At 48.3% G+C, this 57,671-nt stretch carries 43 protein-coding genes, 1 rRNA gene, 1 pseudogene and 1 riboswitch (1 of these 46 running past the window's edge); of the genes and pseudogenes, 29 read left to right on the forward strand and 16 right to left on the reverse strand.

Going from position 1 to position 57,671, the window contains the following annotated elements; translation table 11 throughout:
- The 3 genes from rrf to ACFVQB_RS32235 form a co-directional block, all read left to right on the forward strand.
- Positions 1–93: ribosomal RNA gene (gene rrf, locus ACFVQB_RS32225) — 5S ribosomal RNA — on the forward strand; the annotation flags it as partial.
- A 224-nt stretch (positions 94–317) separates the two neighbouring features.
- Positions 318–941, forward strand: a complete 624-nt coding sequence (locus ACFVQB_RS32230) for a deoxynucleoside kinase (RefSeq protein ID WP_379449036.1) — start codon at positions 318–320, stop codon at positions 939–941.
- Positions 938–1,594, forward strand: coding sequence for a deoxynucleoside kinase (locus ACFVQB_RS32235; RefSeq protein ID WP_379449038.1), 657 nt, complete (start codon positions 938–940; stop codon positions 1,592–1,594). The genes ACFVQB_RS32230 and ACFVQB_RS32235 overlap by 4 nt, the downstream gene beginning before the upstream one ends.
- A 57-nt stretch (positions 1,595–1,651) precedes the next feature.
- On the opposite strand, the gene ACFVQB_RS32240 is transcribed toward ACFVQB_RS32235, so the two are convergent.
- Complete coding sequence (locus ACFVQB_RS32240) at positions 1,652–2,116, reverse strand: ferritin-like domain-containing protein (protein ID WP_379449048.1); 465 nt, start codon at positions 2,114–2,116, stop codon at positions 1,652–1,654.
- 191 nt (positions 2,117–2,307) lie between these two features.
- Between ACFVQB_RS32240 and ACFVQB_RS32245 the strand changes: the two genes are divergently transcribed.
- Positions 2,308–2,790, forward strand: coding sequence for a hypothetical protein (locus tag ACFVQB_RS32245; protein ID WP_379449051.1), 483 nt, complete (start codon positions 2,308–2,310; stop codon positions 2,788–2,790).
- 270 nt (positions 2,791–3,060) lie between these two features.
- Here ACFVQB_RS32245 and ACFVQB_RS32250 read toward each other — a convergent pair whose 3' ends face one another.
- The 12 genes from ACFVQB_RS32250 to ACFVQB_RS32305 form a co-directional block, all read right to left on the reverse strand.
- Complete coding sequence (locus ACFVQB_RS32250) at positions 3,061–3,804, reverse strand: MerR family transcriptional regulator (RefSeq protein WP_379449053.1); 744 nt, start codon at positions 3,802–3,804, stop codon at positions 3,061–3,063.
- 163 nt (positions 3,805–3,967) lie between these two features.
- A complete protein-coding gene (gene thiE, locus ACFVQB_RS32255; RefSeq protein WP_379449056.1) occupies positions 3,968–4,633 on the reverse strand; it encodes a thiamine phosphate synthase in 666 nt (221 codons plus the stop codon).
- Complete coding sequence (gene thiD, locus ACFVQB_RS32260) at positions 4,633–5,445, reverse strand: bifunctional hydroxymethylpyrimidine kinase/phosphomethylpyrimidine kinase (protein ID WP_379449058.1); 813 nt, start codon at positions 5,443–5,445, stop codon at positions 4,633–4,635. Before thiD ends, thiE begins: the two co-directional genes overlap by 1 nt.
- Positions 5,442–6,254, reverse strand: a complete 813-nt coding sequence (gene thiM / locus ACFVQB_RS32265) for a hydroxyethylthiazole kinase (protein ID WP_379449060.1) — start codon at positions 6,252–6,254, stop codon at positions 5,442–5,444. Before thiM ends, thiD begins: the two co-directional genes overlap by 4 nt.
- 248 nt (positions 6,255–6,502) lie before the next feature.
- Positions 6,503–7,570: an ABC transporter substrate-binding protein gene (locus ACFVQB_RS32270; protein WP_379449063.1), complete on the reverse strand. Its 1,068-nt coding sequence runs from the start codon at positions 7,568–7,570 to the stop codon at positions 6,503–6,505.
- A 47-nt stretch (positions 7,571–7,617) separates the two neighbouring features.
- On the reverse strand, positions 7,618–8,430 hold the full coding sequence (locus ACFVQB_RS32275) for an ABC transporter permease (protein ID WP_379449066.1): 813 nt from the start codon (positions 8,428–8,430) through the stop codon (positions 7,618–7,620).
- The gene (locus ACFVQB_RS32280) at positions 8,417–9,184 is read right to left on the reverse strand and encodes an ABC transporter ATP-binding protein (protein WP_379449069.1); all 768 of its coding nucleotides are present in this window, start codon (positions 9,182–9,184) and stop codon (positions 8,417–8,419) included. The genes ACFVQB_RS32275 and ACFVQB_RS32280 overlap by 14 nt, the downstream gene beginning before the upstream one ends.
- A gap of 175 nt (positions 9,185–9,359) precedes the next feature.
- Positions 9,360–9,462, reverse strand: a riboswitch (TPP riboswitch).
- Between the two features lie 105 nt (positions 9,463–9,567).
- The gene (gene hisC / locus ACFVQB_RS32285; RefSeq protein ID WP_379449074.1) at positions 9,568–10,689 is read right to left on the reverse strand and encodes a histidinol-phosphate transaminase; all 1,122 of its coding nucleotides are present in this window, start codon (positions 10,687–10,689) and stop codon (positions 9,568–9,570) included.
- Between the two features lie 24 nt (positions 10,690–10,713).
- Positions 10,714–11,490: an ATP-binding cassette domain-containing protein gene (locus ACFVQB_RS32290; protein ID WP_379449077.1), complete on the reverse strand. Its 777-nt coding sequence runs from the start codon at positions 11,488–11,490 to the stop codon at positions 10,714–10,716.
- A gap of 21 nt (positions 11,491–11,511) precedes the next feature.
- Entirely contained in the window at positions 11,512–12,297 is a 786-nt protein-coding gene (locus tag ACFVQB_RS32295; RefSeq protein WP_379449086.1) for an ABC transporter permease subunit, read from the reverse strand.
- 27 nt (positions 12,298–12,324) lie between these two features.
- Complete coding sequence (locus ACFVQB_RS32300) at positions 12,325–13,380, reverse strand: ABC transporter substrate-binding protein (protein ID WP_379449088.1); 1,056 nt, start codon at positions 13,378–13,380, stop codon at positions 12,325–12,327.
- Positions 13,377–14,519, reverse strand: coding sequence for an iron-containing alcohol dehydrogenase family protein (locus tag ACFVQB_RS32305; protein ID WP_379449090.1), 1,143 nt, complete (start codon positions 14,517–14,519; stop codon positions 13,377–13,379). Before ACFVQB_RS32305 ends, ACFVQB_RS32300 begins: the two co-directional genes overlap by 4 nt.
- Positions 14,520–14,804: 285 nt before the next feature.
- Here ACFVQB_RS32305 and ACFVQB_RS32310 point away from each other — a divergent pair, with 285 nt between their 5' ends.
- Both ACFVQB_RS32310 and ACFVQB_RS32315 read left to right on the forward strand, forming a co-directional pair.
- Positions 14,805–16,805 carry a glycoside hydrolase family 127 protein gene (locus ACFVQB_RS32310; protein ID WP_379449093.1) on the forward strand — a complete coding sequence of 667 codons (2,001 nt, stop codon included), beginning with the start codon at positions 14,805–14,807 and terminating at the stop codon, positions 16,803–16,805.
- Positions 16,806–16,895: 90 nt separating this feature from the next.
- A complete protein-coding gene (locus ACFVQB_RS32315; protein WP_379449095.1) occupies positions 16,896–20,867 on the forward strand; it encodes a DUF5695 domain-containing protein in 3,972 nt (1,323 codons plus the stop codon).
- A 126-nt stretch (positions 20,868–20,993) separates the two neighbouring features.
- Here ACFVQB_RS32315 and ACFVQB_RS32320 read toward each other — a convergent pair whose 3' ends face one another.
- Positions 20,994–21,902 carry a helix-turn-helix transcriptional regulator gene (locus tag ACFVQB_RS32320; protein WP_379449097.1) on the reverse strand — a complete coding sequence of 303 codons (909 nt, stop codon included), beginning with the start codon at positions 21,900–21,902 and terminating at the stop codon, positions 20,994–20,996.
- A gap of 158 nt (positions 21,903–22,060) precedes the next feature.
- On the opposite strand from ACFVQB_RS32320, the gene ACFVQB_RS32325 reads away from it, so the two are divergent.
- From ACFVQB_RS32325 to ACFVQB_RS32385, 12 genes are all read left to right on the forward strand, one after another.
- Complete coding sequence (locus ACFVQB_RS32325) at positions 22,061–23,371, forward strand: ABC transporter substrate-binding protein (RefSeq protein WP_379449100.1); 1,311 nt, start codon at positions 22,061–22,063, stop codon at positions 23,369–23,371.
- A 123-nt stretch (positions 23,372–23,494) separates the two neighbouring features.
- Positions 23,495–24,367 carry a carbohydrate ABC transporter permease gene (locus ACFVQB_RS32330; protein WP_379449103.1) on the forward strand — a complete coding sequence of 291 codons (873 nt, stop codon included), beginning with the start codon at positions 23,495–23,497 and terminating at the stop codon, positions 24,365–24,367.
- 4 nt (positions 24,368–24,371) lie between these two features.
- Positions 24,372–25,226: a carbohydrate ABC transporter permease gene (locus ACFVQB_RS32335; RefSeq protein ID WP_379449105.1), complete on the forward strand. Its 855-nt coding sequence runs from the start codon at positions 24,372–24,374 to the stop codon at positions 25,224–25,226.
- A 125-nt stretch (positions 25,227–25,351) separates the two neighbouring features.
- Positions 25,352–26,227 (forward strand): radical SAM/SPASM domain-containing protein, encoded by an 876-nt coding sequence (locus ACFVQB_RS32340; protein WP_379449107.1) that lies wholly within the window; start codon positions 25,352–25,354, stop codon positions 26,225–26,227.
- Positions 26,228–26,599: 372 nt separating this feature from the next.
- Positions 26,600–27,259, forward strand: coding sequence for a pectate lyase (locus ACFVQB_RS32345; RefSeq protein WP_379449259.1), 660 nt, complete (start codon positions 26,600–26,602; stop codon positions 27,257–27,259).
- Positions 27,260–28,084: 825 nt separating this feature from the next.
- The gene (locus ACFVQB_RS32350) at positions 28,085–28,678 is read left to right on the forward strand and encodes an ECF transporter S component (RefSeq protein ID WP_379449110.1); all 594 of its coding nucleotides are present in this window, start codon (positions 28,085–28,087) and stop codon (positions 28,676–28,678) included.
- Positions 28,679–30,187 carry an ABC transporter ATP-binding protein gene (locus tag ACFVQB_RS32360; RefSeq protein ID WP_483874971.1) on the forward strand — a complete coding sequence of 503 codons (1,509 nt, stop codon included), beginning with the start codon at positions 28,679–28,681 and terminating at the stop codon, positions 30,185–30,187.
- On the forward strand, positions 30,162–30,956 hold the full coding sequence (locus tag ACFVQB_RS32365) for an energy-coupling factor transporter transmembrane component T family protein (protein WP_379449112.1): 795 nt from the start codon (positions 30,162–30,164) through the stop codon (positions 30,954–30,956). The genes ACFVQB_RS32360 and ACFVQB_RS32365 overlap by 26 nt, the downstream gene beginning before the upstream one ends.
- Positions 30,957–31,065: 109 nt before the next feature.
- On the forward strand, positions 31,066–33,354 hold the full coding sequence (locus ACFVQB_RS32370) for an outer membrane protein assembly factor BamB family protein (protein WP_379449115.1): 2,289 nt from the start codon (positions 31,066–31,068) through the stop codon (positions 33,352–33,354).
- 131 nt (positions 33,355–33,485) lie between these two features.
- Positions 33,486–34,304 carry a methionine ABC transporter ATP-binding protein gene (locus ACFVQB_RS32375; protein ID WP_379449118.1) on the forward strand — a complete coding sequence of 273 codons (819 nt, stop codon included), beginning with the start codon at positions 33,486–33,488 and terminating at the stop codon, positions 34,302–34,304.
- A complete protein-coding gene (locus tag ACFVQB_RS32380) occupies positions 34,294–34,962 on the forward strand; it encodes a methionine ABC transporter permease (RefSeq protein WP_379449121.1) in 669 nt (222 codons plus the stop codon). The genes ACFVQB_RS32375 and ACFVQB_RS32380 overlap by 11 nt, the downstream gene beginning before the upstream one ends.
- A gap of 76 nt (positions 34,963–35,038) precedes the next feature.
- Entirely contained in the window at positions 35,039–35,878 is an 840-nt protein-coding gene (locus ACFVQB_RS32385; protein WP_379449123.1) for a MetQ/NlpA family ABC transporter substrate-binding protein, read from the forward strand.
- Between the two features lie 126 nt (positions 35,879–36,004).
- Here ACFVQB_RS32385 and ACFVQB_RS32390 read toward each other — a convergent pair whose 3' ends face one another.
- Positions 36,005–36,868: a helix-turn-helix transcriptional regulator gene (locus tag ACFVQB_RS32390; protein WP_379449126.1), complete on the reverse strand. Its 864-nt coding sequence runs from the start codon at positions 36,866–36,868 to the stop codon at positions 36,005–36,007.
- 142 nt (positions 36,869–37,010) lie between these two features.
- Here ACFVQB_RS32390 and fabF point away from each other — a divergent pair, with 142 nt between their 5' ends.
- Positions 37,011–38,249, forward strand: coding sequence for a beta-ketoacyl-ACP synthase II (gene fabF / locus ACFVQB_RS32395; protein ID WP_379449128.1), 1,239 nt, complete (start codon positions 37,011–37,013; stop codon positions 38,247–38,249).
- 358 nt (positions 38,250–38,607) lie between these two features.
- Here fabF and ACFVQB_RS32400 read toward each other — a convergent pair whose 3' ends face one another.
- The gene (locus ACFVQB_RS32400) at positions 38,608–39,837 is read right to left on the reverse strand and encodes a nitrate/nitrite transporter (protein ID WP_379449263.1); all 1,230 of its coding nucleotides are present in this window, start codon (positions 39,835–39,837) and stop codon (positions 38,608–38,610) included.
- Positions 39,838–40,268: 431 nt separating this feature from the next.
- Between ACFVQB_RS32400 and nirB the strand changes: the two genes are divergently transcribed.
- The 10 genes and pseudogenes from nirB to ACFVQB_RS32450 all read left to right on the forward strand — a co-directional run.
- Positions 40,269–42,548, forward strand: coding sequence for a nitrite reductase large subunit NirB (nirB, locus tag ACFVQB_RS32405; RefSeq protein ID WP_379449130.1), 2,280 nt, complete (start codon positions 40,269–40,271; stop codon positions 42,546–42,548).
- A gap of 40 nt (positions 42,549–42,588) precedes the next feature.
- Entirely contained in the window at positions 42,589–44,721 is a 2,133-nt protein-coding gene (gene nasC, locus ACFVQB_RS32410; RefSeq protein WP_379449132.1) for an assimilatory nitrate reductase catalytic subunit NasC, read from the forward strand.
- Positions 44,722–45,047: 326 nt separating this feature from the next.
- Positions 45,048–45,467, forward strand: coding sequence for a hypothetical protein (locus tag ACFVQB_RS32415; RefSeq protein ID WP_379449134.1), 420 nt, complete (start codon positions 45,048–45,050; stop codon positions 45,465–45,467).
- 23 nt (positions 45,468–45,490) lie between these two features.
- Positions 45,491–50,476 carry a DUF4132 domain-containing protein gene (locus ACFVQB_RS32420; protein ID WP_379449136.1) on the forward strand — a complete coding sequence of 1,662 codons (4,986 nt, stop codon included), beginning with the start codon at positions 45,491–45,493 and terminating at the stop codon, positions 50,474–50,476.
- 129 nt (positions 50,477–50,605) lie between these two features.
- Positions 50,606–52,927 carry a helix-turn-helix domain-containing protein gene (locus ACFVQB_RS32425; protein WP_379449138.1) on the forward strand — a complete coding sequence of 774 codons (2,322 nt, stop codon included), beginning with the start codon at positions 50,606–50,608 and terminating at the stop codon, positions 52,925–52,927.
- 350 nt (positions 52,928–53,277) lie between these two features.
- The gene (locus ACFVQB_RS32430; protein WP_379449266.1) at positions 53,278–54,228 is read left to right on the forward strand and encodes an ABC transporter permease; all 951 of its coding nucleotides are present in this window, start codon (positions 53,278–53,280) and stop codon (positions 54,226–54,228) included.
- A gap of 18 nt (positions 54,229–54,246) precedes the next feature.
- Positions 54,247–55,125 carry a carbohydrate ABC transporter permease gene (locus ACFVQB_RS32435; RefSeq protein WP_379449140.1) on the forward strand — a complete coding sequence of 293 codons (879 nt, stop codon included), beginning with the start codon at positions 54,247–54,249 and terminating at the stop codon, positions 55,123–55,125.
- Positions 55,126–55,153: 28 nt separating this feature from the next.
- Positions 55,154–56,650 carry an extracellular solute-binding protein gene (locus ACFVQB_RS32440; RefSeq protein ID WP_379449143.1) on the forward strand — a complete coding sequence of 499 codons (1,497 nt, stop codon included), beginning with the start codon at positions 55,154–55,156 and terminating at the stop codon, positions 56,648–56,650.
- 381 nt (positions 56,651–57,031) lie between these two features.
- Positions 57,032–57,490, forward strand: a complete 459-nt coding sequence (locus tag ACFVQB_RS32445; protein ID WP_379449146.1) for an acetyltransferase — start codon at positions 57,032–57,034, stop codon at positions 57,488–57,490.
- An 80-nt stretch (positions 57,491–57,570) separates the two neighbouring features.
- Positions 57,571–57,671: pseudogene (locus ACFVQB_RS32450) on the forward strand (WXG100 family type VII secretion target) (its annotated part continues 424 nt past the right edge of the window); the annotation flags it as partial.

Consider the following 57,671-nt stretch of genomic DNA (forward strand, 5'->3'; position numbering starts at 1 on the left):
CCACACGTACCCATCCCGAACACGACCGTTAAGCCCTCTAGCGCCGATGGTACTTGGACCGCAGGGTCCTGGGAGAGTAGGACGCCGCCAAGCAATCAAAAGACACGATCGTACATAAGCGATCGTGTCTTTTTCTGTTATTATGATCTTGGGAATGATTATAATTACTCTAGGCTGTCTTATATATCTTCGTCTTAGAGATAAAACTCATTTTATACATAAAATACTGGCCTTCCCGTCATCCAAGCTGTGATACAATAAGTGGGGTCTATAGAGAAACGGAAACACGCATGAGTACGAGGAGGAACTGAATTACAATGAAATCAGCCCCGTTTATTGCCGTGGAAGGTCCGATTGGTGCGGGGAAAACAACGTTGGCAACGATGCTTTCTCAGGAATTGAACCTTCCGCTGGTCAAGGAAATTGTAGAAGAGAATCCCTTTCTGGCTTCCTTCTATCAGGATATAGATGAGTGGAGCTTCCAGCTTGAAATGTTTTTTCTGTGTAACCGGTTTAAGCAACTGGAGGACACAGGCGCGCACTATATTAAGAAGAATACACCTGTCATTTCGGACTATCATATCTATAAAAATATGATTTTTGCCGATCGTACCTTAAAGGGAACGAAGCGGGACAAATACCGTCAAATCTATCATCTCTTAACGGATGATCTGCCGAAACCCAATCTGGTGCTCTATATTGAGGCTGAACTCGATACATTGATGAAACGTATCAACAAACGCGGACGATCTTTTGAGCAGGATATGGACCCGGCTTATATGGAACAGTTAATCGCAGATTATAAAACAGGCATGGCCTACTTGGCTGGCAGCCCGAACCCGCCAATTATCATTAAGGTGAATGCGGAGCAGCTCGATTTTGTAGAACATCCGGAACATTTCAATCAGATTGTTAATCAGGTAAAGGAGTATATCATATGAACAACTATGGCATTCCGGCCAAAGCATTAATTACGGTAGCAGGTACCGTTGGGGTGGGCAAATCCACCCTAACAGCGGCACTGGCAGAGCGTTTGAGCTTCAAGACTTCTCTCGAGCAAGTTGACCACAATCCATATCTGGAGAAGTTCTATCATGACTTTGAACGTTGGAGCTTCCATTTGCAGATTTATTTCCTGGCAGAGCGTTTCAAGGAACAGAAGAAAATCTTTGAACTGGGCGATGGATTTGTACAGGATCGTTCTATCTATGAGGATACAGGTATCTTTGCTCAAATGCATGCGGATCAGGGCACAATGTCGGCTACGGATTTCGAGACGTACAGCAGTTTGTTTGAAGCTATGGTGATGACACCGTATTTCCCTCATCCGGACGTACTGATTTACCTGGAAGGCAGCCTGCCATCCATTCTGAATCGGATTACGGAACGCGGACGTGAGATGGAGATTCAGACGGACCGTTCCTACTGGGAGCATATGCATGAACGCTATTCGGTATGGATTAATCAATTTACGGCCTGTCCCGTACTGCGTTTGAACATCGATGAGTATGACGTGAATGACCCAGCATCGGTGGATGCCATTTTGGCGCAGATTGCTGCTGTCATTAATCCTTCCAACGCGACGCAATTATAAGATAAACATTAGAAAGCAGCCCCTTGATGCCATAAGGCTAACAGAAGGGCTGCTTTTTTATTTTGTCATGAGTGGGTTATCAGTGGTTTTTACGTCCGCTTTATGCTGTGTCAGATAGTATAGGAACCAAACGGCGTGTCTTTGTTCGTCCGTGGCAGCCCTTCTAAACGTTACTTGGATATGGGGATCATTCGCCTGATCAGCAACGTCAGAGTAGAATTCCACTGTTTCCTGTTCATCTTTGAAGGCGTAACTTAGTCCCGCAATATATTCGCTTGGACAGTCCTGGGCGATCTGGATGGTAGGTTGCGTTCCTGTTAAGGATACATAGATGGCTATGAAATGTTGAAGGTGCTTCATTTCATCCTGGCGGATTTCCAAAATACGCGCTTTTTCCTCTTCTGTGGGTGCCAGTACGGCCGATTTGGCATAACAGGCAATAGCCGAAGACTCTCCATTGATGGCCTTGGCAACCTGGGCAATAATCATGCTGTCATTACGATAATAAGGAACATAAAACATGGGGGAGGCTCCTTCCGGACTCTTTTGAATCAGAATATGCGAAAAATTAGGCGAATGTGCTTATTCTCTTCTGATCTGGATGTAGTCAAAAAAATAGTAGAAATCTGTTGAATAAAAGAAGAATTTGTGGTTTCATAGGAAAGGTGAATTTTGGAAAAAAGCATAAGCATGACTCAGGAGGGAAAGTCAACGTGGAAGAGAAACAAGGGATCAAGATCGGCATGCCAATCGTTGGTGGATTATTGGCAGCAATTGTAGGAGGCATTGTGTGGGCAGTGATCGCTGCCATGACGGAAAGGGAGCTGGGGCTAATTGCTATCGTCATAGGAGCGCTCACAGGCTACGCAGTTGTATTATTCTCGAACAAAAGGATTGCGACGGTACATAAAGTCATCGCAGTCATTTTTGCACTTATCGGCATTTTGCTTGGGAAGTATCTGACGGTGGTGTATTTTACTTCCGAGTTGTTCAGCGATGCAAGCATGTTGGATCTGGTATTTGATGGTGAGATGGTAGGTGCATTTGTGGAAACCTTTACGGATTATTTCAGTGAGCCCGTTGACCTGTTATTCATCGTACTGGCGATTGTATCGGCATGGCAGATTCCAGGACGGATGGCGAAGACCAGTCTGGCATCGGATGCTTCTTCGTCTGATCACGCTCCTAGAGCTTAACTGATTCGACTGGAGAACGCTGAAATGCTGTAGAATGCAATTACTGTTGCAAAAAAAAAAGTACTCAGAGTGACTGGCTGGAATGAGCCTGTTCACATTGCGGCTGAGATACGAAAAGAGGGACGTAGCGCCAATGGCGTACGTCCCTTTTTGAATGCATTTAGCAAGATGTGGATCTAAGTGTTGTTCTAATTGTCCAAGAACGCATATGAATACTTAATGGCGGTGGACGTCGGATAATGCATAATAGAAACTAAGCTTAACACTTGATTAGCTGTTTTGGTCAGCAAACACAGCCATGGCATCCCGCATAAATACAGCCAAGCCTTCGCCGAATTGATCAATATTACGTGTAAAACGTTCGTCGTCCACGTACATTTGGCCCAACGCTCTGAAGACTTCAGGGGAATAATTGCCCATGTTGTTCAGATAGCCGTACCATTCCGAGATACCGGCTTGAGCCTCGGCAGATGTCGGGTCCGTGTGACGAATTGCTGCCAGACGGGTGTAGATTGAATTCATTTGATCGGATAGAGCCTTTTGTTTCTCAGGAGACTGGCTTTGTATCTTTTGGTTAGCCTGATCCACCGTTTGATCTCCCCAACGTTCACGCGCTTCCTGCTCATAAGGATTATGACTGAAATCAAACCCTTCAAATTGTTCTTTGGCTGTCATCTTAATTTCTCCTCTCACGTGTTGAACCGACTTATCAATGGTGGCGATCATTTGGTCCAACCGCTGGCGTTTCTCCAGCAAAATACGGCGATGCATATTTAGGGCTTCTTCTCGATCGAAAGATGGATTGTTTAAAATCTCTTTAATATCTTTCAGAGAGAAATCGAGTTCTTTAAAAAATAAAATCTGCTGCAGCTTTTCCAGATTGGCATCTGAATACAGTCGATATCCGGCTGAAGTCACTTCGTCCGGTGTTAAGAGTCCGATCTCATCATAATGATGCAGTGTGCGCACACTGATCCCGACAAGTTCGGCCACTTCTTTTACTTTCATGGCCATGATTGCAACCTCCTTACACCACCGATTGTACAGCGTCACGTTACGTGAGAGTCAACAAATAAAAATAAGATGCAGGCATGGAAGCTGCATCCTGAGAGTGACTGAATGTGCTGCACTATATACCTGGTGCAGCACGCGGGCTGGCGGTGCAGGGAGCGCATGGCTACGCCCGCATCCCGCGCACCGCCGCAGCGAACTGCGCAGCCGCTGCGCGCACATCGGCCGCGCCAGCGATGGCGGAGATGACGGCTACGCCGTCGGCTCCTGCCGCCATCACGGCGGCCGTGGTATCGGGCGTAATACCGCCGATACCCACCACCGGAACTGCGATGCCTGCGGCGCGCAGTTCGGCAACCCCAGCGGGGCCCAGCACAGCGTGGGCATCCGCTTTGGACCGCGTCGGGTACATTGGCCCGACGCCAAGATAGTCGGCGCCCGCCTGCACCGCACGGCGGGCTTCCAGCGCGGAGTGGGCGGATACGCCAAGCATCCGCCCTTCTCCGATGCGGGCGCGTACCAGCGCCGCGTCCGCATCATCCTGGCCGACATGCATGCCGTCAGCCTCCACCGCCACAGCCAGCTCCACATCATCGTTCACGATGAACGGTATCCCGTGCTGGCTGCACACCTCGCGAAGCCGCATCGCAAGCGTGATGCGTGCTTCGCCAACCAGAGCGCCAGTTCCTTTTTCCCGGAACTGGAACAGCGTAATGCCGCCAGCGATGGCTTGGCGCAGCACTTCCACCGGGTCACGCGTCGTATTTACGCTGCCCATTACTAAATACACCTGCATCGCATGCCGCACCGCTTCTGCATCCAGATGGCGCATCACTTTTCACCCCGCAGTCTGCGCTGATACGCAAAATGATTCGTCGGTCCATGTCCGGCCCCAATCCCCAGCTCGTCTTCGATGGCTGCCTGGATGAATGCTCGCGCGGTGGTGACGGCAGCTAGTACAGCTGAGCCCTTCGACAATTCGGCAGTAATGGCCGCAGAATAGGTACATCCCGTTCCGTGGGTATGTCTTGTCACCACCCGAACATTCTCCAGATAATGAAAAGACTGCCCATCATAAAGCACATCGACAATCATGTCACTTCCCTCATCATGACCACCTTTCACCAAAGCATACGTGGAGCCCATCTGCACGATCTGCCTTGCGGCTTCTTCGCGCTGATTCAAACTGATAATGGACATTCCGGTGAGAAGCTCGGCTTCCGGAATGTTCGGTGTCGTGATCAGTGCATGAGGCAGCAGCTCTGTAATTAGTGCCTGAACGGCCGCCTGTTGTAGCAGGGGAGCGCCGCCTTTGGCAACCATAACCGGATCGATGACCAGATTGGACCAGCCGTATTGCTGCCATTTCTCGGCGACCAGTCGAATAATTTCGGCACTGTAGAGCATGCCCGTCTTCACTGCTGTAGGCTGGAAATCTTCCCCGGTCGAGACCAATTGTTGAGCGATACCCTCATATGAGATAGGGAAGACGCCTTGCACACCTGTTGTATTTTGGGCAGCAATGGCTGTAATTACAGTCATGCCGTATACACCAAGCTCCTGAAAGGTCTTCAGATCGGCTTGAATTCCGGCGCCGCCACCATTATCGGAACCAGCAATTGTCAAAGCCTGCGCAATACTCATTGCGCACCTCCATCAATCTGGCGAACCTGTGCCCGCTCTGCGAGAACGTCAGGGGTCACTTGGGCCAGTTGGTTCAGTAATTCAATCTGGAAGCTGCCCGGTCCCTGGTCAGCGGTACGTTCTGCCGCAATCTCTGCTGCAATGCCATAGAAAACGAGTGCTTCCACAACACTGCCCAGCAAGTGGTCACCCGGTTTCGCTATGGCTGCAAAAGCACCAATTACCGAGCTGAGCAAGCAGCCCGCACCGGTCACTTGGGTAAGCAAGGCATGTCCATTACTCGTCAGGAACGTCGTTTGTCCATCCGTAATGACATCCTCACGTCCGGTAATGACGACCACACAGCCGAGTTCCTGTGCTGCCCGTTCCGCTATGCCGATTCGATCCCCCTCGCCTTGACCTGCATCCACGCCTTTGATAGTCCAACGCTCACCGATGACATTGGCGACTTCCGCCACATTGCCCCGCAACACGGTGAGGCGAAGCTCACGAATGAGCATCTGAACGGTTTCCGTACGATAGGCGGTTGCGCCAGCTCCAACCGGATCGAGCACAACAGGCACGTTATTTGAATTAGCCGATTGACCAGCCAAGCGGATCGCTTCAACTACCTTTTCGTCCAGCGTGCCAATGTTCAGTACCACCGCTCCCGACATCTTGGCAACATCAGCGACTTCTTCATGCGCATAGGCCATAAAGGGAGATGCACCTAGTGCGAGCAAACCGTTGGCCGTAAACGGAGCAACGACAATATTCGTAATGTTATGAACAAGCGGATTTTGCGTACGAACACGTTCCAGATAAGACATACGAGTTCCTCCTTAATAAATAAGCAATTTGATCAACAAAAGCAGGCAGGGTAAGCTGTCCATTAAAAGCTATTCTCGGTAGCTGCAAAGTCCATATAGAAAGCTTAATTAAGGATCCAAATCCTCGAGAACTATTCTATTCGTCCAGTAATTGAATTCCGACTACTCATGTGGACCATTTCCGATATTGAATTTTCAACTTTCGAATTTTCCTCCATCTCCTCAGCCAACCGATGTTCCTTCCTTACTTACTCACCCTGCAAGTTGATAAAAGCATCCTCAGCCTTCACGGAATCTGGAATCAGTTCACTTTGAACCAACCATGCACGTACGTTCTCCCAAGAAGAGGCGTCCTGTCTGCCAAACGGCTGACCTTCTTCATTCATCAGTGGCAGTAAAATATTCAGACTTTTGGTTTCAATCTCCGGGTCAAGTGGAGACGTTTCATTCTCATGTGTGAGCAGAATGTTCAGCGCGTCCTCGGGGTGCTCTGTTACATATTTCTGTCCTTCCTGCATCGCTTTGACGAAGCGGGTAAGCTGATCCTTTTTCGCTTCAATGCCCATGTCACTTGCAGTGAGGACCAGTTCATAATAATCAGGTACACCGTAATCGACGGGATTGATCGATTTCATGGCATGGCCTTCCTTTTCCAGAATCAATTGTTCATGGTTAATAAAACCACCCATAATGGCATCTGCCTGCCCGGAAGCCAGGGAAGGGATCAGGTCAAATCCCACATCGACCAGATTCATCTTGTCGGGATTACCGCCATCCTGGCTGATCATGGTACGCACCATCGCTTCATACAGAGGGATTGAGGAATAGCCGACCGTCAGCGTTTCAAGATCTTTTGGCGATTTCACTTTACCGTTGGCTTCGGTCAACAGATGCACGAGCGGATGACGAACGACGGCTGCAATCGAACGTACAGGAATGTTCTCCCCACGCGCGAGCAAGATTTGCGGCTGGTAGCTTAGTGCCAGATCGATTTTCCCGGCGGCAACAAGCTTGAGTGAGTCATTGGTATCGGCAGGCATCTGAACATCGACATCCAGACCTTGATCCGCGAAGTAACCTTTTTCCTGAGCAACATAGATGAAGGAATGCACTGCATTCGGATACCAATCGAGCATGATGGATAGCTTGTCTCTGGATTCCGATGGCGTTTCGATCGCAGATGATTTTGTATCTTTTGCATTGGTAGTTGAATCTGTGGCAGGTGTGTTGGTACTCGTATTTCCGCATCCGCTTACGATCAGCAACAGAGACATGAGCAGAATGGGGAGCAGGGAATATATATCCTTTTTATTCATAACGTAAAGTTCCTCGTTTCCTTGTTATCTGTTTTGAAATCCGAAAATTATCCAGTTTTTCTTCTACCTGCATGACGTGGTGTACTGAATCTTCTTTCCATCCATGCAATGAGTACAAACAGGGCGATACCGAGCAGGGATAACAGCACAATGGCGGCGAACATTGCATCCGTGTTCATATTGCTCGACATTCTGCGGCTGAAGTAACCAAGACCCTTGCTTCCACCGAGCCATTCCCCGATCGTTGCACCGACCACACAATACACCACAGACATTTTCAGTCCCGAAAAGAAGGAGGGAAGGGCAAGTGGAATCTGGAGTTTGCGAAAAATATCCCACTTGCTGGCCCCCATCGTCAGCAGCAGTTCACGCTGCTCCGGATCACCCTGGCGCAGGCCATCGTAGGTGCTCACCACAATCGGGAAAAATGCGATCAGGAATACCACCGCGACTTTACTCCACAGCGTGTAGCCAAACCACAGGATGAAGACGGGGGACAGGGCAATCAGCGGGACCGTCTGACTGATCACGATGAAGGGATATAACGCTTTTTCAATCGACCGATTCATATGCATACCTGTTGCAAGTGCAATTCCGGCACCAATGGACAAGCCAAAACCAACGACAACCTCCATCAAGGTAGCGGGCAGATGTGTAGCCAGCAAGAGGCGGCGATGCTCATACAGCGAACTGGCAATCGCCGTCGGTGCTGGAATGATGAAGGAAGGCACCCATCCTATACGCACAATCCACTCCCAGATGACAAGCAGCAAGACCATGAGCAAAAGAAACAGAGCATAACGGGCAAGCCAACCTCTTACGCTATTCTTCATGCTGTCTCTCAAGTTAACGTCTCGCATGCAACTGTTCCTCCAGTAGTCGTCTCATCTGAACGAGAGCCGGTTCGTAGATCATGTCCGAATGTCTTGGACGTGCCAAAGGTACCGTCAGATCCTGCAGCTGTTGGCCTTGGCCCCCCGGAGTTAACAGGATAATCCGATCACTGAGCAGCAGGGCTTCTTCAATGTCATGTGTGATGAACAACACGGTTTTGCCCAGGCCTTCCCATAGCTCCAGCAGCCAGCGATGCATCTCCCGTTTGGTCAGGGCATCGAGTGCGCCGAATGGTTCATCCAGCAGCATGAGTTGGCCACCTGTCAGCAAAGTACGAAGCATCGCGACACGCTGGCGCATGCCACCTGACAACTCGTCCGGGTAAGCATGTGCGTGGCCGGATAAGCCAAATCTGTCGAGACCAGCCAGAATGTCTGCTCGAATCCTTACCTTATCCTGCCGACCTGCAGCAAGTTCAGCGGGAAGCATGCAATTCTCCATGACGGTTCGCCAGGGTAACAGGAGGTCCTTTTGCGGCATGTAGGCCACCTGCCCCAGTCGCTTTCCTTCTTGAACCCAAGGAATTTCAATGGTTCCGTGGGTTGGCTCAAGCAGGCCTGCCAGCAGCTTGAAGAGGGTGCTTTTACCGGAGCCGCTGGAACCGATGAGCGAGACGAATTCGCCTTTGGCTACACGCATCGACACATTGGAGAGCACGGGGGAATCCCTTTTTCCCGGGAAAGCGTAGCTCATGTTGTGAATGGTTATATCGTTATCCATCTCGTTCCGTTCCCCCTTGTTATTCAAACTTCAAATTTCAAACTGCGGATATTCAATTACACCTTCTGATCTGCCCGCAGAACGCGAAAAAGACCCACCCATTTCCGGAGAAATGAGTGGGTCTGTAAGTCAATTCACATTAAATTTCATCATCAACATGAAAAAATCCGCTTACTGAGAGGCCGCTCCACTTCCCTCCGCTGGTATGATCCAGATCAGGTTCAAAGGGTCCGAATCGTTCGATTCGTCTCAGCCGCAAGGCTCCCCTAGTGCAATGTTTAAGATATGCAGTTGTGTGTTCAGCATATATCACATGCAAGTGGAATGTAAAGAGGGTGGCCTAAAAGAAGTGTGAGTACTGTGAGTTGGGAAAGTAACCTATTCTAATCGTTTGAATGTAACAGCGAATCAAGCTCCCCGATCAGACGGGCAATCTGCTCTGGTGTACCAATCGTAATCCGAAGCCAGGTAGGCATACCGAATTCGGCACCGCCACGGACAGAGATGCCTCTGTTCAACAATTCTTTGGTAATCGGGCTACTATCCTGCAACAGATCAACCATGATGAAATTCGTTTCGGAAGGGATGTAGGGTAAGTTCCACTGGTCAAAAGATTGCATTAACGTTTCCCGTCCCTGATGATTGTAGTGCAGGCAATGAGAGACAAATTCATGATCATCCAGGCTGGCTGAAGCAGCGGCTTGAGATGTGGTTGTTAGACTGATGGGCAGCTTGACCCGGTTAATGCCTTCAATGATGCTTTCATTCCCGATGCCATATCCGATTCGCAGGCCGGCAAGTCCATATATTTTGGAGAAGGTCCGCAAAATAATCAGATTATTATACTGCTCCAGCAGCTTAACCGTATCAGGGTAATCTTCACTCTCCGCGAATTCATAATACGCTTCGTCCAGGACAACCACGACATGGGAGGGAACATGTTCGAGTAAACCAAGTAAGGCATCTGCCGTGAAAATGGTTCCCGTTGGATTATTCGGATTGCACAGCCAGATGATTCGGGTAGAAGCATTGATCCGCTGCCGGAATAGCTCCAGGTCCAGCGAATGGTTGACCAACGGCACTTCATGGATGACACCGCCTGCCAGCAGCGTAGCACCCTTGTACCAGTTAAAGGAGGGCACCGGAATGAGTGATTCCTCACCAGGATTAAGATAGGCTTGGGCGGTAAGGGTCAGGAGCTCGAATGATCCACTGCCAAATACCAGTTGGGATGTACGCACACCCAGTCGCTCCGCAAGTTTGTCACGCAGCAGTTGGCTGGAACCGTCGGGGTATTGTGCCAAAAGATCGGAGCCCAGCGATCTGACCGCTTCCGCAGCCAGGGGAGAAGAGCCAAACGGATTCTCATTCGCTGCAAGTCGATCCACAGTTTCCAGTCCCAACTCCCGCCGGATCTGTTCCATGGATTTGGCAGGAGTATAAGCCGGAATTTGATTTAACAGGTCTTTAACAGGAGGAGAGGGTACGGGTGAAAGGGATTGCATAATCATGCCTTCTTTCCAGTGGAATTAGATCGAGAATGATATCTGTTTCTGGGAAATCTGCTGTGGTGTCTCTTGTTGAGGAGTCAACAAGCGATTCAGAATCAGGTTTTCAAAATGAGCAAACCCGCTGTCCCGAACGCGTGGGCGCTCCAGCGTAATTCGGGTATCCATCGTTATATGACCATCCTCGATTAACAGTACCCTGTCTGCCAGCGCAACCGCCTCGCTGACATCATGAGTGACCAGAATGACGGTCAGATCTTCTTCTACCCACAAGCGTTCGATTAATTGCTGCATCTCAATTCGGGTTAATGCATCCAATGCACCCAGCGGTTCATCCAGCAGCAGTAAGCGCGGATGACTTGCGAGTGCCCGTGCCAAGGCGACACGTTGTTTTTGTCCGCCAGATAATACCCCCGGCCAGTCACCTTCACGCTCTCCAAGTCCTACATTGCGAAGCGACTGGCGTGCATCTTCCTTGTTCTTGTCGGGGATGCCCAGTCGTACATTGTCGAGAACGGATTTCCAAGGCAGCAGCCGGGCTTCCTGAAACAGAAACCGTGTCTCGGGTGCTGTACTACCAAGCTTTCTGTTGCCCAGCATAATGCTCCCGGAAGAGGGGGGTTCCAGCCCGGCGATCAGACGCAGTAAAGTACTTTTGCCACAACCGCTTCGTCCAACGATGGCTACAAATTCCCCTTGTCTTACATTGACGTTAATGTCGGACAGAATCGTCCGCTGATCATACGATTTCTGAACCCCATCTACTTGAAGAAAAGGACTGATCTGACTTGTACTCATGATTAATTCACACTCCTATCATTACTTGCGGGATAGAGCCGGGTTCCAGCGCAGCCAGCGCCGTTCAAGCCATTTGGCGATGGTATCGGACAGCTTGCCCAGCAGGGCATATAGCAGAATGCTTAAGACGATCACGTCCATCTGCATGAATTCCCGCGCGTTCATCGCCATGTACCCAATCCCCGCATCCGCCGCAACCGTCTCGGCTACGATAAGGGTCAGCCACATAATGCCAAGTGCATAACGAATGCCCACCAGAATGGAAGGCAGTGCACCAGGCAGGATAATGTCCTTATAAAGGGACCAACGGCTGAGGCCATATACTTTGCCCATTTCAATCAGACCCGGATCGACCGATCGTATGCCGTGGAACGTATTCAGATATACCGGAAAGAATACACCCAGGGAAACGAGGAATAATTTTGCTTCTTCACCGATCCCGAACCACACAATAACGAGAGGGATCAAGGATAGATGCGGAATGTTACGGATCATCTGCACCGAGGAGTCGGCGATCTTTTCCGCAAGGGAGGAGATGCCGTTCAATACACCCAGAAGGAAACCCAGACCCCCACCAATGAGGAATCCTCCCAAAGCTCGCCTGGCGCTGATACTGATATTGTTCAGTAGTTCACCGTTACGAAGCAGACGAATGAAGGCCTCCAGTACCTGAGCGGGACGGGGCAAAATATTGGCTGCAACAACTCCAGATGCAGTGAGCCATTGCCACAGAGCCAGAATGAGTAGGGGTACAACAAAAGGAATGAATTGGTTAAACCATGCCCGGTTAAAGGTGTTGGACCGCACGTTATGTCTACCTCCTTGCTTCCTTCGTTATTGGCTACCTGGAGCTGGAAGCTGATCTTGAAGTGCATCACTCCAGAATGTGCTCACATCGACTGCCTGCTCAAAAATTCCCGCTTGCTGAAACGTATCCGCTACGTCCTGTTCGGACTTGATGGCCTCGTCAGAAATGGCAACAATACGTGATGGGCGTTGTGATTCTCCATCCGTGTAGGTTTTAAGGGCTTGTTCCACCGGCTGGTGAGTATTGTCTGCTGTAATTTGAGCCCACGCATCCTTATTGGCACGAGCCCAATCATTAAATTTATTGATTCGCTCCAGATAATCGGCAAGGGCCTTTTTCTGATCCTCATTCGCAATAGCCTGATCGGAGGCGGCTACAAGGAAGCTGCCTGACAGGATATCTTTGGCGCTGGCGAGCGTTGTTGCTTCATTCTGATGTGCGGAGATGATGGCATTGCCGTAACTGGCGAGGGCATCCACTTTCCCGCTGATCAGGGCGCTGAGTCCATCGGCTGTTGTAAGTTCGACCGGACTGATGTCACTCCAGGTTAATCCAGCTTCCTCCAGCATTTTGAGCAGGAAATAGTGGGCCGTTGTATTTTTTACGAAAGCAACTTTCTTGCCTTTCAGGTCAGCAACCGATTGGATCGATGAACCTTTGGGAACAACGACCTCCTGGTTTAAGGTGCTGCCTTGTTGTACCGCAATAATTTTGAAGCTTCCACCATTGGCAGCCTGAGATGCAAAAATGGGCGGGATTTCACTGGTAACACCAAAGTCCAATTGGTTTGCAGCCATCGCTTCGAGGATCAGGTTACCTCCCTGAAATACGTTATAAGTGACTTTATAGGGGGTGTCATCGAGTCCGGCGGCTTTGAGTCCCAATTCGAGATTGCCCCATCCGGTCTGACCAACCCGAATGGTAACGTCTTTATTCGAAGCAGCTGATGCCGCTGTCGGTGTTGTGCCTGTACCCGCGGCCTGATTGTCAGTTCCGGCAGAGCAGCCGGAGATCAGCATCAACAGAAGCGCGCTCAGAAAGGCAGTTAAGGGAAGAGTGAAATGGCGGTTTGGACGGATCATAGGGAGGAAACCTCCTTGGTGTATGTACTGCTTTCACTGGACTGACTGGATTCTATGAATGTTTGGCCGATACGGTCTGCCTGAAGAATGGCTTCGGTTACCTGCGCCGTGTTAACTCCGAAGGAGAGATGTGCCGCACTGCCTTCCCGCAGCTGTAGTCCTGCTGCAATACGTGCAGCAGCTTCCTGAGACTGTTGGTGTATGCCGAGTTGGGCAAGAGTGATAGGCAGATTCAGCTTATGTAACAGAGTGGTCAGCTCATGAAGCTCATCCCCTGCTTTGCCTTCAAGAATCCACTGGGTGAAGAGTCCAAAAGCTACCTTTTCTCCATGTAGTGAAGCGTGTGTTTCGGGTAATTTGGTCAGGCTGTCATGTAGCCCATGAGCAATCGCGGCATGAAGTGATCCATCGCTAATGCTGCCTACAAGGCCTGCGAGCACAATAATGGCATCGGCAACATCACGGAATTGAGGTGTACTACCGGTTGTATCGGTGGATTCATAGACATCGATGGCGTGCGCTTCAAGAATATCGAGTGCAAGTTTGGCAGTGCTGACACTGTTTCGGAGAGTGAGGCTGGTGGCGTTGCCACTTAGATTAACGGCGAACTCATGCCATTTTACGAGTGTGTCACCTATCCCAGCGGCCAAATACCGCCTTGGTGCACTCGCCAGAATATGAGGATCAGCCAGAACGAGATTAGGCGAACGGCGCAGGGGACGATATCCTGCAGATTGGCCCTGTTCATTATAGAGCACGGTTAAGGCGGACCAGGCAGCGCAGGTTGCGGCAATCGTTGGGACCGTTACAATGGGCAATTGGGCTTGCTCGGCCACCGCTTTGGACAGATCGAGCACTTTACCACCACCGACGCCGATAATCAGATCAACATCCAGATCGAAAGCTTGCTGCGTAAAAGTATCAATCTGGCCTGTCGTAACCTCACCATGAAACAACTGCACATGGAACTTGATCTTATGCTCTTCCAGTGAAGGAAGAAGGTAAGGCTTTACGGCTTTTAATGCAGACTCACCGGCGATGATGAGAACATGCTGCCCAAGCTGCGCAATCCGCGAACCACTTTGCTCAAGAATTTTAGCCTCGTGTACATATACTGCGGGTGCCTTAACAGTAATCATGAATACACTCCCCTTATAGCTTATTATTCATACGTTTTAACTTGGTTTTAAATTGTTTAGATTCTAGCATTGCGTTTCAGCAACCACAATAACCCGGACAATCAATACATCCTATACTTCGATTGAAAGAATCTATAAGTGAGACAATGAAACTTGTTGTTGAAGTGGGTTGAAGCTAACGTCTGTGAGGTTGTAATCATATAAATTTCAGTTGGAAATGATGATTTCACCTAGATGTAATGATTTGTAAAATGAGGATATTGAACAGAACAAGGAGAGGTTCTCATGACAAAACCAGACACACCGCAGCACCAGCACTTATCACAGTACAAAAATAAGATACGTGATCCCTTTTGGTCTCATTATATTGATCTGGTACGTACGATCGTTGTTCCCTATCAATGGGAAGCTCTGAATGATCGGATTCAGGGAGCTGAACCGAGCCGGGCAATACGCAATTTTCGCATTGCTGCGGGGGAGGAAGAAGGTGAGCATTATGGCATGGTCTTTCAGGACAGCGATGTGGCGAAATGGATTGAGGCTGCATCGTACCTGCTTGCTGCACAATCTGATCCGGAATTGGAACGAACAGTTGACACTGTAATCGCAACGATTGCTCGTGCCCAACAAGCGGATGGTTATCTAAATACGTATTTCACGCTAAAGGAACCCAGGATGCGCTGGACTAACCTGGCGGAGTGCCACGAACTGTATTGTGCAGGCCATATGATCGAATCGGGTATCGCCTATTACCAAGCCACGGGCAAACGCAATTTGTTAGACGTAGTAATTCGCCTGGCCGATCACATCGGGACGGTATTTGGTACAGAGGTAGGGCAATTGCCCGGTTATGATGGGCATCAGGAGATCGAACTTGCACTGTTCAAGCTGTATCAGACAACAGGAGAGGCGAAATATTTGAATTTGAGCCGATATTTTCTGGAGCAGCGAGGGAAAGGTCCGCATTATTTTGTGCAGGAATGGGAGAAGCGGGGACGCACGGTACATTTTGCAGAGTTGGATATTGTACATCGGCATGCATACTCCCAGTCTCATCTTCCGGTCAGAGCACAGAGTACAGCAGAGGGTCATGCGGTTCGGTTGGTTTATATGTGCACAGCGATGGCAGACGTAGCTGCGGAGACGGGAGATGTATCGCTGAAAGAGGCTTGCGAGCGGTTGTGGAACAACGTGATCAGCAAGAGAATGTATATTACGGGAAGCATCGGTTCATCGGCGAAAGAAGAAGCATTCACAGGTGATTATGATCTGCCGGGAGATACCGCTTATGCCGAGACCTGTGCATCGATTGGCTTGATCTTTTGGGCCAAACGCATGCTTCAGATGAATCCGAACAGCAAGTATGCGGACGTGTTGGAGCGGGCGCTGTACAATACGGTGATCAGCGGCATGTCTTTGGATGGTCAACGTTTCTTCTATGTTAATCCTCTGGAAGCTGACCCGGAGCTGCATAAGGTCAATCCGGATTACGCACATGTACGTACACGTCGTCAGGGGTGGTTTGGCTGTGCCTGTTGTCCGCCCAATATTGCCCGCTTGATTGCCTCATTGGACCAATATGTCTATACGACAGATGAAGCTCACTCTACTCTGTACGTGCAGTTGTATATTGGAGGCGAGGGTCATTTCACATTTGGAGGAAACAATATAACTTTATCCATGGAATCCAGCTATACCTCCAACGGGCAATCCACGATTAGGATCAACCCTGATTCTGCTGAGGGCGTGGGATTTACGATGGCTTTAAGAATACCGGGTTGGTGCGCATCTCCTGAATTATGGATTAACGGAGAACAGACATTCATTGATGATTCCATTATTGAATGCGGTTACATCAAGCTGAGTCGGATCTGGAAGAAGGGGGATGAGCTCAAGCTGTGCTTTCCTATGGAGGTGCTGCGGATGAAAGGGCACGATCAGATTAAGGATACGTTTGGCAAAGTTGCGATCCAGCGCGGACCTTTCATGTATTGCCTTGAAGAGACGGACAACGGTGAGGGGTTGTATCGTATTCAGTTGCCTGCATCAACAAGTTTTCAAGTGCACAGCGGTGAGGATATGCCCCTGGGAGTTCCCGATCTTACGGCTGCTGCAAGAAGAATTGTATCGCATGACCACTGGGAAGGGCAATTGTACCGCAGTGATGCCAAGCAAGAGGTTCAGGCGATTCAGATTCGTTTCGTTCCATATTTCACCTGGGCCAACCGGGAGGAAGGTGAGATGTACGTATGGATTCGGGAATGGAATGAAGATGTACAACATTGAAAGGAGGTGATTAGCGGCCGATTTGGTTCGGCATTATCGTGTAACAGCTTGTGAACGATTAGTACGAATCCATAAGGGGAGGCCAAGTTCATGAGGTATAAAATGCTTCTCACCGCCATACTTTCACTGGCGGCCGTGTTGATGCTCGCTTCCGATAAAACGTATGCCTACGAGTTGTCCACTGACAAGCTGATTCTTCAGACCGGGACCCATGGTGAAATATCTTCAATCAAGATCAAGGGAGATGCTTTTCCGACAGAATATGTAATGAACGCAACCGTTGCACCCGAGCAGAATACGACAGACCATCAGTGGCTGGGTGAATTGATGTTCACCTATAGACTGAATGGCGGGGCATGGACGAAAGCCTGGACGAATCTTTCGGCAGATGGACGGACCATCACCAATTCCGGCAATCAGGTAACGGTGACGTATGCCAACGCTTCGAACGCCCAAGGTATCCGTAACTTCAAGGTGATCGAGACGTATACCACTCAGCCAGACGGCTCCATTCTGTGGAAGATTGAAGTACAGAATACAAGCGGCCAGAAGCTCGAAATTGGAGATTTCGGTCTGCCTTTACCCTTTAACGAACAGTGGACCTACGGGGATGCAATCTATGAGACACGGGTCGTAACGCATTCTTTTGTCGGTAATAACAGCTCTTATATTACGGCCAGCCGTCCAAGCGGCATCGGTTCCTACTTGATGCTGATCCCGGATGCGACCACTGGAGCGGGATTTGAGTATCAGGATCGGTGGCGTAATGAGGAACATCCGGGCAGCAAATGGGCCTGGAATCCGGCCAATGAAGGGAAATGGATCGAAGGTCTGAACGTCTTTTACATTCATTCCAATGTGATCAAATCAACCAATCGGGGATATCTGCCGAATACGAGTCTGACGCTGGAAGCAGGACAGTCCAAGACGTATGGTTTCAAGTTCCTTGCTGTTGCGGACGAACAGGCAGCGAAGAACGCACTCTACGATGCGGGACATATTGATGTAATCGTGGTTCCCGGCATGATCGTGCCTACCAATCAGAAGGCAAAGGTTGATCTACGGACTTCCAAAACGATCACCAAAGTACAAAATGCCAATGGAACGGTCATCCCTCTGAAAGAAAACAAGGCTGGCGATCATAAAATCTACGAATTGCAGTTTAGCCAGCTTGGACCAAATAACGTTACTGTGGAGTACGATGGTGGCAAAAAAACCGTGCTGCAATTCTACGCGATTGATCCGATCGACAAGGCATTGCAGGATCACTCGACGTTCATGGTTGATAAAACCCAGTGGAATCTGCCGGGAGATATCCGGGACAAAGTATTTGATGACTGGATGATGAATACCAAGTCCAAACGTAATGTGTTTAACGGATACTGGGGTTGGGGCGATGACTGGGGATTGACGCATGGTCAGTTTCTAGCAGAAAAGAATACACTGACACCTGTCGCCAGAGAAATCCGGGCCGTGGATGACTATCTGGAGACTGCAATTTGGACCAATCTGATGAATGGACATCATGAGGATTATTTAATTCATGATTTTCTGATGCCAGAGCCGAATACGACACCAACCTACCGGGGATATGCTTATCCACATGTGTATAACACATACTTCAGCATGTACAAAATTGCGAAGCTATACCCTGATATCGTTACTTACAAGCATGACAAGGAGGTTTATCTGCTCCGCGCCTACAACATTTTCAAAGCGCTGTATGAAGGCCCCGTTGCTTACAACTGGAACACGGGCCTGATGGGAGAGCTGACGACTCCAGATATCATTCAGGCTTTGAAAGCGGAGGGTTATGATAATGAGGCCAACGATATGATGGAGAAAATGCGAACCAAATACGGGAATTTCAAGAATACAACGTACCCGTACGGTTCCGAATACAGCTATGACAATACAGGCGAGGAAGCCGTGTATACGTTAGCGAAGCTTCATTCCGATCAGGCAGCAGAGCAAGGAAAGGCACTGGAGATTATGGGCAAAATCAATGCCAAAACCCGGGCTTCCCGCGGACATATGCCCGTGTGGTATTACTACACCGATCCGGTAACCATTACGGGAGAGAACTGGTTTAACTTTCAGTACACCACCTCACTGGCCGGATATGCTATGGATGACTGGATTCGGTTCCATGAGAGCAGTAACCGGGAAGAGCAGCAGCGTCTGTCGTATGCCGCGAAGATTGCCAATGTGGGAGCCATTAACTCGGGACAAATTAGTTCTGACCCGGATAATATAGGCGCGGCTGCCTGGACGTATCAGGCGGAGAAAGGCAACTACGGAACGAATGGAACCGGAGGCGGAGCGAACGTTCCTTTGCTCAATGGATGGCGCGGGATGACGGGTGAAGCGGACCTGGGATTGTTCGGTGCGTTACAGACATTAAGTGCTGATGTGGCGGTGGACCCGATTTTTGGGCTGACGGGATATGGAGCAGACGTCACACTCGCGAATGGACGATACAATGTGATACCGCTGGATGGTTTGTTCAAACGGCTCAATCTGATTACTGAAAAGTTATACATTGAATTGGACAAAGACCAGTACACCGGGGCCAAACTTGCCCCAACGAAGGATTATGTCTGGCTGGATATGAAAAATTTGACGCCAAACCAGCCACATCAGACGTCTATCACCTTCCAGGGACTGAAATCAGGTACCTATCAGATTAAGGTGGATGGCCAGGTGCAAGGCAAATTCAATGCTTATAAAGCAATTAACACGTTGAAAGTGGATGTTGGTTCAGCAGCGTCTTACAGTGTGGAACTCACACCAACCACACCGGATGCGAATGCAGCGCCAATCGTAGATGCAGGTGCAGATTCATCTGTCACCTTGCCTGAACGGGTTCGTTTGCAAGGAACGGTTACGGATGACGGACTTCCGAACGGTCAATTGACGATGCAATGGAGCCTGGTGAATGGACCCGCTGGGGCACAGGTATCTTTTAGTTCACCTACTACTGCGTATACTCAGGCAACGGTTTCGGTAGGGGGCGTATACACATTCCGCTTAACAGCGAATGATTCAGTATTGTCTGCAAACGATACGGTGCAAGTCACGGTCAATGCAGCTCCACCACTACCTGAGAAGTTGGCACAATACAACTTTGATGAGAGCACCGGAACAGCCACGGCTGATTCTTCAGGTGCAGGCAACCATGCCGCTGTGAAAGGTACGGCATCCTGGGTGACAGGCAAGAAGAACCGGGCAATCAGTTTGTCAGGTACAGACGGTTATGTGCAGTTGCCTGAAGGCATTGTCAGCAGAGCGGACTCAGTGACGATTGCGACCTGGGTAAAGGCCAATGCGCTTAGTGATTATACCCGTATCTTTGATTTTGGATCAGGCACGGGCACGTATATGTTCCTGACGCCTAAGGTGGGGAATAACATGAGATTTGCGATCACCACTGGAGGTAATGCTTCGGGACAGGAGCAGGTCATTAATGCATCGGGGCTTCCTGTGGGCGTCTGGAAACATGTTACTGTGACGCTGACGGGTACTACGGGAATTATCTATGTCGATGGCGTGGAAGCTGGACGGAACAATAACATGACATTAAAACCATCGAGTCTGGGTCAGACCAAAAACAATTATATTGGCAAATCGCAGTACCCTGATCCGTACTTTAACGGGCTCATTGATGATTTTCGGATATACAGCCGGGCACTGAGTGCCGCGGAAGTAGCAGCTCTGGCATCCAGTACTACTCTAGGACTGAGCGCGGAGGAGAATGCCGTTCTAGTGCCGGATGGTAACGAAGAAGGCACGGAGAAATCAGACATTGCAGCAGTGGGAGTCGTTGAAGTGACTGCACGGGTAGGTGAAACTCCTTTATTACCAACCGTTGTTACTGTGACCTACAGTGATGGTACAACAAAAGAAGTTCCGGTAGTTTGGGCAGAGATCCCTGCTGAACAAATTGCTGCTGCTGGCACTTTCACGGTGGAAGGAACCGTGGAAGGCACGGAGCTGAAGGCACAAGCGACAGTGAACATTGTCAGTGCGGCGGAAGAAACGCCGATGGTGGGTGAAGGGTAAACACTTGTAACAACATTAATCAAATGGAAAGTGGAAGAAGCGTCCGGTTTGTTCAGAGACTTGCGTTGCATGACAACGTGATCTCGGGCTCCCGGACGCTCTTTTTTCATGTTGCATCAATAAGATTCACAACGACTTGGGTTTACTTTCGGTGCTGGTAAATTTGCTGCGAAAGCTTGAAGGTGAGATGCCTTCTTTTTTGGAGAAACAGGAAGAGAAGTAGGACACATGATTGAAGCCAATCTCCTCGGCAATTCGGGCGACAGACCAGGCGGTTTGCAGCAGCAGCTTTTTGGCCTGTTCCAGTCTGTAATGCAGCAGGTATTCCATAGGTGTCATACCATAGACCTTCAGCATGCTTCGGGCCAGATAGTTGGGATGGTAATTCAGTTCCTTTTGCAATAATGGATTGGAGATGGGATGAGGATAATTATGACGGATATATAGTTCAATTCGCTCGGCTATACGAATGGCGGTAACGTCGGACAGAGAGGACAAGCCTCGATCCAGATGCTGCATAAATTGCTGAAAGGTCGCCTGCCGTTTCCAGTTTCGCATCGACTGGGGTTCCTGATCGAGCTGGGAAAAGTGTTCAAGCATCTCCATTTCCTTGGGTGAAATTTGCATATGTTTGGGGATGAAAATCGAGCATACATCGCAGTGATTCAGATACGCACTTTTTTTGTGAGTTTCGATGAGCTGGGCCTGGTTGGCAAGGCATTCGTCCATATCCGCAGATTCTTTCCAACTGCCATAGGTTTGAAAATGAATCCAGATCAGCTCCGTCTCCGCTTCACAAGCGGCACTGCCGTAATGATGTCCATCTGGCATTAAAATTAAGGCATCGCGTTCCTGGAGAAGCCACTCTGTGCCATTCTCGTTAATTGCAAGAGAACCACGTGTAACGACAATCAGATCAAATACACCGATGTCACTGCGGCTGATATGATATTCACCGGCTTCGTAATACGCACGTCCGCAATCAATAAAATAGGGAATGGGCGGGGTGATAAAGTGAAGTATGGGCGAGTCCAATCTGGCACCTCCGAACAGGTTGGAATATTTAAAATTCATGTTGGCATCGAGCATTTATTTTTTATGATACAGCAAGTAACATAGAAAATAAAGCGCTTACGAAATACAGGTTTAGCCTTCATCCGATTTAAATTACAACTTTGGGAAGGGGTTTGTACATGAAAAAAATGATGGTGTGGTTTGGGGTTTGTCTGCTTGCCATGATGACGGTATTGAGTGGATGCAGCACAAAAGAGGGAGCATCTGGCGGATCATCCGGAGGGGCTGAAAATGGCGGAGCGACCAAACTGGTCTTCTGGACATTTGTTGATGCCCATCAGAAGTTTTATGAAAGCATGGCTGAGCAGTGGAATCAGGAGCATCCCGATCAGAAGATTGAACTGGAAGCGACTACGATTCCGTACGACGACATGCATACCAAGCTTCTGCTTGCGCTGCAATCCGGTGTAGGTGCACCTGACCTGGTCGATATTGAACAGAGCAAATTCCCTAATTTCATGAAGGGTGTGCCGCAGTTGGTGGACCTGACGGACATGATTCAGCCTGAGCTGAATAACATTGTACAATCCCGGGTGGAGATTTATAGCAAGGAAGGCAAGTATTACGGCATTGATTATCATGTAGGTGCAACCGTCATGTATTACAACCAAGATATTTTGGATCAGGCGGGTGTGAACCCTGACGAGATTAAGACATGGAGTGATTTTGAGCAGGCCGGGAAACAAGTGCTGGAGAAGACAGGCAAACCGATGATTACCTTCGAAGGAAACGGCAACTGGTCCTGGTGGCCTGCAATTAGTCAGCAGAAGTCGGACCAGGTGGATGCGGATGGCAATGTCACGGTGAACGCTCCTGTGAACGTAAAAACGATGGAGTTCTTTCAGCAGATGGTCAAGGAAGGTGTAGCTGCTGTTGCACCAGGGGCAGGACATGATACGGAAGAATACTTCGGTTATATGGATCAAGGCAGCGCAGCAGCTGTGTTTATGCCATTCTGGTTCATGAACCGGTTCACGGACCACATTCCGGATCTCAAGGGGAAAATGATTATCCGTCCTATGCCTGCATGGGAAGAGGGTGGTAACCGTTCAGCTGGTATGGGAGGGACGGCAACGTCCATTACGAATCAGTCCAGTTCTGTAGAACTTGCGGAGCAATTTCTCGCTTATGCCAAACTGTCCAAGGAAGGCAATATTCAGATCTGGAAACAGCTTGGATTTGATCCGATTCGTACAGATGTATGGACCGATTCAGCCATGAAGGAGTCCAACAAATATACGGATTACTTTGGAGATGATATTTTCGATACCTTGCTGAGTGTGAAGGATGAGATTGCCCCGGTTAACATTCGGGAGAAGTCCCCAGAGGTATTTGATGCAGTACGTAATAAGGCCATGCCCGAGATTTTCATTAATCTGAAAGATCCTGCACAGGTTCTCAATGACGTGCAAGCCGAATTAACCCGGTAGAAACTTCTTTAAACACATCCATACAGAGCATATGGCTCATTCCAGGTTGGAGGTTGGTTTACAGTGCAGCTGCAAAAGGAAACGACGGTTTCTATACCCGCCACCAGGAGGCGGAGAGTAAAAATGAATGCCAGAACATGGGCTCCGTATTTGTTTGTGTTACCGTTCATCTTGTCTTTTCTCATTTTCTTTGCCTATCCTTTATTTCGGGCCGGGGTGATGAGCTTCCAACAGGTTCTCCCGGGAGATGTACAGTTTGTGGGACTTGAGCATTACCGCAAGTTATGGAATGCCGATTTTCGGGCTGCACTGTGGAACAGCACTCGATACACGTTCTGGACGCTGTTATTGTTGGTTCCGGTTCCACTTGTGCTTGCCGTGCTGCTGAATTCAAGCCGAATGATGGTCCGGAATCTGTTTCGATCTGCTCTGTTTATTCCGGCACTGACCTCCGTTGTTGTGGCGGGGGTTGTGTTCCGGCTTATCTTCGGCGAGTTGGACGGTGCACTGATGAATTCTATCCTGAACGTCTTCGGCATACCAAGCAAGCAGTGGTTATACAGTTCATCACTGGCTATGGTTGCGCTCGTTGTACTCGCGGGCTGGCGCTGGATCGGGATTAACATGTTGTACTTTTTATCTGCATTGCAGAGCATTCCCAGGGATCTATACGAGGCGGCAGATATTGATGGTGCAGGAGGGCTGAGGAAATTCACAAGCATTACTGTGCCAATGCTTAAACCGATTACCATCTATGTTGTTACAATTACGTTGTATGGCGGGTACGCGATGTTCACGGAAAGTTACATGCTTTGGGCGGGCAAACCTTCCCCGCAAAATATTGGGTTAACGATGGTAGGTTATATCTATCAGCAAGGATTCCAATATTTCAATCTCGGATTTGGTGCAGCCATCGGCATTACATTGCTCGTCATTACACTCCTGATCAGCATGCTCCAGCTCACTGTTCTGGGAATGTTCAGAAAGGAGGAATAATGTCATGCATAGATGGGGAATGAAAATAAATGCTGCTTCGTTGCTATTATTCGCGTTATTTGCGATTTTGGCTGTCCTGATGCTCTTTCCATTGTATGCACTGATGTTGGCTTCACTGAAACCAGCCGCCGAGTTGTTTCGTTATGGACTGAATGTGCGGTGGGATTGGGCGTTGATGAGCTTGGATAATTATAAGGCGATCTTCGCCGGAACGGGAGCGGCAGGACACTATTTTACATGGTACAAAAACAGTCTGGTCATCACGGCATTATTCACGGTGTTCAGCTTGCTCTTCTCTTCCATGGTCGGTTACGGGTTGGGCATGTATCGATTCAGAGGGCGTAACCTCATCTTTACCCTGGTGTTGGTCGTGATGATGATTCCGATGGAAATTATTATCCTTCCGCTGTATGAACTTACGATTAAGCTGAAGCTGATCAATACGGTATGGGGCGTTATTTTACCTTTTGTTGTGGCTCCGTTACCCATTTTCTTCTTCAGACAGTTCGCTCAAGGCTTGCCCAAGGATTTCATGGATGCAGGCAGAATCGATGGTTGTACCGAATTCGGTATCTTCTTCCGGATCATGGTGCCGCTGATGGTTCCAGCTTTTGGTGCGATTGCGATCTTGCAGGCTATGAACAGCTGGAACAATTTCCTCTGGCCGCTCATTGTGCTTCGGACAACCGAACAATTCACACTGCCGATAGGGCTTGCCTCATTCGTATCGCCACTTGGCAATCATTATGAGGAACTAATCGCTGGAGCAGTACTCGCCATCGTGCCTATTCTAATTCTGTTCTTGTTCTTCCAGCGATTCTTCATTTCCGGGCTAATGGTTGGAGGGGTAAAAGGATAAACGGATTAACCCGTTCTCGGATTTACCTCGGCTCCCGAACCCGATATAATAGTGGTGGCACATATGGGCCGGATCACAAATGAGGGTGGGACTGTTCTCCCTCTAAGCAGAATGGGGACCCCGAGTTGAAAACGTTCAAGAAAGTATATATTGAGATCACAAGTATATGTAATCTGGCATGCAGCTTCTGTCCACAGACGAAACGTGCCAAAAATTTCATTGACCCTGAAGTCTTCAACAATATATTGGATCAGATCAAGCCCCATACCAAACATATTTATTTACATGTCAAAGGTGAGCCGTTGCTTCATCCCAAAATTGATCTGTTACTGGATTCAGCGCATGAGAAGGGATTTAAGGTCAACATTACGACAAACGGTACGCTACTGCCCAAGACCCAGCACAAACTGCTCGGCAAACCGGCACTGCGTCAGATGAACTTCTCCCTGCACAGCTTTGATGGTCATGAAGGTTCTATAGACCGTGAGGGCTATCTGGGCAATGTGTTGTCTTTTGTCCGGGAAGCAGTGAAGCACAATGTCATTATTTCATTCCGACTCTGGAATCTGACACAGGATAACTTCACGAATGCGCAGATGAACCGAAACCGGGAGACGCTGGAGGTTCTTGAAAGAGAGTTCAACCTGGATTTCCGTATTGAGGAGAAGGTGGTGCCGGGGAGCGGTGTCAAAATTGCCCCGAATGTGTATCTGAATCAGGATCATGAATTCCAGTGGCCAAGTCTGGATGCACCCGAAGATGATGGCAAAGGTTTCTGTCATGCGCTTCGTAGTCAGGCAGCCGTGCTTGTTGATGGAACTGTGGTTCCATGCTGTCTCGATGGTGAGGGTGTAATTAACTTGGGCAACGTTCACGAAAAATCGTTCTCGGAGATTGTGGATGGTGAACGAGCTAACAATCTGTTCTATGGTTTCTCCAAACGGGAAGCGGTGGAGGAATTATGTCGGAAGTGCGGATATCGTCAGCGGTTTGGAGCCTAGCGTAATTTAATAAATAAAATGAGATCCAAAATAATAGAGATCACGTTGTCTGGAAACAGATGAAGTGGTCTTTCGTTTTTTCTAGAACGATAAGGGAGCATATAACCATAGATTACAAGTTGTAAATGAAGCATACCCGAAGTTGAGATCGGCACATTACACAATGGACTATGATGCAAAAAATGCCGAGATCACAGGCATAATGCTGTCGTATTTATATCAAAGCTAATGATTATTATCGTAACATCTTTTTTTTGGTAGGATCAGGGTAGGTTCCGAGCCAGAGGTGCACCTCTGATCGATTCCTTGAGGACAAGCTCATGCTTGTACGCCAATTCATCAGAATAAGGGAGGATTTAAGTTGTGAAAAAAATGTTGACGTTGTTGCTGTCCGCCGGTCTGGTCGCTTCATTGTTCGGTGCAATTCCAGCTTTTGCTGCACCTACTGTTGTAAACTCAACGATTATTGTAGCCAAGGGTGAAACGTTTGACGGTAAAGGCCAAACGTATGTAGCCAACCCCTCCACTCTGGGAGATGGATCTCAAGCGGAAGATCAGAAGCCGGTATTCCGATTGGAGGCAGGCGCGACGCTCAAAAATGTGATTATCGGTTCACCTGCAGCTGACGGTGTTCATTGTTACGGTAACTGTACGATTTCAAATGTGATTTGGGAGGATGTTGGCGAGGATGCACTGACGCTGAAGTCTTCCGGAACGGTCAACATCACTGGTGGAGCAGCTTACAAGGCATATGATAAAGTATTTCAAATGAATGCAGCGGGAACGATTAACATTAAAAATTTCCGTGCAGACGATATTGGCAAGCTGGTGCGTCAAAATGGCGGAACAACCTTCGCCGTGAACATGACGCTCGACAACTCGGACATTTCCAATGTCAAAGATTCCATTATGCGTACGGACAGCAGTACATCGCAAGGAAAAATTACAAACACTCGTTATTCCAAAGTACCGACCTTGTTTAAAGGCTTTGCATCGGGTAAAACAAGTCAATCCGGGAATACTCAATATTAAAAAAAGGAGCGTACTTGTTCGCAATAATTTTCCTTTAAACGATATGAAGCATACCAATTAAATGGGCTGTCCCATAAGTCATGAATATGACGGGGGACATCCCCTGTTCGCGTTATTTTGGACTAACAAACCTGACACACGTTATTTGCTGCCATTTGCACTGAATTAACGTCACTGAGGTTCGTTAAAATTTGCTTGCCTTGAGAATCGGCCGTTTAAGGTGCGGTAGATTCGTTAGAACGATGCAAGCTTGACGCATCACGCTGACCAGCTGTGTGGTCAAGCTTACCGAAATGGGAGGTCCTTTCGAGACAGGCCCTTGGTATGATCTGAAGGCTGCATGCAAGAAATACAGCTTGGATAAAAGGCATATCGCGCACAAATGAAACATATAGTTAATCACTCTTTCTTTTAGGTTAAACTGATTTTTCCATATCGGGATTGTCACAAATACCCATGTGTTGTACAGTAGAAGCAATGAAATAAGTGAACCGGGAGCTCAATGAAGTTGGGCTGAGAGAGCGGCCTTGTGCCGCTGACCGTATATCTGATCTGGGTAATGCCAGCGTAGAGAACATGAATTTGCGATGAGCAATGGTAAGCGATAAGGGATAAGGAATAGATCATAAATGTCAGCGTTTCTTGGGTGCAACGGATTTTTCTGATGTGACGGGGATGGTGTCGTTTGTTTCTTCTTTCTCTATATCTGCCTAATGCGTAGCATCGTGAGAATTGTAAACTGTGCGTATGGTCTGCCTGGGAACCGGGGAGGCTTTTATTGTTTATTTTATAAATCAAGGGAAACAGAGGAAGGAAGTAGAGAACATGTCAACAGCAGCAGGCAGCAACAGATTGAAGTTAACCGATATTCTGGTAACGATTGTGATTGCGGTGGTCTTCGGGGTGATCTACAAAATATGGGGACCTACATATGATCTGATGAAGCCATTCGGCGTTCATGCGGAGCAGATGATTTACGGCATGTGGTTTATGGCGGGCACCTTTGCCTATGTAATCATTCGCAAGCCGGGTGTAGCCATTCTGGCTGAAGTTGCGGCTTCAACGGTGAGTGCTTTTCTCGGAAGTGAGTGGGGCATGTCGACACTGGTGTATGGGCTGTTGCAAGGGCTGGGTGCAGAGATCTTCTTCGCCGCATTCTTGTATCGGAAAAGCAATCTGTTCGTCACCTGCCTTGCAGCTATTGGTGCAGCGGCGGCTTCGCTTGTACTGGATTATCAGTACGGGTACATTGATTCCCTCTCGGCTTGGAACTACACGCTGTTTATCGGTTTCCGCTTCATTGGCAGTATTCTGATTGCGGGAATATTCGCCTATTATCTTGCCAAAGCGTTGGAGCTTACAGGTGTAACACGATCCCTCAGACCGGTGTCGAAGCAGGATTATGAGGCGCTGGACTAGATGAATGAAGCAGGGAATTCGCAGGCGGTAAGTGTTACGAATCTAAGATGCAAGTTCCCGGGAGAGAAGGCCTTGGTGTTTCAAGGCTTGTCTCTCTCTGTGCGTCAAGGGGAGAAAGTATTGTTGCTCGGACCAAGTGGCTCTGGCAAATCAACCTTGCTGCAAATTCTGAGCGGTCTAATTCCGCGATCTGTGGAGATTCCGATGAAATGTGATGACATTCAGGTGCCTGAGCAGCCCGGCATTGTTTTTCAAGATCCGGATACCCAGTTCTGTATGTCATATACGGATGAAGAGATTGCTTTTGTATTGGAAAACCGGAATATTCCACGCGAGCAGATGCCTGCTCTTATCAAGCGATACCTGGAACAGGTCGGATTATGCTTTGAGCATAATCGCACACTCATTCAATCCATGTCTCAGGGCATGAAACAGCGTCTTGCGATGGCTTCGATTCTGGCCATGGAGCCAGACGTACTCTTTTTGGATGAACCAACGGCACTGCTGGATGATGAAGGAACCTTTCAGGTGTGGGATACGGTGAAACAGATTGCACAGGACAAAACAGTCATTATCGTAGAACATAAAATTAATGAAATTGTCGAGTGGGTAGACCGAATCATCGTTTTGTCGCCTGAAGGAAAGATTGTGGCAGATGGCCCGGCGAATCGGGTGTTTACAGATGAGCGGAATATGCTGAGAGAATACGGAATCTGGTATCCAGGTGTCTGGGAAGAGCGAGGCCAGACGAAGGCACAGGCGTTGGTCACAGGAGAGCCTATTCGATATGGGGCCACAGAAACTGAAAGTATGGATAACAAGGAGGCGCGAGTTCCTGCTCTGCTCCAGCCAGCCCTGGAAATGCAGCAATTCACCGGGTGGCGCGGAAAAACGCCATTCATTCAGGTGGAACAGGCCAAGGTATGGCACGGAGATTGGGTGGGGATTGTCGGGGCTAACGGGGCAGGTAAAAGTTCATTATTGCTGTCCATGATGAATATCCTGAAAACGACAGGTCATTACGTTGTGGAAGGACAATCGGCTGGAAAAACCGAGCAGCTTGCAGATCGCATGGCCTTTGTATTCCAGAATCCTGAATTTCAATTCGTGACAAATACGGTTCGGGATGAAGTGGGATTTTCCTTGCTGAGCGGCAAGCTAACTGCCGAAGAAAGAGGTATCCGAACCGATCATATGCTGGAGCAATTCGGACTGACTGAGCTGTCCGGTAGGCATCCATACCAATTGTCTATGGGACAGAAACGACGGCTGAGTGTAGCATCAGCTCTGGTACGGGAACAGCGTATTTTGTTACTGGATGAGCCTACATTTGGACAGGATGCGCGGAATACCTTTGCCATGTTATCACAGCTGGAGCGGTTGCGGCGTGAAGGGACAGCCATTGTAATGGTAACGCATGACCGGGAAATCGTGAAACGTTATTGTACCCGGATCTGGACGGTGGATGAGGGGAGGTTAACGGATGCAGCTCTCGTTTCCTCATCGTGAGACCTGGCTTCACGCAGTGAATCCGGGGTTGAAAATGATTTTCCTGACACTGCTATTTATCTTCGTCATCCTTGTTCACAACCTGAATGTTATGGCGAATGTGACAGTCGTCATGCTGTTATTGCTGGGCTGGACAGGTCACCCATGGCCCAGACTATTGTTGTATGCGTCTCCGTTCATTCTGGTATTTATCTCCACCTCTACAGGTATGATCATGTTTGGTAAAGGTGAGACCACCTGGTTTCAGTGGGGATTGATTCATATTACCGAAGAGAGCTTCTATCGCGGGTTGCATCTGGGATTTCGTTCGCTAAGTATGGCGGCAGCTGGATTGTTATTCGGCCTGACGACCAAGCCTGTTCGTCTCTTTTATTCCCTCATGCAGCAGTGGAGGCTCCCGTCCAAGTATGCCTATAGTTTTCTGGCGGCTATGCGCATGATTCCGATTTTGCTAGATGAATTCCAGACGCTGCGTTATGCCATCCGTATTCGGGGAACGAGGCAGCGCGGCTCCCGCTGGAATGTATACGGCATACTGAAACGATACGCTATTCCACTACTTGCACAGAGTATTCGCCGTGCGCAGCGTATGGCGGTGGCGATGGAAGCGAAAGGATTCAAGGAAAACGGGAGCCGGACCTATTACATTCAGATCGGGTATTCCCGAGCGGATGTATGGTTTGTGGGATATTTTATCATCATGTTGACGGCTGCTTATTTATTGGGAATCACATTCCCTTATCATTCAACGCTAGTGGATGTAAGGTGAGACCTGTAATTATTTCGTACCTTGTAAATATATTTGGGAGTAACAGTAACTTTTCCTTGTTCAAAACGTCTTTAATGGAAATACCTTCAAATTGATGGGGTGAACGAGCGTGAAGAAAGAGCGCATTGGGCTGAGGACGGGTTCCAGGTGGATGACCATTGTTGGCATATCGGCTGTGCTTGTGACGGGGTTTATTTTGCAGGATCTGAATATGGTAACCATTGCAGGGCAAAGCGCCAGTTCAACAAATCAAGCCTTATCCGCACAAGCAAAATTAATTTACAAACAGGGAGATACGATAAGTCTGGTGGCGGGTATTCCCTTGTTCAGGCAAGTAATAGATAACAAAGTGGCTGTTGACCTGATGAGGATAAGCTACTACACTTCCAGTCAGGATAATTTGAATGTTTACGCGGTTCGTGGGGAATGGATCAAATTCAAGGATCATGACATAGGGGATTATTGGATGCCCAGCTGGTATACATCGCAGGAAAGTAAAGGCCTGAAGACGATAACTCCCCAGACGTTCAGTCTTCGTCCCGGAAGCAAGCTGTATCTGACTCCAGGAAGCTCAACAAGCTGGTCCGCAGATACACCGTTGACTGATCAGGCATTTATTGTTGCAGCGACGAAGGACTGGTATGGCGTGTCCATTGCTCCCCGCGTCTGGAACAAGGAATCGTCCACTTATCGACCTGCATTGCTTTGGGTTAAGGCACAGGATGTCGAGCAGCAGGCTAATCTAGCAAATGGTTGGTTTCAACAAGGTGCATCTCTGTCCACATCTGCTGTACATCATTTGACCGATATCTTGCTGAACCCAAAGACAACGTCCAAACAAGTCAAACAATGGCTTGGTGAACCGGATTGGAAAGAATACTCAAGCAATTTGAATGATACGGGGAATGCGATGAGTATTGGACAGACTTGGCGGTATGAGCGAGCGGATGGGCAATTTCTGGTGACATTCAATAAGAACGGCAAGCTTGTCAGAACACGCTGGAATATACCGCAGGATGATCGAAACCATGTGGTGTCGGATTGGAACCTCAGTCGTTCGGACAACTACGAGTTCACGACCAAAATATATGGCAAGGTGCTGCCATCAACATTACCCTGGAAATCAATATGGACCAATCAGGGAGATATCAACTATACCTTTTTGCAAGCAGCGACAGATGATGTGCTCCTGATGAAAGGTGATGATGGTGGATTTAGTGGTGGATATTACGAAGGTTCTTTTTACGCCCTTGATCGTCATTCAGGCCGGAAGTTATGGGAGATCAATGGTGGATTTGGAAGACAGCAGGTAGAGGTGGATGCAGGACGCCAATACGTTACAATGTATACCGATTATGACCCTGACAAGAAAGAATACGTGGATCGTATACGCCACCTCCAATTGAAGAGCGGTGATGTCGTATGGGAATATGCTCCCAAGCAAAAATTCAGATTGAACGGGATCACAGCTGCAAAGAATGTAGTTGTTGTTGATAGTCCGGTTGTTGAAGGTTCAAGCAATAGCTGGTTAAGCGTATTGGACAGCAAGAATGGAAAAACATTATGGAAGCGTAAACTAACTGCCGGTTATGAATTATTGAACAAGAGCGCGGAAGATCCTTATGTCATGTATTGGGAAAAGGATAAACTAATTGCAGCTGATCCGCGTTCAGGCCGCACTGTGTGGAGCATTGCAGCAGGGAAGTCGACAATAGATCATCTTGATCGGAATCCTTATTTTGACGGGATCACCCGTCTTGATCCGTTTGCACCCGCACAGCCAGAACGCTGGATGCTGCTGGATGACCAGTGGGTGCTGGTCGATTTGAACACAGGCAAGCAGCTTGCACATTTTCCAGCCCGGGTTGGACAGCAAATTGAGGTGCTGAATGACGGCATGGTACTCATTCGTGAAAACAAAAACGGGGAAATGTATGGTGACTATGCAGATTTTACAACCACCTTGTATGATGCCAAGAGCGGTAAAAAACGATGGACGCTGACCGACAAAATTGAACGGGGCCTTGTGGAGGACGATCAATTATATGTAATCAAAAACGGGTACCCGGCAGCCCTTGCATATGATACAGGAGAGACACGTTGGAATACACAAAACACGATTTCGTCACTTCGATACCCTACCAATCAGGGGAGTTACGTGGTGATTGAAGATCAGCTTTTGCTACCGATGGGTGAGGATCTTCTGGTCATGGATAAAAATGACGGTACCTTGATTGGTCGTGTGCATGACGTTGTGATGGGGAACCCGGAACATCGTGATCGGGATGCGAAGAACGGAACCATGAACCGGCTTGGAAATGAAGTCTATATTGGGTCGTCCAACGGACGGTTCAGTAGATATGAAGCAAGTGATCTGAACACAGATATCTCACGTTAAAGCTTGTTTCATGTCGAATGATGATTTATTATAAATAAACAGGATTGCTCGCGCTCCGGTTATCGGCTGTGCGGGCTTTCTTCATGTGTTCTTGAAGGACCATGTACGATTAATCGCAGGAGGAATCTCCCATGATTTCATTATACGGGGTAAGCAAGCGATATAACGAGCGTGGGTCCCGTGAAGATCAGGGATTCGAGGCGCTAAGCTCGGTTTCCCTTGAAGTAGGCCAGGGAGAGATCCACGGCATTATCGGCTCCAGTGGTGCAGGGAAATCCACGCTTCTGCGCATGCTCAATGGATTGGAGAAGCCGGATGACGGCGAAGTCATTGTGAATGGGCAGCATCTGACCCGGATGAGTGAGCGTAGTCTGCGTGAGGCACGGAGGTCCATTGGCATGATTTTTCAGCACTTCAATCTGGTCAGCAATCGGACCGTAAGCGGCAATGTCTGCATGCCTCTGGAACTCGCTGGCGTCTCCCGTACCGATCGGGTTGCACGGGGACTTGAGGTATTGAGATTTGTAGGACTTGAGGATAAGGCCAACCAGTATCCTGCACAGTTAAGCGGAGGGCAAAAGCAACGTGTTGCCATCGCCAGAGCACTGGCCAGCCGCCCGGATGTGCTGCTCTGTGATGAACCAACATCTTCGCTAGATCCGCAGACCACGAGTGGAATTCTGGATGTGCTGCGTCATGTCAATGAAACGCTGGGTGTAACTATTGTACTCGTTACACATGAGATGGAGGTTGCCCGAAAGCTCTGTAACCGAATATCTGTGATGAAAGAGGGGCAGATCATCAAAACGCTGTCGGAAGCGGAAGTACGCAGTATACCGGCACCGAAGCCTGATCTTCTAACATCCTTGTTGATGGGCGAAGATGCATCCATGAGTGGACGAAATACTTCTCTTCATAGCGGTCAGGAGGACAATAACGATGATACCTGAGTCCGTTGTGAAGTATCAGCATGAAATTTGGAAGGCCATCGGAGAGACGTTTGTCATGGTGGGGATCTCCATCACGGCGGCCGTTTTAGTCGGGTTGCCTCTGGGTACACTGTTGTATCTGTTCAGAAGAGGGCAGCGTTATCAGAATCGACCTCTGTTCACGATTCTGGGAAGTCTGGTCAACATCATTCGTTCCTTCCCGTTTCTGCTGCTAGTCGTATTTATGATTCCGTTCACACGTCTGATCGTTGGAACATCCATCGGGACGCTCGCGGCAACCGTGCCACTCTCGGTCATCGCAATTGCTTATTACGCCAGACTGGTAGAACAGGCATTGCTTGATGTACCGAAGGGTGTGGTTGAAGCTGCTTCTTCCATGGGTGCATCGACGCTACAGCTTGTGGTGAAATTCCTGTATGTGGAGGCTCGCTCAAGTCTCATACTCGGCTTAACAACGGCAACTATCAGCTTTATCTCTTACTCTACGGTCATGGGTATTGTCGGTGGTGGCGGGGTTGGTGATTTTGCGATTCGTTACGGTTATCAGCGATTCGAGACGGAGATTATGGTATTTACGATTATTATTATGATTATCCTGGTACAGATGATCCAATTTACTGGCAGCAGACTGTCCCGCTGGCTCGATCGCAGATCCTGAAGAAGGACAAGCATTTTAGAAAGATTGAATTACAGCATGAACAATACAGATTACATGATGAAGGGGTATATATCAGATGAAAGCAAAACTAATGCTCATACTGCTGGCAGTGACGCTGGTAGCAGCCGGATGCGGCAAAAAAGAAGAAACACCTGCGGCGGAAGGAAATAAGGAAGGCACTCAAGCCGGACAAGAAGTGACGCTGAAAGTAGCTACCTTGATTCCGCCAATGACGGATGTGCTGGATATTGTGAAGCCATTGCTGAAAGAAGATGGTGTTAATCTGGAAGTTGTTGTACTTTCGGATAACGTTCAACCGAATACTGCACTGGCGAACAAGGAAGTGGACGCAAACTTCTTCCAGCACGTACCTTACATGAATCAGTACAATGAAGCAAATAACGCTAATCTGGTGGCTGTGCAACCGATCTACAATGCCATCTACGGAGCATATTCCAAAAAATATAAATCTATTGAAGAATTGCCTGAAGGTGCAACGGTAGCGATTGCCAACGATCCGTCGAACATTGGACGCTCGCTGGTCATGATGGAACAAAACGGCCTGATCAAGCTGAAAGAAGGCGTTGGTTTCAATGCAACACAGGCAGACATCACAGAGAATACGAAGAACTTCAAGTTCGAAGAAGTGGATCTGTTGATGCTGGCCCGCATGTTGGATGATGCGGATCTGGTTGCCATGACTCCGGCTTATGCGAGTCCGCTGGGGCTTACACCGAAGAAGGATGCGCTTTTCACTGAGAAGGATGATTCTCATTTTGCCATTACGTTGGTTGCCCGTGAAGATAACAAGGATTCGGAAGCCATTCAGAAGCTGGCGAAGCGTATGGCGGGTCCAGAAGTGAAGGCCTTCTTTGAAGAGAAGTATGCAGATATTGCGATCCCGGCTTTTAAATAATATCCGTTGATCTGCACTGAAATGATTCTACAGATATGGATCCAAGACAAATACGAAGACCCAGGCCTCATCGCCTGGGTCTTTTTTTGTTAATCTGTATTACGGAGTAATCGAGAAAAAGCAGGATCAGCTTTTGTCAGAGTTGTATTCTACCTTTGGCTCCATGAGGCGAATCAGTTTCCGCTCGGTAGCGGTGTCTGTTGCAGGTGTGTAGATGCTGCACCGCAAATCGGCATTTCCCTGAACCTGTAGTGAAGTAAGATCAAAAAGCATTTTGCCAGCTCTGGAATGTCTAAATTCAATCAACACGTCCGGGGCGCTGCTAACACTGCTTTGTTTCCAGAGTGTATGAAAATCAGGGTATCTGTCCATCATGTCATCCAAAAACAAGTTATACCATTCATCATCGACATATTGACCGTAATAAGCGCGGAAAATAGCCAGGAATCCGCTAACAAAATCCTCCCAATTGACGGCCAGTCTCCGAAATTCCTTTCGTTCAAACAACAAGCTGATCATGTTCCTCTGTTCAGCAGGAATCTGTTCAAAGTCCATAAACACATGCCGCGCCGCGTCATTCCAGCCAACAATGTGGCAGCGTCGGTCCGAGATGATGGTGGGACAATTGCGAAGTTCCTGCAATATTTTCTGCAAGGAGGGATGAATCTGGAGTGGCTTCTCATCCAGGATATGAAGTTCCGAATGGTACTCCAGACCAAGGGAAAACAAATACTTCCGTTCATCCGCTGTCAGCCTGAGAGCTGAGGCGATGTTATCCAATACGGAATGAGATACCTGAATATCTCGGCCCTGTTCAAGCCAGGTGTACCACGTTGTGCTCACTCCTGCCAATTGGGAGACTTCTTCTCTTCTTAATCCAGGCGTTCTTCGCCGGGAGCCCGCGGGTAATCCGACGGATTCCGGAGAGATTTTGGAACGTTGGTTTTTCAGAAAAGCGGACAGTGCCTGCAGCCTGACATCATGGTTCATTCCATCACCTTCGTTCCTGAGTTTATCATGGTAGTCATTATACTATTATAATTGACAACTTGTAATAGGATAATACGAATGGCAATATAAGTGCATAACTTAACTAAACAAGTATGGAAAGAGCACTAAAGGAGGATGCATTATGGAGCGTGTTGTTATCACTGGAATGGGGATTATCTCTCCTCTGGGGAATGATGTGCATACATTTTGGAATGGATTGGTGGAAGGCAAATCGGGAATTTCGCCAATTGAAGCGTTTGATACAACGTCCTATAAAACGAAGATAGCAGGGGTGGTCCGTGATTTTGACGGAGAAGAACGGTTTGGACGGAAGGAAGCACGGCGTATGGACCGGTTCGTGCAATTTGCTGTTGCGGCAGCAGATCAGGCTTTATCTGACTCCGGTCTCGAGATGGATCATGTGGACAGGGAGCGCGTTGGCGTGTATATCGGTTCCGGCATCGGCGGAATCCAGACCCTGATGGAGCAAGGTAAACTCCTGTCTGAACGTGGGCCTTCGAGAGTCAGTCCAACACTGGTGCCCATGATGATATCCAATATGGCTGCGGCTATGGTGAGCATGAGATTTGGCTGTTGGGGTCCCACTCTCTCGCCAGTGACAGCCTGTTCGATCGGCAACACAGCAATAGGTGAGGCTTTCCGGCTGATCCGTCATGGTGGAGCAGATGTGATTTTTGCTGGAGGGACGGAGGCAGCTGTCACCGAAGTATCACTGGCAAGCTTCGGCAATGCGACGGCGCTATCTACACGAAACGAAGCGTACGAAGGGGCGAGTCGACCATTTGATGCAGGCAGAGACGGTTTTGTCATGGCTGAGGGTGCCGGGGTCTTGGTTGTGGAGTCTTTGTCCCACGCCCTTGCGAGAGGCGCAAACATCCTTGCGGAGATCGTAGGTTATGGTGCCAGTTCAGACGCGTATCATATGGTGGCCACCCACCCGGAAGGGCGTGGTGCATACTTGGCCATGAAAGCAGCTCTGGCAGATGCACAGCTTCAGCCGCAAGAAATTGATGTCATTAATGCTCATGCTACCAGTACTGAAGCGGGTGATCTTTCCGAGACCCGAGCAATCAAGCAGCTGTTTGGTGCGGAAGCCTATCATATTCCGGTAACGGCAAACAAATCGATGACCGGACATATGCTGGGTGCGGCTGGTGGTGCGGAAGCCATATCGCTCATTCAAAGCTTACGTAGCGGTATCATTCCACCGACAATCAATCAAGAGCAGAACGATCCGGAATGTGATCTCGATTATGTACCCAACGTTGCACGAGAAGCTGACCTGAAGATTGGCATGTCCAATTCATTTGGCTTTGGTGGTCATAATGCGGTCATTATTTTGCAGAAATATTCTTCTTGAACAGAAGGGCTGTCTCGAAAGGGCTTCCCATTTCGCTTCAAGGTGCTAACGAACCTACGGCACCCTAAACGTCGGATTCGCAAGGAATGCAATTTTTAACGAACTTCAGTGACGTTAATTCAGTGAAAAACGGCGTCAGAGCCTAAAAATCGACCTCATCGATGAAATAACGTCTCTGTGATTCGTTACATCTCAGAATTGTGCAAATGGGAGCGAATAGCGGGTGCCAGATTCGTTAGTCCAAAATAACGTTAACAAGGGGCGTCCACCGTCATGCTCATGACTTATCGGACAGCCCCTTTTGGCGATGATTATCCGCATCTGTATACAGCAGACTACGGACGAATAATGCTGATGATCAGGACGAGAGGGATGGAGATTCAGTGATACCCTTACTTGTTTTGCGCAGCCAACTGACACGCCAACGTGATTGCATGAACAGAACGAGGAACATAGATGCAGCCGCAATCAGACTAAGAATGACAAAGCCAGGTGTGTAGGATTGGTAGGAACTGTACAGTTGGCCGAGAATCAAGGGCAATGCATACCCGCCCAATCCGCCAGCGGCACCTACAATGCCTGTCATCAGTCCAATCTCGTTGCCGAACCGCTGGGGAACCAGTTGGAACACGGAGCCGTTCCCGGCACCGAGACACATCATGCCGAGAAATAGCATAACAACGACAACCGGAAGCGGTGGCATGAAGGACACACCAATCAGCATGATACATGCTCCTGTATACAGGAAGGTCAGCATGCGTGTTCCGCCAACCTTGTCAGCCAGATAACCCCCTACAGGCCGGAAGAAACTGCCTGCGATCACACAGAATGTGGTAATGTCGGCGGCATGGACAGGAGACAGGCCATACTGCGTATTAAAGAAGATGGTCAGATAGTTACATAATCCAACGAAGCCACCAAAGGTTACGCAGTAAAAGGCACAGAATACCCAAGCGTCCTTTTGTTTCAGCAAGCTTCCGTATTGAGACAATTTCTTAGGCTCAGGGCGGTTGGGACTATTTCGGGCAAAGAGGGAAAAGAGAACAAATACGATGGCGATCGGTATAATCGCAAGCCCAAATACCACTTCCCAGCTACCAAAATGGGTAGCCAAACGATTGGCGAACAACGTTGCAAGGACCGTTCCGCTATTCCCTGCTCCGGCAATACCCATGGCCAAACCTTGATGCTCTTTGGGATACCATTGTCCTGCCAATGGCAAAGCAGCAGCAAAGGAGGCGCCTGCTACACCTAGCAAGAGAGCCACCACATACAGTTGGCTCAGGGAGTCAACCCATAGCCAGCCCAGTAACAAGGGAACAAGAGTGACGAGCATCCCGATCTGGGCGGTCAGTTTGGGACCGATATAATCGGACATGAACCCAAGCACAAGCCGCAGGATGGAGCCGCCAAGAATAGGCAATGCCACCAAATTGGCCTTTTCAAGCGGTGTCATCGGATAATCCAAAGCAATCACTACAGCGAGTGGACCAAGCATACCCCATATCATAAAACTGATGTCAAAATACATAAACGCGCCGAATAGAGTGGGCTTATGCCCGCTTTTCCAAAAACTTTTGCTCTCCATCATCCATCATCGCTCCTTATCCAATTGGTATCTTTATAACTTGCCTATGTGCATGTTCAGGCAAAAAAAGGCCGCAATTCGTCCTGAAATGAACGATTTGCGGCCCCGTTGCCGACTGGCGGAACACGTCATTGTGTTCCGCACCCAGAGTTGATCACAACACTGTGATTTTGATTCAAATTATAAAAAGAGAAAACTTTTATGTCAACAAAAATAACATTAAAATTCTGAAATATTCATTTTTTATAGTTCTTTAAATTTTATATGTTAATTTTATTGACATTTAATTGAGGTTGCCTTAATCTGAATCTAATATGAAACCATACAATGGCGTGTGGATTCCAGAGGCAACGGTGCCCTTTTCCGATATGTGGAGAAGGGATTTTTCTGTTTATTTACAAGCATATGTAACAGAGATAGGGGGGGAGCCCATGAGAAAAACGAAACTTGTGATTATCGGGAATGGCATGGCCGGTGTAAAGTGTGTGGAAGAGATTATTGCGCTAAAGCCTGTTACATATGAGATTGTTATTTACGGTAATGAACCCCGTCCCAACTACAATCGGATTATGTTATCTAAAGTACTGCAAGGCGAGCATTCGTTACAGGATATCATTATTAACGATTGGTCCTGGTATGACAAACACGGTATTCGACTATGTGCAGGGCAAACGGTGAATAGAGTGGATACCCGCGCGAAATATATAGAGACTGAATCCGGCAAGAGGGAAGCCTATGACATACTGATTCTGGCAACGGGATCTTCTCCGTTTGTTCCACCGATCCCCGGGATCGATAAGGAGAGGGTTATGTCCTTTCGTACGATTGATGATTGTACACGCATGTCCGAATATTCGAAAGAATATCGCAAGGCAGCCGTTATTGGGGGTGGATTGCTTGGGTTGGAGGCTGCACGCGGGTTGCTGCATCTGGGCATGGAAGCCGTGGTGGTGCATAATGCACCGTACATTATGAACCGACAGCTGGATCATAAGGCTGCCGCGATGCTTCAGCAAGAGCTTGAGGGTCAGGGCATGTCCTTTCTTTTGGCGAAAAATACTCAGAAGATTACCGGACGTTCGCAGGCCCAGGGGCTTCTTTTCACAGATGGTTCAAGGCTTGAAGCCCAGGTTGTCGTTGTGGCTGTGGGCATTCGGCCGAATGTGGATCTGGCGAGGCGAAGTGGGATTACAACGAACCGGGCGATTGTCGTCGATGACTATATGCGAACCAGTGTACCGGATATATATGCAGTTGGGGAATGCGCTGAACATCGGGGGATCAGTTATGGTCTGGTAGCTCCCTTATACGAGCAGGGGAAAGTGCTCGCACGTACGCTCTGCGGACAGGAAACGCCGGAATACAAAGGTTCGATTCCATATTCTCAGCTGAAGGTATCGGGGGTTGATGTGTTCTCAGCCGGTGAAATCAGCGGGGAAGGCATGCAGACAGCTATTCAAACGCTGGATGGAATTCGGGGCACATACAAAAAAGTGCTGATGCAGGCTGGCAAGGTGCGCGGAGCCATTTTATTCGGAGATACGGCTGAAGGTACTGCGCTGCTTGGACTGGTGCAACGAGGGGCGGACGTGGTGGAACTGGCTCCACGTGAAGGTGCCCAGGACCCGGCTGAGATGGCTGCTGCTGCACTATCGGATCAGGAAACGGTATGTGCCTGCAACAATGTGACGAAAGCTGCGATTATGAAGGCTATTCAGGAAGATGGACTGCAGACCGCAGATCAGGTCAAGGAACGGACCAAAGCCTCAGGTTCATGTGGTGGATGCCGCCCCATGGTCGCTGCTCTGGTGAAACATACACATAATCTGAAGAATAATGATGGTGACAGTGCGATATTGCAAACGAAGAAAAAGACTGAAATGCCAGTATGCAGCTGCACAGAGCTGGGGCATGCCGGACTGAAGGAAGCCTTGAATCATATTCTGGCTTCACGTGAAGGTCTCGTGGGTGTACTGGATCATTCACCTGCGGGAACTCGGCAAATGGATCTTACCCCGATCATGCAGAAGCTGAACTGGGGTTCAGAGCATGGGTGCGCGGTATGTCGCCCCGCGATCCGCTATTACCTGCAGGTATCAGGTCATACGACGAATGAACAAGAGACGATGAGCGGTCAACATTCAGCTGTTGAAGAGAGAACAATTCTGGTTCCAGTGGATTGCGCGACTGAGCATTTCCATGAGGCTCGGATACGCTGGGATGATCATACTCCATTGTCATCCTATGCAAGAGACGTGGGTGGCTTGGCTATACAACTTCGTGGGAGATGGAAAGATACGGCAATGCCGTCTCTCGTGAACATAGGGGTCGCACCAGGGCCTGGGTCATTGGTGAGCGCACTGGTTCAAGACATCGGTTTGCTGGCTTCTCCTGCAGGATGGGAACTTTATGCCGGTGGGCATGCGGAGCATCCAGTCAAGGAAGGCAGATTGCTCGGGGTCGCAGAAACCGAGCAGCAAGCGGCATTGCTCTCAACTGCCTGTCTCCAGTGGTACCGTCAAACTGCCTGGTATGATGAGCCGTTATGGGCATGGGCAGAGCGGTTGGGATTCATGGCGATTCGGGAAACGCTTTTGGATGACCAGTTACAGAAAGAACTCGCAGCTTTTCAACATGATGAGCGTGGATTAACGTCAGAATCCGAAGGTAGGCTGTACCGTGAAACGCCTTTTGTGCAGGGCAAAGCCTGAATCGGGTTGGTCTATTATAGCTGAAAGGCGGGGATGGAAGATGGGAGTATCGGTTAGTTCAGAATCAACAGCTTCAAGGCTCCATGTAAAGGAGACCCAATGTCCATATTGCAGTGTACAATGCAAAATGACAGTTGAAGAACTTGCTGCACCTGTTACGGGTCTGCATCGTGGGGAGTACACGGTCCAGGGTGTTCCGAATGAAGCCTCCCAGGGCAGACTGTGTGTCAAAGGTATGAATGCACATCAACATGCGCTTAGTGGGCAACGGTTAATGCATCCGTTGATTCGTCGCAATGGCGAACTTGTAACGTGTTCCTGGGAAGAGGCCATTCAGAATATTGCAGAGCGATTTCAGATTATGAAAGATGAGTATGGAGCAGACACGGTTGGGGTATACGGAGGCGGCTCTTTGACGAATGAAACAGCCTATCTTCTGGGCAAATTCGCAAGGGTCGCATTAGGTACGAAATACATCGACTATAATGGAAGGTTCTGCATGTCAGCTGCAGCTTCAGCCGGCAGCAAAGTATTCGGTATGGACCGTGGACTAACGTTCCGTCTATCCGACATTCCCGAAGCAGGCTGTATTGTATTGGCAGGCACCAACATTGCGGAATGCCAGCCAACCCTGCTGCCATACTTCAATGAGGCAAAGGAGAACGGAGCTTTTATTATCGTTATAGATCCTCGTAGAACTGCGACCGCAGCGATGGCTGATCTTCACCTACAGGTGAAGCCTGGGATGGATGCTTTGCTGGCGGATATTATGCTGAAGGTAATTATGGATGCCGGGATGGTGAACGCCCATTTTATAGAAGAAAGAACGAATGGATACGAACAAGTGCGGCAAGGCTTGGCAGATTTACAACTGGAGCAGGCGGCAGCGGCATGCGGGGTAGATCTGGATCAGATACGGCAGGCAGCAACGGCATACGGTAAGGCAGATACAGGAATGATTATGACGGCACGCGGAGTGGAGCAGCAAACGGATGGGCATCTGGCGGTCAGACATTTTCTGAATTTGGTACTGGCGACTGGCAAAATCGGCAAACCAGGCTGCGGATACGGGGCCATCACAGGTCAGGGGAATGGGCAAGGCGGGCGGGAACATGGACAAAAGGCCGATCAGTTGCCCGGCTATCGTTCCATCGAAAATGAAGCTGATCGTGCCTATGTGGCATCAGTCTGGGGAGTGGACCCTGTAAGTTTACCGGGTAAAGGGGTTTCGGCCTACGAAATGATGGAGCGTGTCCATGATCAGGATATTCGGGCACTGCTTGTGATGGGTTCGAATCCGGTTGTATCCAATCCCAATGTGGGTTTGGTGGAGGAGGCACTTCGAAAGCTGGATTTCCTGGTTGTGGCAGACATGTTTCTGTCCGAAACAGCCCGATTGGCCGATCTGGTTCTCCCGGTCACTGCCTATTTGGAGAACGAAGGAACACTGACCAATCTGGAAGGACGTGTTCTGTTGCGCGAAAAAGGGCGACCTGCGCCAGGAGAAACGCGAGATGATTGGGACATTTTATGCCGAATTGCTGCAGAGTTGGGGCAAGCCTCTTACTTTCAATATGATTGCGCTGAGGACATATTTAATGAGCTTCGGGTAGCAAGTCGCGGCGGAGTCGCTGATTATTATGGCATAACCTATGAACGTTTGCGTAACGAGAAAGGTGTATATTGGCCATGTCCTGCCCCGGACGAGCAAGGCATGGGGCTGCTATTTCGTAAGCAATTTGCACACCCTGATGGCAAAGCTGTATTTACAGCGGAGTTAAGCGCAGGTTGGAATGATATATCCAAGGAATTCCCTTTGATTCTCACCAATGGACGTGTGCTCCCTCATTACCTGACAGGGGTTCAGACACATCGAAGTCCAGCGCTGGCAGCTCGTGAATTGGAGAACTTCGTTGAGCTTCATCCGGCTACTGCTGCCCGTAATCGTGTACTAGATGGTGAATGGGTAGAGATCCAATCGGAGTATGGGAGCTTCACCGTGCGCTCGAGAGTCAAGGAGTATATTCGAGAAGATACCTTGTTCGTGCCGATGCACTGGGGTGGCGTTCAGAATGTGAATCGTGCAACAAGACCCGAATTGGACCCATATTGTCGTATGCCTGGGTTCAAGACGGTTGCAGTAACCATTCGCCCTATTCGATTGGTCAGGTAATTAATACAGGTTGAACTATACTACAAGTCTGATTATGATCTTAAGCGGCTGTGCAGTCCCCCATTTATATGAGACTGTGCGGCTTTTCTTTGCGTATTAAACGTAGGAATGCAATAGTTCCGAGGTTACATGTAAACATGAGGATTGGCCCATGAATATGGTCGGGATATTCGTTAGAATGTTCAATAGGGGCACATATGTACGCATGTTTAAATAAAAAACGAAATAGGCCGAAGCTTAAGTTTGGTCCATTTTCCATGGTGGTATAGATATAAGGGCTGATAGAGGCTTCTTCTAACATAAAGCAATACATAGGAGGGAAAGCAGTGAACGTATGGATTACGGTGAAAAGTCTGGGTAAACGCAAGCCGGCACTTGCCAAACAAGCTGCCGAACTTCCGGAAACAACCGATACGCTGAGACAGCTTATTAAGAACATGGTGGCTCAGCAGCTCAAGGCTCTTCAAGAAAAGAACAATGAAGCGGAATGGCTTGCCTACCTGATGCCTGAGGACATTCAGGAGCAGGGGGCAGCAGGCAAAGTGGGCTTTGGCGCAATTTATAACAAAGGGGTTCCCGATGTAGCACGCGCCATGGATACCGCTGTAACCGCATATGAAGATGGTTTATTTAAAGTGTTTCTCAATGATGAAGAATTGCAGGCACTGGATGAGCCGTTGATTATACAGGAAGACGATAACGTGGTATTTATCCGCTTTACAATGCTTGCCGGGCGTCTGTGGTAAAGAGTAACGAGGAGGAGAATGGAATGAATCAGGAAGATAAAGTTGAACAGTATCAACATGAGTTGCAGGAAAAAGTGAAATCGCTGAATGGTGTGGAGCAGGAACTCGCGGTTTATGTTGCAGAGATGGCTGGATTCACCTATTTGCGCGAAGACGAAAAGGCCTATTTGAATACAGAGCAGCAATTGAAACGTATGTCTGCTGAGATGAAAACTCCATTGTTTCGTCCATTGCTGGATGTGCTGGAGCAACTGGTCAGTGAATCCTTCTTGGCTAGGTTCCGTTACATTGCAGAACGCGCCGCGAATTTTCCTTATAGCAAACATTACGAGCGCAGACCCTTTCGTACGACCAATCCCGAACAGCATATTGGACAGGTTCTTCGTAAAATGATTGCCTTGTTCCGTATGGAGATGCATGGCTTCTCTCTGAACGAATATGTATCCATGCGGGAGTACAAGTTTGATTATCTTCATGAGATCAGAGCCGTTTTGCCGGATTGCATTGCCTATGAACTGGATCATGAAACCGTCAATATGAAGCAGGCGCTGCATGATATTATCTATGGTGACAATCAGAATGCATTGCTGACCACTGAAATGATCAAAGGTATCTTTATGAGCGATCAGGTAGATGCTTATCAGATGGTTGGGGAATTGCTGGTAGCAGCCAGGCTGCAGGAGGGTTTGCGCCAGAGCATTGTGGAACGGATGGATGAAGGAACGCTTGAGGCGTATATATACATATTAAAAATAATCATCGACAACAACCTGATTCGGTTCAGTTCGGTAGTGAGAGCGCTCGCCGTATGGACAGGGATCGGAATTGAAGCGGCGAATCAGCGTGTTGCTGCGCAATTAATTACACAAGCGCATCAAGCATTGACTGATCCTGCGGTGCGAGAGGAATGGCAGCAAAGCGCCAATGCAAACCAATTATTCATCAGTCTCTGGGCAACGGCTGTCATTGAAGAGAATGAGTTGGAGCGAAAAGTCATCCAGATCATGGATCACGGGCAAGTATATCAGCAGATTGTTGCACAATACGTACTTGCTAACAGTCAGAACAGAGGGCTGCGCTTAAACATGGCACGTCAGTATCTTGAAGTACAGGATCTGGAGTTACTGCATTGGGTGATTGAGAATTATGATGCCATGTACATGTTTAACTGGAGCTTTGATAATGGGGAGAATCAACGTAGTGTTCACGTCTGGCCGCTGCCTGTTTTTGAAGATAAAGCCGTGCGTCGGCGTGACTTTGATCTGTTCAAAGAGATGCTAATCCACATCCCGCAGGGAGGATCAGCTGGGCCATCCGGAGTTCTTGAATTTGTTCAATATCGCATCGATCCGGATGATGTAGTGAAAAAAATGCTGTACCTTGCTGCGTATGACATGGACCCGGAATGGATTGGCGAGGTCATTGCGCTCAAAGACAAGCTAAGCCCGGATTTGCGAGGAGAATTGTTGTCCCAGTTTGTCCATCATCCCGAGAACGAAGTACAAAGACAGTTTATTTTTGACAGTCTGTCGGATAAGAGCATGAACAACCGTGAGAATGCTCTGCTCAAAGCCAAGCTGTTGACGCTGACGCTCGAAGAGATGCTGCAAATGGAGGCGTTGCTCAAACTGAAAACGGGATCTTTGCGTCAGAAGATCATTCAGGTGTTACTGCTTCAGCCAACCGATCAGCTAATGGTATCCCTGAAACGACTTGTACAATCTAAAACTGAACTGCAGCGATTGGGTGCGCTGGAACTGTTGACCGAGATCTCCGCAGATCCACAACGCACGGAGCAGCAGGAGCAGATGCAGCCAATCATAGCGTTAATCGAGACACCAACAGTCAAGGAGCAGAAGCTGCTGGACAAGCTTGCAGAGCAGAGCAGCAGGTATACAGCGGCTAATGGATTCGGCCTGTATGATCCTTCATGGGAAAATCCACTGCTTCATGAAGAACGTGATCTCGGCGGCTTTAAGCCGATGGACCTGTTTACCCTTTCCCTGGAAAAAGCGAAGCAGTTTCTTGAAGGGTTGGATGCGTTGCTACATGAGCACAGGGACCATGAATATGAGGCAGAATATTATGCGGGCTACAAAGAAACCTTGCTTGTAGGTGCGACGTTGCGTGCTATGGTCTTCATTCCTTATGATCAGCGGCAAGATATAGCATTATTGGAGCAGTTCCCTCTCCATAACATATGGGGGGAATATGTTCAGAAGAGTGGTCTGGATAGTAAAGAACTGCTGCAAATTTTGTTTGCGATCCGTTTGGAGGATCTGAATAAGAAGCTGGATAGTTATTACCGTTACTATTCCACCATATACGAATATAGTGAGTTGGAGAAACACTGGCTGCTGGAAGGATGGCGTAAGGAATTTGCAGAAGAGGTCTATCCGGTTCAGTATATCCAGGACATGAAAAAGATGGTCAGTGAGCTTCGTTACGCAGATCAGGTGAAAACGCTGATTGAGGCCGTTTATGAGGACAGTGATAAGTCAGATACATTTGAAATCGTTGAGCGGACACTGTATTCGCTGATGAAAATGATGCCTGAGGAACAAATGGAAAAGGAATCGGGCATGCTCGATCTCTTGTCTGGCCCATGGTTCTATATTATACGGGATCGTGTATATGACGATGAGAGTTTCATGCGATACTTCCAGACAATAAGCCAATTCGATCGATTAAATAGGGACAGTAGCCGAGGTTCCTTCCTCACTCTGAACGATTACCTGCGTGCCTATGAATTGGACTTCATTGATGCACAGGAGGTCTACAAGCAGCTGCTTGTGGGAGAGTCTCGTGCCCTGTTTATTCGGGAATTGACATCAAGTCGGTCCGACTGGATTGCGGAGAAACCGGTATTGGCAGAACTGCGAAGAACAGTTGTTGAACGAATTTTGGAGATTGAGTTAACCCGAGGAGAGCTCTCAACAGAAGTAAGTACGCTGGCCATGAAGCTTGAACGCATTGAAGGGTTGGAGCATTGGGTGCATCTGGTTGCTGCCATGGATCAGGATACCTTTGTCCGTGGATATATCTACAGCTACGGTGACAATACGACACGTAAAGAAACGTTCAGCCATCTGATCCAGGTTTGCCATCCGCGTGATGGAGAGGACGAAGTGCTGCTGGGACAATTGCTGGCGAAGCATCCCATCCAGGAGAAGAAGCTCCTGGAAGCCGCAATGTACGCGCCGCAATGGATGGAGATTGTTGCGAAGCATCTCGGATGGGAAGGACTGCGCAGTGCAGCCTGGTACTTCCATGCCCATATTAATGAACGATTCACTGCTGAGAAAGAAACTATCGTGGCGCATTATTCTCCAATCTCGCCCCAGGACTTTAACGAAGGCGCATTTGATATCGCCTGGTTCGAGGAGGCATACGAGGCCGTCGGTGAGGAGCGGTTCAGTCTGTTGTACGATTGTGCCAAATATATCTCCGGGGGAGCCAATCACCGCAGATCACAGTTGTTCGCGGATGCGGCACTTGGGAAGCTGAAACTTGAAGATATGCGTGAGTCTGTGGAAGAGAAGCGCAACAAGGATCATCTGTTGACTTATAGCCTGATTCCGTTTGTAGCAGAAAAGGAACAGGATCTGCGCGAGCGGTACGACTTCATTCAGAAGTTTCTGATGCAGAGTAAGCAGTTTGGTGCACAGCGCCGGGCCAGTGAAGGTCTGGTATCCCAGATTGCACTGGGCAACCTTGCCCGTAATGCGGGGTATGCCGATGTGACCCGGCTAATGTGGGATATGGAAGCTCGCAAGCTGGATGAGATGAAATCCTATTTTGAGCCCCACGAACTGGATGAGGCTACCACAGCCCAATTGGTCATTGATGAAGAAGGTCAGCCGGAACTGCTCATCGTAAGCAAAGGGAAGACACTCAAGTCTGTACCTGCCCGGTTCAAGAAAGATGGATACATCGCCGAACTGAAGGAAATAAAGACCGATCTGGTTGATCAGTATCGCCGGGCAAGACAGGAATTGGAGCGTTCCATGACGGCAGGAACGTCCTTTACGAGTGAGGAAGTTTCAAGTCTGTTGCAGAATCCGGTTCTTCGTCCACTGGTTCGCACCCTTGTATTCCAAGCAGGTGACAAGCTGGGGCGTTTCGATGTAACTTCCGGTGGGCTGGTTACTCCGGATTCGGGAGATGCGGAAAGCTCGGTTCAAACCTTGACGGAACAGGATAAATTGCTGATTGCTCATCCATTGCATCTGTTCCAGAGTGGACGCTGGAGCGAATTCCAACGGGATCTGTTCAACCGTCAGGAACGCCAGCCATTCAAGCAGGTGTTCCGTGAACTCTATCTTCCGAATGAGGATGAGCTGGCTAATGGAACGGTATCCCGTCGGTATGCAGGTTATCAGATTCAACCGAAAAAAGCAGTTGCCCTGCTCAAAGGACGGCAATGGACAGTCAGTTATGAGGAAGGGCTGCAAAAGGTAAGCTATGAGCATAATCTGATTGCCAATCTCTATGCCATGGCAGATTGGTTCTCACCCGCAGATACAGAAGCGCCTACGCTGGAGACGGTGCAGTTCTATGATCGAAAAACTTATAAACCTGTCGCGTTAAAGGATGTACCGCCGGTCTTCTTCTCAGAAGTCATGCGTGACATTGATTTGGTGGTTAGCGTTGCGCATGTTGGCGGAGTAGATCCGGAAGCCAGCTTGACCACAATTGAGATGCGTCATGTGATTGTGAATGAGTCACTGCGTCTGTTGAAAGTCAGTAACGTTCGTCTGGATGGAAATTATGCTCGAATTGATGGTGAACTGGGCGAATACGCCGTTCATCTTGGTAGCGGCAATGTGTTCAAACAGGCGACGGGCGCACTTCACATCGTACCCGTGCACAGTCAGCATCGGGGCAGAATCTTCCTGCCATTCCTCGATGAAGATCCGAGAACGGCTGAGATTTTATCGAAAGTGATGTTATTGGCTGAAGACAAGAAAATCAAGGACCCGCAAATCCTTGCACAATTGCAGCATTAGGAACTGAGTGTACCGCCCCGTATGGGGCGGTTTTTTTACATGATAGGAGAAATACGGTTTGAACCTTGTAAGCGTGTTCTATATAATGTCTTTAACGCTTTAACACAGATTAAAGTGAGGGATGTAATCATGTGGAGATCAATTTACTTGCGGCGTCTTCTATTATTCAGTGTCATATTGGTCGCAATCCCCGTCATTACACTTGGATATCTGTCATACTCCAAGGCAAAGGGAGTTATAACCTCAAGGGTAATTCAGGCGAACATGCAGACTCTTGAACAGACACAACTCAAGACAGAACAATTGCTGCAGACCATTGATTATTCACTGATTCAATATATCAACACGTCCAGAATTAGTGAATCTGTTCTCAAACCCGTCCGTGTGAAAGATTATCCGGGGATTAATGAGTTGCGTGAAGGCTTATATAAATTGCAGACGTACGAGAAGGGCATCGAAAATGTCAGACTGGTGAGTCTGGAAGGCAGATGGGTGCTGGATAATAGCGGGTACAGTAGTTCATTTGCAAACCTCGAAATGAAAACGCTATCAAAATTTATTCAAATGTCAGCCACCTCTGTCTGGTTCACGAATCTAGCTAGTGAGAATGTGCAGCTAATCAAGAAAATACCGGTCAATTCTGTTCGTGAGCCAGCGGGACTATTGGAAGTGACTCTGCCGTCCCATCGTCTGGAGCAATTGGTACCTGCACGTCAGAATGGTGCAGAATCACTGATTCTGGACAACGAGCAACATCGTCTGACCAGTCCCACGGATCAGGCATTCTCCAAAGCTGCGATGGAGCAGATTATACCTGTACTGCTTGCAAACCATCTAACCTCGGGATATGAGCGATTAAACATTGATGGGCAGCCATATGGTATGAGCTTCCGTCTGTCCGATTATAACGGTTGGACCTACATTTCCCTCGTTTCCATCAATGAGATTGCGAAGGAGTCACAAGCCATTGGCTGGTATACAATCTGGATCTGTACGGGCGTCTTTACAGGACTTGCGGCATTTTCCTTGTTTGCCTCCAGACGAATATATATGCCGATTCGACATGCATTTGAGGCAGCTATGGGACTGGAACCAAGGGATAGAAACAGACGCATTCGCTGGAGAGAGTTTTCTCATAAAGGTTTAACAGGGATGGATGGTGAAGCAGCAACTGTTGAATGGCCGCAGGATGAGCTGCGTGCGATTGGTGAACGCGTCCAGTCGTTAAAATTTACCGAATCCCGTCTGATGAAAGAGATCGAGAATCACACGGTTCAACTCAGAGGTCTGTTTGTACGCAAGCTGCTTACGGGAGAGATGAACCCGAGAGATATCCAGAGCGGAATGGAGCAAGTGCATTATGCTATGAATGCAGAAGCCTACTGCGTTATTGCCGTTCAGGCAGATACATTCAGTGACACACGGTTCCGGGAATCAGACCGGGATCTGCTGTTATTTGCCGTGTCTAATATGGTTGCGGATCTGGTTCCCGTGTGCTCACGTATGGACCCTGTAGTTATTGGGGGACAACAGGTTACGCTCCTGACCACTGATGAGACGGATGAGGGACGGCGCAAGCTTGAAGTACATCGGCTGGCACAGAGCGTTCAGGTGGCGGTGAAAGAAGTACTTGGGCTTGGCGTCAGCGTAGGTATTAGTCGTTTCCATCAGGATATGGCCCAGGCTGCGCAAGCATATAAAGAGAGTGGAGAAGCGCTGAAATACCGAATTCGGTTTGGTGAAAATGTCGTTCTGCATGTGGAAGATGTGCTCCCTGACCAAGAGGTACAGATGATGTTCCCTGAATGGATCGAGAAACGACTCATTGATGCACTACATGTGCCTGATCTGGATATGGCCCGTGAATGCCTGCATGAACTTCTGGAGGTGACCCTGCGGGAAAGTCATTCCCATCAGGAGTATCAGATGATTCTGTTCCGGTTGTTGTCCGATCTGATTCGCGAGTTCCAGACCACTGGAGAGGCTTTATTGCTGCCTTCAGGAGACGTGAGAGATCTGTTTGAGCAGTTGATTAATCTGAAAACGTCTGCGGATGTGGAACGCTGGTTCATGAAAACGATTCTGGAACCCATGGTGGAGATGACAACGGCAAAATGGGGAGAGCGTAACATGAACATCTCCCAGCAGATGATGGAGATTATTCATGCCAATGTAGAGCAGGATCTCTCCCTGGATACGTGTGCAGCCAAGTTGAACTATCATCCCAATTACTTGAAAACTGTTTTTCGAAAGGAAACCGGTGTGAACTTCAGTGATTATGTATCCCGTCATCGATTGAATCAAGCAAAGCAGTGGCTTGTGGAGACGGACATGAAAATAGGAGATATCGCTGAACGATTGCGTTACCGCAATGCTCAAAATTTTATTCGCTATTTCCGAAAAGTCGAAGAGATGACTCCCGGTGAATATCGTAAGAAACATCGAAAGTAACGGCGTATTCAGGAAGTAGAGTTTAACCCCCGGGAAATGCTTCCGGGGGTTAAACTACGTGTCTTGCGAGTACAACCTTCAGTTTAACTTGTGAAAAGGTCATCTTTTAATCTTCCCAGATGATTATCAATGGCCTTCCCTAATGATTATTGCGCAAGAAATACGCAACCTGGAGCATGAAGTGGCTTGTGCATTGAAAGCCTTTCGTAGCAACGAATGATGCCAATTCCACCCTGATTTTTTTGTCTTTCCTGCTGAGGGGAGTATGGAATGTGATGAAGTTGAGCGCTATGGTGTATACAGCTGATCTAAAGCATTCACTAGCAACAGGAGTAGGGGAGGTAAAAACGATGGAGGCTGTTTCAACTGAGTTAAAAACGCTTACTAATTCAAAGCGTTCCGTATTCATGCGCAGACTGCGGCGACAAAAATGGTTTTTTATGATGCTGACGCCCGGATTGATCTACTTTCTGATCTACAAATATTTGCCGATGTGGGGCATTCTGATCGCCTTTCAGAATTACCAGCCATTCGAAGGAATATTTCGTAGTGAGTGGGTGGGATTCAAGCATTTCCAACAATTCTTTAGTGATGAGACGTTCTGGCTATTGTTCCGAAATACATTAATTCTGGCTGTATACAATATTGTATTTTTCTTTCCACTGCCAATTATCATTGCACTGATGCTAAATGAGGTAACGAAAAATAAGTTCAAAAGGATCATTCAGACCCTCATTTATATTCCTCATTTTGTATCCTGGGTTGTTGTAGCAGGGATTACCTTTCTATTCTTCTCGGCACAGGACGGGCTCGTCAATAACCTGCTAGCACAATTGGGGAGTTCCCCCGTTCAGTTTCTGCTCAGTGAAGAATGGTTCCGTACCGTAATTACTTCTCAGGTCATGTGGAAGGAAACAGGTTGGGGCACCATTATTTTTCTGGCAGCTTTGGCGGGAGTGGACCCACAGCTTCATGAAGCTGCACGTATGGACGGTGCTGGACGCTGGAAACAGATATGGCATATTACGCTGCCTGCGATTCGCAGCACGATTATTATCATGTTTATTCTACGGATGGGCTCCTTTCTGGACACCGGATTTGAACAGATTTTCCTGATGATTAATCCGATGAACCGTGGGGTTGGTGAAGTGTTCGATACCTATGTGTACAATATGGGCATATCACAAGGGAAGTTCAGTTATAGCGCCGCTGTAGGGGTATTCAAGTCGGTAGTGGCCCTTATCCTGGTGATTGGTGCCAACCGACTGGCCAAAAAGTTTGGTGAGGAAGGCATTTATTAATGGAGGGAGGATACAGATATGGCTGATCGAGGTTTCCTGAGCAGGTTAGCGGATGGGCTCAATTACATCATTCTTTCCATGGTTGCACTAATGTGTGTGCTCCCGTTTATCTACATTCTGGCGGCTTCATTCACGGCTCCGGAAGAATTGCTCCGTAAAGGGTTTGTACTATTCCCGACTCAATTCTCTCTGGAGGGATACCGCTATATTTTATCGACAAAGACGATTATGTCCAGCTTGGGAATCTCCATCTTCATTACGGTAACAGGTACGCTACTTAACCTGCTATTCACCGCATTAATGGCCTATCCGCTGGCACAACGCGATTTGATGGGCGGCAAACTGTTCATGAAGTTAATTGTATTCTCTATGCTGTTCAGTGGAGGCATGATTCCAACCTATCTGGTTGTACGCTGGACAGGACTGCTGGACAGTCTTGGTTCTCTCATCATTCCGGGCTTGATTAGTGCCTTTAACCTCATTATTATGCGCAACTTCTTCCAGCAGCTGCCTGACGGGATTGAGGAAGCCGCTCGTATTGATGGCAGCAGTGATCTGGGAACCCTGTTTCGGATCGTTATTCCGCTCTCGGCTCCAGTGCTCGCTTCACTTGCCTTGTTTTATGCCGTAGGCCACTGGAATTCGTATTTCAACGCCGTCTTGTACATTAATGACAATACGAAGTGGCCCATCCAGGTGTGGTTGCGACAGATTGTCATTCTGTCCGAAGGCGGAATTGGGGATATGTCCCTGATGGGTGATGATTATGTGGTACCACCTGCAGAAACCATCAAGATGGCGGTCATTGTATTATCTACGCTCCCGATTCTGGCGGTATATCCATTTCTGCAAAAGCATTTCGCTAAAGGAGCCCTGCTGGGTTCTGTTAAAGGCTAATCATATCTTGGAAGGGGTTAATACGTTGATGAACAAAAACGAAAAATCATCCAAGTTCCGTCACAAGAGAGTTGCGTTGGTACTGGTTGCTTCTCTGTTCACTTCATTGCTTGCTGCCTGTGGTTCCGATAAAGATTCGGACAGTGCTGCCGCAGATGGAAAAACCGTCTTAAACATCATGATGATCCAACAGGGAGCAGAACCTGTGAAACGGGATAATCCTATTCTAAAACAGATCGAAGAATACACAGACACGCAGTTGAATATTACTTGGGTTCCTGCCAGTGCTTACGATGATAAGGTCAGTGCAACGATTGCTTCAGGCAAACTCCCTGATCTGATGCTCGCCCGGAGAAGCAAGGAATCCGCCATGTTGAATGCACAATTATCCGGATATTTCTGGGACCTATCCCCCTATCTGAAGGATACCAAGAATCTCAGCAAAATGAGTGAAGAAGCTGTGAAAAATGCAACGGTGAATGGCAGCTTGTACGGTATTCCGAGAGAACGGGTATTGGCTCGTTACGGCATGATTTTCCGCAAGGATTGGCTGAATAACCTCGGTCTGACAGAACCGAAGACACCGGAAGATATCTATACGATTGCCAAAGCGTTCACGGAGGAAGACCCGGATCAGGACGGTCAGAAGAACACGTTTGGCATTCAGGAAGATAATACGATGGAACTGCTGAAGCAGCTCTCTGTGTATAATGGCGGCCCCAATGGCTGGGGACTGAAAGATGGCAAAGTTACACCGGATTTCTTGTATCCCGAATTCAAGGAGGCACTCGATCTGTACCGCAAAATGGTTAGTGAAGGGATCATCAGCGCTGACTTCTCTATTGCTAAGAAATATGAGTACTTCAACAAGGGAAAAGCGGGAATCTATTTCTCCGTTATTGATGATGCAGCTACTCGACATGTCGATATGATGAAGATGAAAGATGACGTCGAGATTGACGTTGCTCAAAATTTTCAAGGACCGGAAGGGGAGCGTGTCCGTGGGACGAATGGTTATGACTCACTGCTCGTGATTCCAAAATCCAGTGTAACCAGTGAAGATAAACTAAAGAAAATCATTGATTTTCTCGATAAACTCGGTGATGACAACATACGTAATTTAATTGCGTACGGCATAGAGGGAACCGATTATACGATGCAAGACGGCAAAGTGAAGAAAATTCCTGGATCAACCGGTGCGGGGGATGTCTTTAATCTGCGCTGGGGAGTGCAGACGGGAACGAAGGGAGTCATCCAAACCGATTTGGAGAAAAAAATTGACCAAACCATTAAAGACAATGCGGACATCGCGGTTACAGATTTGAGTGCATCGCTGATTTCGGATACTAATACCGAGAGAGGGGCCAACCTGAGCAAAGATATGACCGATGCGAATACCAAATATGTCCTTGGTGAACTCGACGAACAAGGTTGGAACGATGCTGTAGCCAAATGGCGTTCAGGTGGCGGAGACCAGATTATCGAGGAATTTACAACCTATTATAATGAAAACATGTCCAAGTAACTTCATTCAATTGATCAACTGTCCAGTGCGTGATTGGCCTGGAGTGACGATCTGCTGAATTGGCATTGGCCGGAACAGATGAAGTAGTATGGGGCGAGTTATGCGCATCAAGATTTGGGACGCAGAAGATATTGATCTACCAAGGCAGCTAGTGCACTGGTTCAAGGTGACTTTATCTGCCTTTTATTTTCTGTTTCTTTGGTAAGAAATCCTTAAATAGAAGTGAAAAGTTGACTCAAGATGGGCAATGGGGGTACAGATTGAATATGGGGAATGGTAAAATATACATAGAATTATATGAAATTTGATGTATTAACCAAGTCCAATCGCAGGACCGGATGTTTACATAATCGTTTTCTAGAAAAGGAGAATACGTTGGACATGTTAATCGTTTCATATCGTGAACAGGATCATGACAAGTTGGTCGAGATTTGGGAGAGAGCCGTTCGGGCAACACATACGTTTTTGGAAGAGCATCACATTCAGTTCTATAAAAAAGTAGTGAGCGACGTGTTGCAGCAAAGGCAGGTCGAGGTATGGGAAGCGCTGAATGCTGACAATGAACCTGTTGGTTTTATCGGTTTGGATGATAACTTTATTGAGATGTTGTTTGTACATGTCAGTCAGCACGGACAGGGTCTGGGACGTCTTCTGATCCACCATACCCTTAACATCAAAGGCCGTCACCTCAAGGTGGATGTCAATGAGCAGAATGCTGGAGCAGCCCAATTCTACGAGAAAATGGGATTTGTACAAATTGGTCGTTCCGAGTTGGATGGTTCCGGTAATCCATTTCCGCTGCTGCATCTGGAGATCAAGGCAGATCAGACTGCAAGATAATCATCGGTGGACCACGAAACAGGAGGAATATGACGAAGAGGAGCATGCAGGATGACACAGATTAAGAGGTAACACCGGAGCAACTGGATACAGTCAGTGGGCAATTCGCCCAGGCACATCAGCAATTGTCGGGGTTCATGTCCACATTGGACAGCCAGATCCGTGTCATGCGCAGCAATTG

It is taken from the genome of Paenibacillus sp. NPDC057886, from assembly GCF_042796655.1.
Lineage (GTDB): Bacteria > Bacillota > Bacilli > Paenibacillales > Paenibacillaceae > Paenibacillus.

What these genes read in the sequence shown, in the direction of transcription:
- ACFVQB_RS32230 (WP_379449036.1), top strand. Translation starts at nt 318, where the DNA reads ATGAAATCAGCCCCGTTTATTGCCGTGGAAGGTCCGATTGGTGCGGGG.
- ACFVQB_RS32235 (WP_379449038.1), top strand. Translation starts at nt 938, where the DNA reads ATGAACAACTATGGCATTCCGGCCAAAGCATTAATTACGGTAGCAGGT.
- ACFVQB_RS32240 (WP_379449048.1), bottom strand. Translation starts at nt 2,116, where the DNA reads ATGTTTTATGTTCCTTATTATCGTAATGACAGCATGATTATTGCCCAG.
- ACFVQB_RS32250 (WP_379449053.1), bottom strand. Translation starts at nt 3,804, where the DNA reads ATGGCCATGAAAGTAAAAGAAGTGGCCGAACTTGTCGGGATCAGTGTG.
- thiE (WP_379449056.1), bottom strand. Translation starts at nt 4,633, where the DNA reads ATGCGCCATCTGGATGCAGAAGCGGTGCGGCATGCGATGCAGGTGTAT.
- thiD (WP_379449058.1), bottom strand. Translation starts at nt 5,445, where the DNA reads ATGAGTATTGCGCAGGCTTTGACAATTGCTGGTTCCGATAATGGTGGC.
- thiM (WP_379449060.1), bottom strand. Translation starts at nt 6,254, where the DNA reads ATGTCTTATCTGGAACGTGTTCGTACGCAAAATCCGCTTGTTCATAAC.
- ACFVQB_RS32270 (WP_379449063.1), bottom strand. Translation starts at nt 7,570, where the DNA reads ATGAATAAAAAGGATATATATTCCCTGCTCCCCATTCTGCTCATGTCT.
- ACFVQB_RS32275 (WP_379449066.1), bottom strand. Translation starts at nt 8,430, where the DNA reads ATGCGAGACGTTAACTTGAGAGACAGCATGAAGAATAGCGTAAGAGGT.
- ACFVQB_RS32280 (WP_379449069.1), bottom strand. Translation starts at nt 9,184, where the DNA reads ATGGATAACGATATAACCATTCACAACATGAGCTACGCTTTCCCGGGA.
- hisC (WP_379449074.1), bottom strand. Translation starts at nt 10,689, where the DNA reads ATGCAATCCCTTTCACCCGTACCCTCTCCTCCTGTTAAAGACCTGTTA.
- ACFVQB_RS32290 (WP_379449077.1), bottom strand. Translation starts at nt 11,490, where the DNA reads ATGAGTACAAGTCAGATCAGTCCTTTTCTTCAAGTAGATGGGGTTCAG.
- ACFVQB_RS32300 (WP_379449088.1), bottom strand. Translation starts at nt 13,380, where the DNA reads ATGATCCGTCCAAACCGCCATTTCACTCTTCCCTTAACTGCCTTTCTG.
- ACFVQB_RS32305 (WP_379449090.1), bottom strand. Translation starts at nt 14,519, where the DNA reads ATGATTACTGTTAAGGCACCCGCAGTATATGTACACGAGGCTAAAATT.
- ACFVQB_RS32310 (WP_379449093.1), top strand. Translation starts at nt 14,805, where the DNA reads ATGACAAAACCAGACACACCGCAGCACCAGCACTTATCACAGTACAAA.
- ACFVQB_RS32315 (WP_379449095.1), top strand. Translation starts at nt 16,896, where the DNA reads ATGAGGTATAAAATGCTTCTCACCGCCATACTTTCACTGGCGGCCGTG.
- ACFVQB_RS32325 (WP_379449100.1), top strand. Translation starts at nt 22,061, where the DNA reads ATGAAAAAAATGATGGTGTGGTTTGGGGTTTGTCTGCTTGCCATGATG.
- ACFVQB_RS32330 (WP_379449103.1), top strand. Translation starts at nt 23,495, where the DNA reads ATGAATGCCAGAACATGGGCTCCGTATTTGTTTGTGTTACCGTTCATC.
- ACFVQB_RS32335 (WP_379449105.1), top strand. Translation starts at nt 24,372, where the DNA reads ATGCATAGATGGGGAATGAAAATAAATGCTGCTTCGTTGCTATTATTC.
- ACFVQB_RS32345 (WP_379449259.1), top strand. Translation starts at nt 26,600, where the DNA reads ATGTTGACGTTGTTGCTGTCCGCCGGTCTGGTCGCTTCATTGTTCGGT.
- ACFVQB_RS32350 (WP_379449110.1), top strand. Translation starts at nt 28,085, where the DNA reads ATGTCAACAGCAGCAGGCAGCAACAGATTGAAGTTAACCGATATTCTG.
- ACFVQB_RS32360 (WP_483874971.1), top strand. Translation starts at nt 28,679, where the DNA reads ATGAATGAAGCAGGGAATTCGCAGGCGGTAAGTGTTACGAATCTAAGA.
- ACFVQB_RS32365 (WP_379449112.1), top strand. Translation starts at nt 30,162, where the DNA reads ATGCAGCTCTCGTTTCCTCATCGTGAGACCTGGCTTCACGCAGTGAAT.
- ACFVQB_RS32375 (WP_379449118.1), top strand. Translation starts at nt 33,486, where the DNA reads ATGATTTCATTATACGGGGTAAGCAAGCGATATAACGAGCGTGGGTCC.
- ACFVQB_RS32380 (WP_379449121.1), top strand. Translation starts at nt 34,294, where the DNA reads ATGATACCTGAGTCCGTTGTGAAGTATCAGCATGAAATTTGGAAGGCC.
- ACFVQB_RS32385 (WP_379449123.1), top strand. Translation starts at nt 35,039, where the DNA reads ATGAAAGCAAAACTAATGCTCATACTGCTGGCAGTGACGCTGGTAGCA.
- ACFVQB_RS32390 (WP_379449126.1), bottom strand. Translation starts at nt 36,868, where the DNA reads ATGAACCATGATGTCAGGCTGCAGGCACTGTCCGCTTTTCTGAAAAAC.
- fabF (WP_379449128.1), top strand. Translation starts at nt 37,011, where the DNA reads ATGGAGCGTGTTGTTATCACTGGAATGGGGATTATCTCTCCTCTGGGG.
- ACFVQB_RS32400 (WP_379449263.1), bottom strand. Translation starts at nt 39,837, where the DNA reads ATGGAGAGCAAAAGTTTTTGGAAAAGCGGGCATAAGCCCACTCTATTC.
- nirB (WP_379449130.1), top strand. Translation starts at nt 40,269, where the DNA reads ATGAGAAAAACGAAACTTGTGATTATCGGGAATGGCATGGCCGGTGTA.
- nasC (WP_379449132.1), top strand. Translation starts at nt 42,589, where the DNA reads ATGGGAGTATCGGTTAGTTCAGAATCAACAGCTTCAAGGCTCCATGTA.
- ACFVQB_RS32420 (WP_379449136.1), top strand. Translation starts at nt 45,491, where the DNA reads ATGAATCAGGAAGATAAAGTTGAACAGTATCAACATGAGTTGCAGGAA.
- ACFVQB_RS32425 (WP_379449138.1), top strand. Translation starts at nt 50,606, where the DNA reads ATGTGGAGATCAATTTACTTGCGGCGTCTTCTATTATTCAGTGTCATA.
- ACFVQB_RS32430 (WP_379449266.1), top strand. Translation starts at nt 53,278, where the DNA reads ATGGAGGCTGTTTCAACTGAGTTAAAAACGCTTACTAATTCAAAGCGT.
- ACFVQB_RS32435 (WP_379449140.1), top strand. Translation starts at nt 54,247, where the DNA reads ATGGCTGATCGAGGTTTCCTGAGCAGGTTAGCGGATGGGCTCAATTAC.
- ACFVQB_RS32440 (WP_379449143.1), top strand. Translation starts at nt 55,154, where the DNA reads ATGAACAAAAACGAAAAATCATCCAAGTTCCGTCACAAGAGAGTTGCG.
- ACFVQB_RS32445 (WP_379449146.1), top strand. Translation starts at nt 57,032, where the DNA reads ATGTTAATCGTTTCATATCGTGAACAGGATCATGACAAGTTGGTCGAG.